Source organism: Rothia nasimurium, assembly GCF_035916755.1.
Classification (GTDB): domain Bacteria; phylum Actinomycetota; class Actinomycetes; order Actinomycetales; family Micrococcaceae; genus Rothia.
Window position 1 is genome coordinate 1 of record NZ_JAYWIX010000010.1, and the last position, 57,671, is coordinate 57,671.

The window sequence follows — 57,671 nt, forward strand, 5'->3', positions numbered from 1 at the left end:
TGCGTGATGGTGGTGTAGGCCAGACTTTTGCAAAGAACTACACTATCTACTGGACCCCGCGCACCGGGGCCTACCCTGTTTATTTCTCAGGTGGTATTGGTGCAAGGTACCGTGCTGGTGGTTATGAGAACGGGTATGGGTACCCGGTTTTTGCTGAGACTGCTATTTCTGGTGGTGTGATGCAGAAGTTTGCTCTTGCTGATGGGCGTCGGTTTGCTTTTTATTGGACTCCTGAGCATCATCGTACTCATGTGGTGTGGGAGGCCGGTGGTATCGGTGGACGCTTTACTCGCGAGGGTGGCACTGGCACCTACGGTTTCCCTGGTGAGGATGAGGGTGCTTACGCTTACGGGGTACGTCAGACCTTCCGCCTCAATGGGAAAGAAACTCGTTTCTACTGGTCACCTGCTACCGGAACACGGACGATGAACGGCAAGGGTGCTATTTTTAGTCGTTGGGTAGGTTTGGGGCATGCTACTACTCTGGGTTTCCCGCTTACTGATGAAGAGGCTATTCCTGGGGGTGCGCAGCAGGTGTTTAGGGCGCAGAATGGTTGGGAGACTAGGTTGGTTTGGTCACCGGCTACGGGTACTCGTAAGGTTGCTGCTCATGGTGCGCTTTATTGGTATTGGGTTAATAATGGCTATACCAGCACCCTGGGTTTCCCCACGACTGATGAGACTGTGCAGGCTGATGGTAGCGTAACCCTGAAATTTTCTAGTGGTGTTGAGTTGCGGTGGACTGAGGCTGGTGGGGTAGAACGAGTCCGCTAGGCCGCAAAATCATCGCCAATAGGTAGTAGCACGCTAGGGCCTTCAAGCCCTAGAAGTAGCAGGGGGTTCGTGTAATCGAGCCCCCTGCGCGCTGTTTCAGAGCCAGGAGCTGGTTCTCGTACTCCCCAATGCAGACAGAATCTGGGGGCACAGTGCTGAATTTCAGAATCTAGCTGGGCGATGACGTCACCCGCCTGCACGCGGGTGCCCACGGGAAGTGGCTCACTCACCGGCTCAAAGGACGACCGCCGCCCGTCCGGGTGCTCAAGGGTGAGTACCTGCCGATCCACCACGGTGCCGGCAAAAACTACCTCACCCTCAAACGGGGCAAGGACGTTCCCGCCCGGCCCCAGCGCGAGGTCAACGCCGCGGTGCCCAGCAGCCCAGCGGGCAGCTGGCTTCTCAAAGCCCCGAACCACGGTAAGCTGCCCCTCCACTGGGGCCTGCCAGGGTGGCGTCCGCCCCGCAATCGCTAGCGGGGTTGTTGCCCCTACTAAAAGCAGAGCACAGCAACAAACCCCCAGAAACCTCATAAGCCTTCTGGAGAACGATAGAAGAAAAGACACGACAAAAACCTTTCGGTCGGTGCCCGCCCCTTACCCCAGGTGGCGCCAACCGTAGGTTGCTTCCATCTTTACCACTGGAAACCTGCCACCACAAGAGCCAAAACCCCGGTGATTAAAGCCCAATAATGCGGTATAGTTGTTGATTGCAGTTTGCCCCTGCGCCCTGCCCAAAACAGGCAGACTGAGGGCAAGGGGAATCCCTTTACATAGAGACCCCTCCTTGGTGAGCCGTTCATGCGAGTTTCACCCGGGATCTGACGTCGCGTAACGCGAAGCAACTAGCCTCTAGTTGATAAGGAACTTTCGGTCCGGCACAGGCCGGTGAAGGTCTGAGACAGATTCGTCACTCCAACGAAAAAGTCTGAGCGTTACCAGGGGAGCGGGCTTTTTGCCCACACGCTCCACATGTAAACCGATAACTACTATGCGCGGAGCGGAGCTAGCCTGGAATCAGGGGCCCGCCCGGCACCCCTAATACATAAGGAGACGACATGCCCGTCGTAACTATGCGCCAGCTTCTCGACTCAGGTGTCCACTTCGGTCACCAGACCCGCCGCTGGAACCCCAAGATGAAGCGCTTTATCCTCACCGAGCGCAACGGCATCTACATCATCGACCTGCAGCAGTCACTGGCCTTCATCGACCAGGCATACGAAGCTGTTAAGGCAACCGTTGCTCACGGCGGCACCGTTCTGTTCGTTGGTACCAAGAAGCAGGCTCAGGAAGCCATCGCTGAGCAGGCTACCCGCGTGAACATGCCCTACGTTAACCACCGCTGGCTCGGTGGTATGCTCACCAACTTCGCAACCGTCTCAAAGCGCATCGAGCGCATGAAGGAACTTGAGCAGATTGACTTCGACGACGTCGCAGGCTCACAGTTCACCAAGAAGGAACTGCTGCTTCTGCGCCGGGAGCACGAGAAGCTCGAGAAGACCCTCGGTGGTATCCGCAACCTCACCAAGGCTCCCTCACTGATCTGGGTTGTTGACACCAAGAAGGAACACCTGGCTGTTGACGAAGCTCAGAAGCTCGGCATCCCCGTAGTCGCTATCCTCGACACCAACTGCGACCCCGACGAGGTTTCCTTCCCCATCCCCGGCAACGACGACGCAATCCGCTCCGTCAACCTGCTCACCCGCGTCATCGCGGACGCAGTTGCTGAAGGTCTGCTGGAACGCGAAAACAAGAAGGCCGGCAAGTCAGCTAACGCTTCTGAAGAGCCCATGGCTGAATGGGAGCGCGAACTGCTTGAGCAGCACGAAGCTGCTAAGGCAGAAGCACCCGCTGAAGAAGCTAAGTAAAGCCTCATAAGAGAAACGGCACCCGCCCACATTCGGTGGGTGCCGTTCTCACCTTTCTTGCCGGTGCCACCGGTAAGAGCCCAATAGATTTCCCTAATCTGTTCAAAATATAAGGAGTTCACCATGGCGAACTACACCGCAGCCGACATCAAGGCTCTGCGCGAAAAGACCGGCGCAGGCATGCTCGACGTCAAGAAGGCCCTCGACGAGGCCAACGGCGACCAGCAGAAGGCAATGGAAATCATCCGCGTTAAGGGCCTCAAGGGCGTCACCAAGCGCGAAGGCCGTGCAACCGCAGAAGGCCTCGTAGCTGCACGCGTAGAAAACGGCGTTGGCTTCATGATTGAAGTTAACTCAGAAACCGACTTCGTTGCTAAGTCCGAGCCCTTCATCAAGTTCGGTAACGACGTCCTCGAAGCAGCAGTTGCCGCTAACGCTTCCACCCTGGAAGAACTCAAGGCAGCTTCTTACGAAGGTAAGACCGTCGACGAACTCACCACCGAAGCAGGCGCCCTGCTCGGCGAAAAGATCGTTGTTCGCCGCGTAGCTCGCGTTGAAGGCGAGAACGTTGCAGTTTACCTGCACAAGACCTCCAAGGACCTGCCCGCACAGGTTGGCGTTCTGCTTGCAGTAGCTGGCGAGAACACCGAGGAAGTTGCTCACGACGTAGCCGTTCACATCGCTGCAATGAGCCCCAAGTACCTCAACTCAGACTCCATCTCAGCTGAGGACATCGAGGCCGAGAAGCGCGTTGCTGAAGAAACCGCACGCGGCGAAGGCAAGCCCGAGCAGATTATCCCCAAGATCGTTGAGGGTAAGCTCAAGGCTTTCTACAAGGAAAACACCCTGCTCGACCAGGACTTCGCCAAGGACTCATCAAAGTCTGTAGCTGCAGTTCTCGAGGAGAACGGTGCAACCGCAACCGCTTTCGAGCGTTTCCGCGTCGGCGCCTAATACTCGTCAGGTGTGATTGAGCACCAAAAAAGCTCATAGCTCAGGGGAGCCCCGCACAGGGGCTCCCCTTTGCCGTATGCTAGAAACAAAGCGCGCAACGGATGCCGCAAAAAAATTTTGACCTTTTTCAGGAGGGCCACCATGGCAGAGTCAACCAGAACCATCCACCGCGACGACACCGGCCGTCGCCGCGTCCTACTCAAGCTCTCCGGTGAGGTCTTCGGCGGCGGTGAAGTTGGCATCTCCACCGAGGTCGTCCGCGGCATCGCAGAACAGATTGCCTCAACCATCGGCCAGGTCGAAGTTGCAGTCGTCGTTGGCGGCGGCAACTTTTTCCGCGGCGCAGAGCTCTCGGAAGCCGGCATGGACCGCTCCCGCGCCGACAACATCGGCATGCTGGGCACTGTCATGAACTCTCTTGCCCTGCAGGACTTCCTCGAGCAGGCCGGCATCGACACCCGCGTCCAGTCAGCCATCTCCATGCAGCAGGTCGCAGAAAACTACATCCCCCGCCGCGCCATCCGCCACATGCAAAAAGACCGCGTCGTCATCTTCGGCGCCGGCGCAGGCCTGCCCTACTTCTCCACCGATACCGTCTCGGCCCAGCGTGCCCTCGAAATCCACGCTGACGAGGTTCTCGTTGCCAAGAATGGCGTGGACGGGATCTACACCGCCGACCCCAACAAAGATCCCAATGCCGAGCGCCTCTACAAGCTCACCTACGACGAAGCCCTGAAGCGCAATATCCGCGTCATGGACCAGACCGCCTTCTCCCTCTGCAAGGACAACAACGTCACCATGCGCGTCTTCGGTATGCAGGGAGAGGGAAATGTAGCTCGCGCCATTCTCGGCGAGGAGATTGGCACCTTGGTTACTGCCTAAAGGCCTCAAGCCCACTAGACTAGATAGAGACTACTTATACAGCGCCCACTGACGGGCACAACCCTAAAGGACTAACAACAGATGGTTGAAGAAACCCTGCTCGAAGCCGGCGAAAAGATGGACAAGTCCGTCGAGGCCCTCAAGAACGAATTTGCCTCAATCCGCACCGGCCGCGCCAACCCTGCCCTCTTCGCAAACCTCACCGCAGACTACTACGGTGCCCCCACCCCCCTGCAACAGCTGGCGTCCTTCCAGACCCCCGAAGCTCGCACCGTCCTGATCACCCCCTACGACAAGAGTGCCCTGGGTGCCATCGAAAAGGCAATCCGCGACTCCGACCTCGGCGCTAACCCCGCCAACGACGGCAACGTCGTGCGCGTCGTTATGCCCGAAATGACCGAAGAGCGTCGCAAGGAATACATCAAGATGGCAGGCCACAAGGCCGAAGAAGGCCGCGTTGCTGTGCGCAACACCCGCCGCCATGCCAAGACCGCGCTCGACAAGCTGGTCAAGGACGGCGAAATCGGGGAGGACGAGGGCGCACGCGGCGAAAAGGAACTCGACGCCCTGACCAAGAAGCACATCGACACCGTTGATGCGCTGCTGAAGTCCAAGGAAGCTGAACTGCTCGAGGTCTAATACCGCATGACTGTTCACTTTCAAGAACAGCAGCCCCAGGCCTCTAAAGCCGGCAGGAACCTACCCGCCGCCATCACCGTCGGCCTCGTGCTGGGCGCGTTGCTGGCGGTGGGTTTGTTTTTTGTTCCCCTCATCCTGGTGCTCCTGGCGGCTGCTGCCGTGTCAGTAGGCACCTGGGAGGTCTGCCACGGGCTAAACCAGAAGCGCGGTATGGGAATCCCCGTTATCCCTGCCGTTGCCACCGCATTCGTGATGCCCTTTGCAGCCTACTACGGGGGCGGACCATGGCTAATCTTTACGGTGGTCGCCTCAATCCTGGTGCTGATTGGCTGGCGTATTGTGGGGGACCGCGACGGCATGATTATGTCGATTATGGGATCCATCTTCGTGATGTCCTGGGTGCCTTTCATGATTTCCCTGGCCCTGCTGCTCTACCGCGAAGAATCAGGCCCCGGTAAGGTGCTCATGATCCTGCTCATGGCCATCGGTAACGACACCTGGGGCTACATTGCTGGCGTTAAATGGGGTAAGACCCCTATGGCCCCCAAGATTTCTCCCAAGAAAACCTGGGAGGGCTTTGTCGGGTCGATGGTGGGCTCGATTATCGTGGGCATTATCTGCTCCCTCTTCATCGGGGATCCCTGGTGGTATGGCCTGGTTGTAGCTATCTTCCTGGTGGTCGCCTCAACGGCAGGTGACCTGGGGGAGTCCATGGTCAAACGTGAAATCGGCATTAAAGACATGTCGAATATCCTGCCCGGCCACGGTGGCGTGATGGACCGCCTAGATTCCATCGTCTTTGCTATTGCTATCGGCTACGTGATTTTCTCGGTGCTTTCAGCCCTTTTCTAGGGTGGCACTGCTCGATATTGGAGGCTCAATGAAACATCAGGCTGAATCGTCCGGTGAGTTTCGCCGGGTTGACTCCCATGAGAAGGGGTACTCGGTGGCTGCCGTGGACTCCTTTTTCACCCGCCTGGCCGATGATTATGAGTTAATGCTCTCAGGCGCTGAGCTGGGTGCGGACGTGCACACCTCACGCACAGTGCGCGAGGCGGTTTTTGAGCCAGAGAAGGGCGGCTACGCTCCGGACGACGTGGATGCAGCCCTCGACAAGGTTGAGGACCGCTTCTGTGAGCTGGAACGCTACCTGTACGTGCAGCGCTACGGGCAGGGGCCCTGGGATCAGGCAGTGCAGGAACTGCGAGAGTTGCTGCTCGGGCGCCTAGAGCGTCCGGCCGGGCAACGCTTCCGTAGACCTGCCAAGAGGCTGACCAAGGGCTACTTCACTAAGGAAGTTGATGCTCTCTGCGATCGTCTCCTTGCCCACCTCGAGGGGGCGGACGCGCTCACCCCCGCTGATATCAGGGCAGCAGCTTTTAGCCCGGCGACGGGGGACCTCTGCTACGAGGAAACCCAGGTTGATGCTTTCTTGGATCGAGCAATCGAGTACCTCAACGATACAGCCCAGTAAGCGAAGAAAAGCTAAATTGTGCGGACCACCTGAAATATTTCAGGTGGTCCGCACTTTTTAGTCCAGACACTTGTATGTAACGTAGATAACAGGCTAATGTGTTTTCAGTTACACAAAGGAGGTAGTGATGGCACACACATCACCAGAGTCTCACCAGCCCGTTATCGACGCTGAGCATGTCGACTTCCGGGCCGCCCAGAAGAGTGGCGAGTTTAAAGAGCTTCGCGCAACCCACAGGTCCTTCGTTTTCCCCATGACTGTGGCGTTCTTGGTTTGGTACTTGCTATATGTGATTCTGGCGGTGTATGCCCCCGGTTTCATGGCAACCAAGGTGCTGGGCAACGTCAATATCGGCATTATTCTTGGCCTTTTGCAGTTCGTTACCACCTTCACCATCACTGGCTGGTACGTGGCTTTTGCCAATAAGAAGCTTGACCCGCGCGCGAGCAGCCTTCGCGCTGACATTGAATCAGGGCACTACGCCCACAAGACTCACTAAGGGGTGAATCTCATGACGTCAACAGGAACTCTGCTGGCTGCAGAAGCTAGCACTCAGACCGTGGGCACCCCCTGGGTGAACATGGCGGTGTTCGGGGCCTTCGTGCTGGCTACCATGGTGGTGGTGCTTCGCGCCTCTAAGAACAACAAGACCGCAGCTGACTACTACGCTGGTGGCCGCTCCTTTAGCGGTACCCAGAACGGTCTGGCTATCGCGGGTGACTACCTCTCGGCGGCCTCCTTCCTCGGTATTGTGGGCGCTATTGCCCTGCAGGGGTATGACGGCTTCCTTTACTCCATCGGCTTCCTGGTTGCCTGGCTGGTGGCCCTGCTACTGGTGGCTGAGCCCCTGCGTAACACCGGTAAGTTCACCATGGCAGATGTGCTCTCCTTCCGCCTACGCCAGCGCCCTGTCCGAATTGCCGCCTGTATCTCAACCCTGGCTGTTACCCTCTTCTACCTGCTGGCCCAGATGGCCGGTGCAGGTGCCCTGGTTTCCCTGCTGATGGGTATTAGCTCTAAGGCTGGCCAGTCACTGGTCATCATCATCGTGGGTGTACTCATGATTGTTTACGTTCTAATTGGTGGCATGAAGGGCACCACCTGGGTGCAGATTATCAAGGCTGTTCTGCTGGTCTCTGGTGTTGCCATTATGACCGTCTGGATTCTGGCAATCTACGGCTTCAACTTCTCCGCCATGCTCGGTGCTGCGGTTGAAACCTCCGGTGGTAACGAGAAGATTCTTGAGCCCGGCCTCAAATACGGCCTGAATGACCTGACCAAGCTGGACTTCATCTCCCTCTCCCTGGCCCTGGTCTTCGGCGCAGCTGGCCTGCCCCACGTACTCATGCGTTTCTACACCGTTCCTACCGCTAAGGAGGCCCGTAAGTCGGTGGTCTGGGCTATCGTACTGATCGGCCTCTTCTACCTCTTTACCCTGCTGCTCGGCTTCGGCGCTGCAGCCCTGGTGGGTGCGGACGCCATCAAGGCGGCTCCCGGCGGCGTCAACTCGGCAGCCCCCCTGCTGGCCTTTGAACTGGGTGGCTCCCTCTTGATGGGTGTTATCGCGGCGGTTGCTTTCGCAACCATCCTGGCTGTGGTTGCGGGTCTGGCGATTACCGCGTCCGCCTCCTTCGCCCACGATATCTACACCAACGTTATCTGCAAGGGCAACGCTGACCCTGCCAAGGAAATCCGCGTAGCAAAAACCACCGTGGTGGTTATCGGCCTGCTGTCCATTGCAGGTGGTATCGGCGCCCAGGGGCAGAACGTAGCCTTCTTGGTGGCCCTGGCCTTCGCGGTAGCTGCCTCGGCTAACCTGCCCACCATCGTCTACTCCCTCTTCTGGAAGGGTTTTAAGACCCGCGGTGCCCTCTGGTCTATGTACGGTGGTCTGAGTATCTCCGTTGTCCTCATCATCTTCTCTCCGGTGATGTCCGGTGCTGAGACCTCTATGATTGCCGGTGCTGACTTCGCCTGGTTCCCCCTGGCTAACCCCGGTATCGTAGCTATCCCTGCCGCCTTCCTGCTGGGCTTCCTGGGCTCACTCGGTGGTGATAAGGAAGATGAAATCAAGCAGGCTGAGATGGAAGTTCGTTCCCTCACCGGCGTCGGTGCAGAAGGAGCTATTGACCACTAAGAACCGGTAGGTTTGTGTCTGCTGTAAGCCCCCATTACTGGCAGCCCATAGCAGGGTTTGTCGGTGGTGGGGGCTTCTGTGTGGGGTTGAGGGTGTAACACGGGGAAATGGTAAGCCAGCACACTTGTAGCTTGCTTAGCTTTATCTTGGAATCTGATATAAACTAGAAGCACACTGAATAAATCGAGGCTTTGGCCTCGATACTTACGAAAAAAGGAAAACATGTCAATTTTCGGTTGGATTATTATTGGTCTTCTTGCTGGCGCTATCGCAAAGCTGATTATGCCCGGTAAGCAGGGTGGTGGCATCCTGGTCACCATGGTGCTCGGTATCGTAGGTGCTATGCTCGGCGGCTGGCTTGGTTCCTTCCTGCCCTTCCTCTCAGACGGTATGAGCAGTGGCGTCGGTATCGGCACCCTCTTCACCGCCGTTGTAGGCTCACTGCTGGTCCTCTGGATTTACGGTGCCATCACCAAGAACAAGGCCTAAGCCCTAGTAGCTTAACTCTAAGCACCCAAGCCCCGGCGGACGTCCTCGCATCAAAGCAGGCGCCCACCGGGGCTTTGTGCTACCCGCGTGGGCAAAAGAACACTGCTCCCTCAACCAGGCGGGCGGACGCCGGCGGTAGGGTAGTGGGGCACCACAAGAACACCGGCAGGTAGGGACCTTCATGAAAAGCATCGCCAGAATCGTTAGAGCCACAAAAGAGCTATGGCCCTACTTCGTAGGAATCATCATCTGTGCGGTACTTACCAGCGCAACCTCCCTGCTGGCTCCCTTCATTATTTCGGGGGCAACCGATGCCGTCGTGGGGCACCTGAACGGTTCAGCCCCCACCACCGGCACAGCCATCGCCTGGTTCGCGGCCGCCTACCTGGTAGCCCAGCTGGTGAGCGTTCTGACCACCAATATCGGCGGCTACATCGGGGACGTGATGAGCCAGCGCATGCGCACCATTCTGTCGGTGCGCTACTACGAGAAACTGCTCTCCCTGCCCCTGTCCTACTTCGATACCGAGCTGACCGGCACCATCATAGCCCGGCTCAACCGCTCCATCACCGAAGTCACCAACTTCGTCAAGACCATGAGCAACACCTTCATCTCCCTGGTACTCACTACTGTCTCGGTGATTGTGATTAGCTCCATCTACTACTGGCCCCTGGGGTTGCTGCTCATTATCATCTTCCCGGTCTACTTCTGGCTCACCAGCAAAACCAGCGAAAAATGGCAGGTCTGGGAAGGCGAGAAGAACGAGAATATCGACATCGCATCCGGCCGCTTTGCCGAAGTTATCGGGCAGATTCGCGTGGTCAAGTCCTTCGGCCGCGAGCGCCGGGAACTCACTGATTTCGGTGGTCGTTTCGAAAAGACCATCGGGCTCACCCGCGCCCAGTCTAAGTTCTGGCACGCTATGGACGTTGCCCGGCTCTCCTTCCTCAACCTCATCTTCTTCGCCCTCTACCTGCTGATTTTCCTGCGCACCCTGGCCGGGGACTTCACCATCGGCGACATGGTGCTGCTCATTCAGCTTCTGGCTATGGCGGTTGCTCCCATCAATTCGCTCTCCTGGATTGTCGACACCGCCCAGCGCGCTATTGCCGGTTCTAAGGACTACTTTGAGGTCATGGAACGGCAGTCAGACGCCCGCGCCCTGGCCATTACCGCCGGGGCTGCCGGGGCGCGTCCGGATTCCGCTACTGATGCCGTTGCCGCCAGCCTCACCGCTGAACCCGGGGCCGAACTCGTCCGCTTTGAGGGCGTAACTTTCGGCTACGAGGGGGAAGCAGATGTGCTGCACGGGATTGATCTGGCGGTGAAGCGTGGTGAGCGTATTGCCTTTGTGGGGGAGTCCGGCGGGGGTAAGTCGACCCTCATGGCCCTGCTTGAAGGTCTCTATGACCCGCGTGAAGGCCGGGTGCTGGTGGACGGCATGGATATTGCCGGTAGCGACCTGGCGCAGGTGCGCTCGCTGATTGGCATGGTCTTCCAGGACGCCTCGCTCTTCTCGGGCACTATTGCCGAGAATATTGCCTACGGCCGCCCCGACGCTACCCGGGAGCAGATCATCGAGGCTGCCACTAAGGCGAACGCCCACGATTTCATCTCAAAGTTTGCGGACGGCTACGAGTCGCTGATCGGTGAGCGCGGCCTGAAGCTCTCGGGCGGCCAGAAGCAGCGTATCGCTATTGCCCGGGCCATGCTCAAGGACGCCCCGATCCTGATTCTTGACGAAGCTACAAGCGCCCTGGACACCAAGGCCGAGCGGGCCGTGCAGAAGGGACTGGAAGAGCTGATGGAGGGCCGAACCTCCCTCATCATTGCCCACCGTCTCTCGACCATCGCAACGGTAGACCGTATCGTCACCCTCAAGGAGGGGCGGATTGATGAGGTGGGCAGCCCTGCTGAGCTGGCGGCCTCCGGTGGTATCTACGCCGAATTGCTGGGCCTGCAGAATAGCGGCGGTAAGGCTAGCAAGAAGAAACTGCAGAGCTTCGACATCGTCGGCTAAAAGGGGTAGGTACCATCTAGGTCAGAAATGACCATCAACTAGGTGGGTTTTTCTGACCTAGATGGTACCTACCGGGGTGTAAAACTTAAGGTATGAAGAAAAGCACCCTCACCACCTTAGCCGGTGGGCTCGCCCTCGCCACCGCCGGTCACTTTGCCTTTTGGGGCTACCAGCAGCACAAGTACGTTCACCCGGAGCTCCGCCACTGGAAGCTCTTTATCGCACCCCGCCCCGGTTACGTTGCCCTGAAAGGACGCCTGAAGCGCGAGCCCCAGCGCGCCTTTGCCGTCGTTGCGCCCCCGGCCCCCGGCGTCCGCGTCGAGATGGTCGATGTGGCCCAGCCCGACCTACCCGGTGGCCTGCCCTGCTACCTCAACCTGCCCGAGCACCGCCAGTACGACGGGGCAGTGCTCTGGATTCACGGGGGCGGGCACGTGCTCGGTTCCACGGGCCCCGACCAGGCAAAAGTCTCCCAGTTGGCTGCCGACCTGGGCGTGCCCGTCCTCTCCGTTGAGTACCGCAACGCCGGTGAGGCCCCCTTCCCCGCCGACCTTGACGACTGCTACGCCGCCCTGCGTTGGCTGCAGACCCACGCTGAAAAGTACGGCATCAACCCCGCCAAGATTGCCCTGGCAGGTTCTAGCGCCGGTGGCGGCCTGGCTGCCTCCCTGGCCCAAAAAGCCCTGGATACCGGCCACCCGGTCGGCTTCCAACTACTGGCCTACCCCATGCTCGATGACCGCACCGACCGACCCGCCCAGCCCGGCCAGGGCCGCTGGCTCTGGACCGCCCTCGATAACAAACTGGCCTGGAATACCTACCTGGGCGGACGCGCGGGCGCAGCTTCCCTGCCCGACTACGCCGCCCCTGCCCGCCGCCACAACCTGGCGGGCCTACCGGCAACCTGGATTAGCGTAGGCGATATCGACCTCTTCTACGCCGAGAACTCCTCCTACCACCAGCGCCTGCTGGCCGCCGGGGTCGAAAGCACCCTGTATGAGGTACCCGGCATGTACCACGACGCCCCCGGCCTGAAGCCCACAGCCCCGGTCGTCCGCGAACTTGAAGCTGCCCAGCGGGCCGCCCTGCGGGCCTTCTTCGAGGGCAACTAGGGCCTGTGAGAACATAGAATCATGCGATTTGGCTCAACTCAGCGCTTCGGCGCCTCCCGCGAAACCCTCACCGACCAGCTAGCAGACTTCCTGATAGGTGGGCGGACGGTCACCCTGCTCGGCTCCACCGGGTCCATCGGCACCCAGGGCGTGCAGGTCATCGACCACCTCAATTCTCTGGCAGGGACCTCCACCGGCAGCGACGACGCTCCCGTGCTCGTCACCGCCCTCTCAGCTGGCTCCCGCTCCCTGCCCCTTCTGGCAGAGCAGGCCGCCCGCCTGCGTCCGCACCTGGTCGCTACCAGCGGCACCGAATCGGACGCTGCCACCCTGCGCTCGCTGCTGGCTGAGCTGGCGCCGGGCTACAGCCCCCAGATTGAGTGGGGCAAGGACGCCGCCACCGCCGCAGCCCGCGCCGGGGCGGATGTGGTGCTCAACGGCATCACGGGCTCTATCGGCCTGGAACCCACCCTGGCTGCCCTGCAGGCAGGCTCCCAGGTGGCCCTGGCTAACAAGGAATCGCTGATTGCCGGTGGCGAGCTGGTTAAGGCCGCCGTGGACGCCTCACCCCTGGACCAGCCCATGATTCCGGTGGATTCTGAGCATTCTGCTCTGGCCCAGGCTCTAGCATCGGGCACCGACCGGGAGATTGACCGGCTGGTGCTGACTGCCTCGGGTGGGCCCTTTAGGGGCATGACCTACGAGCAGTTGCGGGAGGTAACACCGGCGCAGGCTCTAGCCCACCCCACCTGGGATATGGGGCTGGTGGTGACCACCAACTCGGCCTCTATGGTCAATAAGGCCCTGGAGGTGCTGGAGGCCCACCACCTCTTTGGCATTGACCTGGACCGTATTGATGTGACGGTTCACCGCCAGTCGGTGGTGCATTCTATGGTGCAGTTTGTGGACGGCTCGACCCTGGCTCAGGCGTCCCCGCCCACCATGCTGCTGCCCATTGCCTTGGGGCTAACCTGGCCCCACCGTATTCCGGGTATCGCGCAGCCCTGCGACTGGTCGCAGGCTACCGAGTGGACTTTTGAGCCCCTGGATAACAAGGCCTTCCCGGCGGTGGAGATGATTAAGCGGGCGGGCCAGCGGGGCGGTACCTTCCCGGCGGTCTTCAACGCGGCGAATGAGGAGGCGGTTGCTGCCTTCCACGTCGGCGCTATTCGTTTTACCGACATGATTGAGACGACCGGGCGGGTGCTCGATGAGCACGCGAGTTCATCGGCCCTGGCCGAATCTGGTTTTCTGACTCTGGACACGGTGTTGGAGGCTGAACGCTGGGCCCGCACCCGTGCCAACGAGATCCTAGGGCAGGCCTAGACCCCGTATAGGCGTGTCTAAAGAGATGACCCCCTCGTTTCTCTCTTCACCCCGAGATAATCCATGGGGTAAAGAGAGAAACAAGGGGGGCATCGTTTGATGAATGCAGCCTAGAAAACGGTGAGGCCTCGTGCGCGGAAGATGTCGCGGGCGGATTCGGTGGCTTCTTTGCTGGGCGGGTGCACGTCCTTGAGCTTGTAGTCGTAGCCCAGGGACTCCCACTTGTCGGTGCCCATCTGGTGGAAGGGCAGCACCTCAACACGTTCAACGACGTTGCGCCAGCGGCAGACGATATCGGCGACCTTTTCGATGTTGTCGGGGGCGTCGGTGTAGCCGGGTACCAGCACAAAGCGGATCCAGATTTTCTTGCCGAGGGCTGAGAGCCTGTCCCCAAAGTCGATGGTGGGCTGCAGGGCGCGGCCGGTGAGCTCTCGGTAGACCTCTTCAGCGCCTGACTTCACATCGAGTAGCACCAGGTCAACGTTATCGAGGAACTCGTCAGAGGCGTGGGCCCCGAGGAAGCCCGATGTATCGATACAGGTATGGATTCCGAGGGATTTTGCGCTCATGAGGATGTTCTCGGCGAAGGGGCGCTGCATGAGAACTTCGCCGCCTGAGATGGTGATGCCCCCGCCGGTGGCTTTGAAGACTTTGCGCATGCGCTTGATTTTTTTGATGAGGTCGGCTGCCATGACGGGTTTTCCGTCCTTCATGTTGAAGGTGTCGGGGTTGTGGCAGTAGAGGCAGCGCAGGGGGCAGCCGTTCATGAAGATGGTCATGCGGGTGCCGGGCCCGTCGACGGCGGTGACCAGTTCCCAGGAGTGCACGGAGCCGAGTTGCCCTTCGCGCATGAGTTTGAGTTGGGCGGAGCGTTCGAGTTCGGTGAGTTCGCCCAGGCCCCAGGTTCCTGCCCCGGAATGCCGGTCCGCCGGCGGAGCAAATGCTAGCTCGCCGGCGGTATCGGTTATCTCGTGAGAGATATCAAGTGACATGAAGAATCACTAGGCTCCGTGGTGGAAGGTGCGTGAGAGTACGTCGAGCTGCTGTTCGCGGGTGAGGCGCACGAAGTTGACGGCGTAGCCCGAGACACGGACGGTCAGGTTGGGGTACTTGTCGGGGTTCTCCATGGCGTCCTCGAGGGTTTCGCGGTTAAGGACGTTGATGTTTGCGTGGTAGAGGCCCTTGGGGGCGGTCTTGTTGGCGCGGTTTGCCTTCATGGAAGCGAGGCGCTCTTCGTAGGTCTTGACGGCCATGATGTTCTCCTTAGTGGTGAGTTGATTGAAATAGTGCGGCAACCCAGGTTCGCAGCGAAGCTGCTGGCTCGGTGGCTGGCGTGAATCGCCTTGTGAGCGAAGCGAACCAGGTGAGAGGGTCGGCAGCGAGCGCGAACCTGGGGAGCCGTTCTGTAGTTTTAGTCCTCTTCAGGAATGAATCCTGCGTCCAAGATTCCGACCAGGTTGGTGACCTGTTCTTCCTTGGTGCGGCCGAGGGCGGTGGGGGTAATGGTGTTGGTTAGGGAGATGCCGTCGAGGGCGTCTTCGTAGTCCAGCTTGCCGACCGAGAGCATGGAGGCGACCATGCCGTGGGTGTCCATGCCGTTTTCGGGGTTGGCGCCGGGGGAGAAGGGGGTGCCTGCACGGTGACCGGAGGGGAAGTTACCGGTTGCCTTGCCGTAGACCACGTTGGAGGTGATGGTTAGCACCGACTGGGTGGGGATGGCGTCGCGGTAGAGAGGGATGGCTTTGATCTTCTCCATGACGGTGTGGACGATGGTGGCGGCGATGTCGTCGGCGCGGTCGTCGTCGTTGCCGTAGGCGGGGAAGTCGCCTTCGGTGATGTAGTCGACGATGAGGCCGGTTTCGTCGCGGACGGGGGTGACGGTGGCGTACTTGATGGCGGCGAGGGAGTCGGCGACGATGGAGAGGCCGGCGATGCCGCAGCCCATGGCTCGGATGATGTCTGAGTCGTGCAGAGCCATTTCGATGGATTCGTAGGCGTACTTGTCGTGGCTGTAGTGGATGATGTTGAGGGCTTCAACGTAGGTGGCGATGACCCAGTCGAGCATTTCTTCGTACTTGAGCCAGACTTCGTCAAAGTCGAGGGGGCCGTCGCCCTGGATGGGCTCGTAGCCTTCGACAATCTGCTTGCCGGTCATCTCGTCGCGTCCGCCGTTGATGGCGTAGAGCAGGGCTTTGGCGGCGTTGACGCGGGCGCCGAAGAACTGCATCTGCTTGCCGATTTTCATGGGGGAGACGCAGCAGGCGATGGCGACGTCGTCGCCCCACTGTTCACGAATCTGGGGGTCTGATTCGTATTGGATGGAGGAGGTTTCGATGGAGATGGCGGAGCAGAATTCCTTGTAGCCGGTGGGTAGGTTTTCGTCCCAGAAGATGGTGATGTTGGGTTCGGGGGCGGGGCCTAGGTTGCGGAGGGTCTGCAGCAGGCGGAAGGAGGTTTTGGTGACGAGGGTGCGGCCGTCGTCGGCGAAGCCACCGTCGGACCAGGTGGCCCAGTAGGGGTCGCCGGAGAAGATCTGGTCGTAGTCGATGGTGCGGAGGAAGCGGACGATGCGGAGTTTGATGACGAGGGCGTCGATCATTTCCTGGGCGTCGGTTTCGGTGATGAGGCCGGCGGCGAGGTCGCGTTCAAAGTAGACGTCGAGGAAGCCGGAGAGGCGGCCGATGGACATGGCAGCGCCGTCTTGGGATTTGACGGAGGCCAGGTAGGCGAAGTAGGTCCACTGCACGGCTTCTTGGGCGGTGCGGGCGGGGCCGGAGATATCGAAGCCGTAGAGGGCTGCCATTTTCTTGAGGCGCTTGAGGGCTTTGATCTGTTCTGAGTGTTCTTCGCGGTAGCGGGCCCAGTGCTCTGAGAAGCCTGCGTCGGCAACGGCGTGCTTGGCGCGTTCTTTGTCGGCGATGAGGTTGTCGACGCCGTAGAGGGCTACGCGGCGGTAGTCGCCGATGATGCGGCCGCGGCCGTAGGCATCGGGTAGGCCGGTGATGATGTGGGAGGAGCGGGCAGCGCGGATGCGGGGGGTGTAGATGTCGAAGACGGCGTCGTTGTGGGTCTTGCGGTATTCGGTGAAGATTTTCTTGATGTTTTCGTCGGGTTCTTTACCGGCTTCGCGGATTGCGGTTTCGACCATGCGCCAGCCGCCGTTGGGCATCATGGCGCGCTTGAGGGGTACGTCGGTTTGGAGGCCGACGATGACGTTGTCGTCGTCTGAGATGTAGCCTGCGGGGAAGGCGTCGATTTCGGCGGGGGTGTGGGTGTCGACGTCGTAGACGCGGTTTTTGCGTTCGACGGAGAGGTAGTTCTTTTCGAGGGTGTCCCAGATGCGCAGGGTCTTGTCGGTGGGCCCGGCGAGGAAGGCGGCGTCGCCTTCGTAGGGGGTGTAGTTTGCAAGGACGAAGCCGCGCACGTCGATGCTGTCTTGCCAGGGGCCTGGGGTGAAGCCTTCCCAGGCGGTGGCGGATTGTTCGTTGACAAAGACTCCCGTTGCGGGGGCTTCAACCTGTGCAGTCATGATGAGTGCTCCTCGTGAAGTGATGGGGTGGCGCCTTTGCTGAGGCGGCGCGCTTTCTTCTTTTATTCTGCCCAGTTTGCCCGGTAAAACAAAATAGGTATAGCAGATGCTTAAAAACACTGTGGTGCACTAATGGTTTATATTTACACTAATCAGAGCGGGTATTGAGGGCTTTTGTTCACTTTTTGAGCACTTACCGCAGCCTAGATGAGGCCCAGAAATCCCCTCTTTGACACTTTGTGACGTAAAGGCCTTTTTGACCCAAAAGTAAAGGTAGGAACCACCCCAAAGCCCTGCTCACCTTCCCTCTTTGTGGGCAAACTCCAAGGCCATCTAAGGCGACAGCTCCCAGCCTCATGACGTACTCTGGCAGGTGACCTGCCCAACCACCACGGGCGCCGCATCTACAAGGAGCACCCCCGCGTGACCGTCCTACTTTTTATCGTCGGTGTAGTGCTGATGGCCCTAGCTATCGCCGCCTCTATCGCCCTGCACGAGCTGGGCCACCTGGTGCCCGCCAAACTCTTTGGCGTGCGCGTACCCCAGTACATGATCGGGTTCGGCAAGACCCTCTTCTCCTGGCGGCGCGGCGAAACCGAGTACGGCTTCAAGGCCCTGCCCTTAGGCGGCTACATCTCGATGATTGGCATGTACCCGCCCGGCAAAGACGGAGCGGACGGACGCGCAGGCGGCACCAGCCCCCTCCAGCAGCTTGCCCGTGAGGCAAGGGCGGCAGACGCCGAACGCATCACCGAGGCAGACCAGGACAGGCTCTTCTACCAGCTGCCGGTCTATAAGCGCATCATCATTATGCTGGGCGGGCCTTTCATGAACCTGCTCATCGGTGTGGTGGCAACCGCGGTGCTCGTGACCGGCTTTGGCTCCTACCAGCCGACCGCCAGCGTCCAGACCGTTGCCCAGTGTGTACAAACCGTGGACTCCACCAACGCCAATACCGCTAACTCCATCGAGTGCGGAGCCGAAGACCCCCAATCTCCTGCCAACGCAGCAGGGCTGCAACCCGGGGACACCATTACCTCTTTCGCCGGGCAGACTATCACCAGCTGGGACCAGCTCACCGAACTGATTCGCACTAATGCTGATACCGAGGTGCCCTTTACCGTTGAACGCGCCGGGCAGAGCCTAGAGCTCACCATCACCCCCATGCTGACCGTGCGCCCTATCTACGATGAACTCACTGGAACCTACCTCACCAACTCCGACGGAAGCTACCAGACTCAGGAGGTCGGCTTCATCGGCATTGGACCCACCAGCGAACTAACCCCCGGAACCATTGGCGAGGTGCTGCCTACAGTAGGGGAGTCCCTACAACGCATCGGGGCCACCCTCATCAAGCTGCCCGCCCGCGTCTACGGGGTAGCCGTCACCCTGGTCACCAACGGCGAGCGCGACGCCAACAGCCCGGTCTCAGTCGTGGGCGTGGGCCGCATCGCCGGTGAAATTGCCGCCCACGACCAGATTATTCTGCGCGATAAGGCAGCCTCCCTGGTATCCCTGGTAGCCCAAATGAACCTCATGCTCTTTGCCTTCAACCTTATCCCCCTACTGCCTCTCGATGGCGGGCACGTTCTGGGCGCCCTCTGGGAGGGCTTCCGCCGCAAGACCGCCAAGCTGCTCGGACGGCCCGACCCCGGCCCCTTTGACCCTGTCAAGTTGCTACCCCTGACCTACCTGGTAGCAGGAGCCTTCCTGCTCATGACCGTGATTCTCGTAGCCGCCGATATCTTCAAGCCGGTGAGCGTGTTCTAGGAGCCGAGTAGGTTAGGAGCTGAGTAGGTGGGGTAGGATGCCCTCGCAGCCGACTGGCTGGGGCTGGCATGAATTGAGCGAGCGCCCCAGCGCGAGCTCAAGAAGGTTAGTCGGCTAGAGGGCATCCTGCCCCGCCCTCCCCGCCCTTGTGTGCCTTAGCTCAACCGCTCTTTGAGCTGAAGCGTGGCACAATAGATAGTTGAACAGGTGCGCAATGACCGCACCGCCAAAGAACCTTTGGAGGAAGATTTGACCTCGGTCGCCCTTGGAATGCCCGCTGCTCCGCCGCCCGTTTTGGCTCCGCGCCGTAAAACCCGCCAGTTTAAGGTCGGTAGCGTAGGTGTTGGCTCAGAATCTCCTATCTCGGTGCAGTCCATGACCACCACCAAAACCCACGACATTGGCGCGACCCTGCAGCAGATTGCCGAGCTGACTGCAGCTGGTTGCGATATCGTGCGCGTTGCCTGCCCCACCGATAAGGACGCAGAAGCCCTGCCCATTATCGCTAAGCAGTCCCAGATTCCCGTTATTGCCGATATTCACTTCCAGCCCAAGTACGTCTTTGCAGCTATCGAAGCTGGCTGCGGCGCTGTGCGCGTGAACCCCGGCAATATCCGTAAGTTCGATGACCAGGTCAAGGAAATTGCCGCAGCCGCTAAGGACCACGGCACCTCGATTCGTATCGGTGTGAACGCCGGTTCGCTCGATAAGCGTCTGCTGGAAAAGTACGGTAAGGCGACCCCTGAGGCGCTTGTCGAATCAGCGGTGTGGGAGGCTTCCCTCTTTGAGGAGCATGGCTTCCAGGACTTCAAGATTTCGGTTAAGCATAACGACCCCGTCATTATGGTTGAGGCCTACCGCCAGCTAGCTGCTGCCGGTGACTGGCCCCTGCACCTGGGCGTCACCGAAGCAGGCCCCGCTTTCCAGGGCACCATTAAGTCAGCAACTGCCTTCGGCGCCTTGCTTTCAGAGGGCATTGGCGACACCATCCGCGTTTCCCTGTCTGCGCCCCCGGTTGAAGAGGTCAAGGTCGGCTCCCAGATTCTTGAGTCCCTGAACCTGCGCCCCCGCAAGCTCGATATCGTTTCCTGCCCCTCCTGTGGTCGTGCCCAGGTGAACGTGTGGGAACTGGCTGAGAACGTCACCAAGGGCCTTGAAGGCATGAAGGTGCCCCTGCGCGTGGCCGTCATGGGCTGCGTCGTCAACGGCCCCGGCGAAGCCCGCGAGGCCGACCTGGGTGTAGCTTCGGGCAACGGCAAGGGCCAGATCTTCGTCAAAGGTGAGGTCATCAAGACCGTGCCCGAAGAAGACATCGTGCAGACCCTGATTGAAGAGGCCAACCGCATCGCCCGTGAGATGGAAGAACGCGGCGAAATTGACCTTTCAGGCGAACCCACCGTTTCAGTCTCCTAAACAGCTAAAGAAAAGCCCACCGTGACCGTCTTTTCACGTTTCTCCCGCAGGGCAGAAGATGCCCTGATCCGCCCCCTCACCAACGATGACCGGGCGGAACTTGAAACCATGATTGAGTCGGACCCGGTGGGCTTTCTCTTTGCCGCCGAGCACCTGCACCACTTCGGTCTGCCAGCCCCCAGCGCCCTGACCTCGCTCAAAACTCCTCACGGTTTTATGGGCGTCTTTGTGCCCCGCGAAGTCCCCGGTGAGGCGGGGCCCAAGGGCGCTACCCCCGCGGCTCCTGCGTCCGGCCTGACCCTGCCAGTGGGGGAGCGGCTACCAACGCGAGTCAAAACCGCCCTCGACGGCTTATGGTCTATGACCGGAGCCCGGGTAGGACGCTCGGCGGGAGCCCACTTCGCAGAGCCCCTTGACCGCACGGCAACCCCCATGCCGGGCCTAGCTGAGACCCTGACCCCGGCTCCCCAGCAGCGTGAACCCCGCTACTGCCTGGTGGGGGCCTTCTGGCTGGGCGCTAACTGTGTACCGCTGACGGTGCCCGAACCCTACCAGCGGCAGGTTGCAGCCTATATCTGGCGGCACAACCGGCGCATCGGCTCCATCTTTGGTCACCGCGAACCGGTCATGGGAATTTGGTCACACCTCGCTTCGCGCATGCCCACCCCCTTTGACGTGCGGGAAAACCAGCCCCTTCTGGAGTTGCCCGTGACTGCTGACCTGAGCGAGCTCGTCCGCGCGCCCCTGGCCCGCCCCTCCCTTGATGCCCCCGCTATCACAGAGCCGGTTCGCTGGGCTCGAACCGACGACAGGCCCAGCCTGCTACGGGCATCCGTTGCCATGTTCACCGAAGAAGTCGGCTACGACCCCATGACGCGTGACCCTGCAGGCTACACTCGCCGTATCGACGAACTCACTCGTACCGGCCGCACCCTGGTGGCCGTCAACAGTGAGAACGTGGTCATTTTTAAAACTGACCTGGGTCTTGCCCACGACTCCACTTGCCAGCTTCAGGGGGTTTGGCTACACCCGGCCTACCGCGGTCAGCGCCTAGCCCCCGTGCTCCTAGCACAGGCCTGCCACCTGATTCGCCAGCGCTTCCCCCACCTTTCCCTCTACGTCAACGGCTACAACGCCCCCGCCCGCGCGCTCTACGCCGCAACGGGCTGGCAGCAGCGTTCAACTTTTGCAACCGTCCTGTTTTGAACAGGGATATCCCCCAGTGGGGCCACATATGTCCCCCAAACGGTCGGTTTCTTCCCTGGGCATAAGCTGGTAATTTTGAGCATGCACACTTTTTACTCTGCATCGCAGGTCTGAAACCCCACCCACCATTTCAGGCGCAGAGCACTCAGATCACCACGAACTTTTAGGGAAAACATTGAAGAGCCTCCGTACACCTCTTGGCGTATCCACCCTCCTCGGTCTCTCACTGACCATGGCCCCCGGCGCCTTCGCCGCAGAAGCCGTGACCGTAGACACCACCACCCCCATCGGCGCCTACTGGGAAAAGAACAAGGACGTTCTCGGTGCAGCAACCGGCGAGCAGCAGACCTTTACCAACGGCGCTACCCAGCAGACCTTCGAAAACGGTGTAGTCACCCAGGGTAAGTACGGCGGCGTGCAGGCAATCACCGGCGCAGCAGGCGAAGCCTTCATGAAGGCCGGCGGCACCGAAAAGTTCGGCAACGCCGAATCAGCCCCCTGGAAGCACAGTCACTGCGGCCTCTCCATCACTACCCACGACAGCAAGACCCGCTGGCTCGTCGTGCTGGATGAAAACACCCAGGCAGGCTCCTACATCAACCTCAACTCAGCTGAGGCCAAGGCCTGGCAGGCAGAGCGCTCCAAGACCCGCGCCTGCTTCACCAACAATGCTGTGGTTGAAGCTACCCCCGTGCTGCCCGAGACTCCGGTAGCTCCTGCTGAGCCCGAAGCCTCCGAAACCCCGGCTGAGCCTGAGGCCCCTGTTGAGGCTGAGACCCCCTTTGTACCTACTCCTCGCGCGGCTGACCCTGAAGCTCCGGTCGTTCCCGAAACCCCTGTAGCTCCCGAAGCTCCGGTTGAGGCTGAGGGCCCTGTAGATACCAATTTTGGTGATGCAGCCAATAAGATTGCCGATGCCCGCGCGGTTGCCGCTGCCAACGGTGTAGCTGTTGCTGAAACCGGTGGCGAGCTGACCAAGGCAACCGCAGATTTGGTAACCCAGGACTTCGGCGGCAACGTCTCAGCCATCTACTCCATCGCCCAGGATCGTGCGCTCATGATCAACACCGATGCGCTCGCAGCCTACCTGGCTCAGCCCGCAGAGTACGGCACCTACCTCTACCAGAACGAGTACACCAAGCACTGGAAGACCGGTGCCCTGGAACTGCGCGCCCTCTTCTACAACACCACCGCTGAGAACTGCTCCACCCCCGTCACCTGGGATGATCACGGTTACGCCCTGTTCTCCACCGGCACCGCGGTAATCTCCCACTACTTCATCCAGTACGACGACTACGGTACCTGCATCAACTGGGACAACCAGACCACCGCTTCCCCCGTTACCTGGGGTGAAGGCCTGATGGATCGCACCGCTACCGGCACCGAAATCGACACTACCTACGACTGGTCAGCAGCCAAGTTCATTCCCCTACAGCAGGTCCTAGAACTGCGCGTGGACGCCAACAAGGTTGTTTACATCAAGGCTGACGCTCAGGGCAAGCCCCTGGCAGGTGCCAAGCCCGTTGAGTCCTCAGCCCTGACCGAGGCACTGAACCTAGCTGACCGCGGCCGTTTCTCCTCCTACAACGACTGGGCTAACGGCGGTAACTGGAACATCTGGAACGAAATGACCATGCTCGGTGCCCCCGTTGCTGAAGCAACCGAGGCAACCGCTAACGGCACCACCATCGTGACCCAGCAGTTCGAAGGTGGCACCCTGGTCTGGACCAAGGGCACCGCTTTCATGACCGCCGAGCTCAACGACCTGGGCCAGGCCAAGCTGGCCTGGTACACCGCCCTGGGTCTCTAAGGTCTTAGGCTTTCGCAGAATTTTCTGCGCGGACGCCGGCCCCCACCTACCTGCCCAAGGGCAGGGGAGTGGGTGCCGGCGTCCTCTCTTTAAGGCGGGGTACACACCCCGCCGGTTGGCGGTAAACTGGTAGTTAAGTATGCCCACCCCGACCTGCACGGTCGGTGAACGGGCCCCGTACGAGAGAAGCGAGAAACCACTTGGTCCAGCGCCTGTCCCACCTGTTCCTGCGCACCCTGCGTGAAGACCCCGTCGACGCCGAAGTCGCAAGCCACAAGCTCCTGGTACGTGCCGGCTACATCCGCCGTGCCGCCCCCGGCGTCTACACCTGGCTGCCTCTGGGCCTAAAGGTGCTGGGCAAGATTGAGAACATCGTGCGCGAAGAAATGAACGCAATCGGCGCCCAGGAAGTTCATTTCCCCGCTCTGCTTCCCCGTGAACCCTACGAAGCGACCAACCGCTGGGAAGAGTACGGCGACAACCTCTTCCGCCTGCAGGACCGTAAGGGCGCAGACATGCTGCTGGCCCCCACCCACGAGGAAATGTTCACCCTGCTGGTCAAGGACCTCTACACCTCCTACAAAGACCTGCCGGTTTACCTCTACCAGATTCAGACCAAGTACCGCGACGAAGCCCGCCCCCGCGCAGGCCTGCTGCGCGGCCGCGAGTTCATCATGAAGGACTCCTACTCCTTCAACGTGGACGATGAGGGGCTGGAAGAGGCCTACCAGGCCCACCGTGCCGCCTACATCAAGATTTTCGAGCGCCTGGGTCTTGAGATTGCTATCGTCCAGGCCCAGTCGGGCGCTATGGGCGGCTCCCGCTCCGAGGAGTTCCTGCACCCCACCCCGATTGGTGAAGACACCTTCGTGCGCTCAGAGGGTGGCTACGCTGCCAATGTTGAGGCAGTGACCACCGTGGTGCCCGAGCCCATAGATGCGTCAGCTACCCCCGCTGCCCGCGTTGAGCTGACCCCCGACTCACCGACCATCGAAACCCTGGTTGACCAGTCCAACGCCCTGCATCCGCGCGAGGGCGAGCCTTGGACTGCCGCCGACACCCTCAAGAACGTGGTGCTGGCCGTCATCCTGCCCGACGGCAGCCGCCAGCTGGTTGCCATTGGCGTACCCGGTGACCGCGCAGTTGACCTGGGCCGTGTCGAGGTTAACGTTGGCACTCTGCTGGGCGTTGGCGGCGAGGTTGAGGTTGAAGCTGCCAGCGAAGAGGACTTCAAGAAGTTCCCGCAGCTGGTCAAGGGCTACATCGGCCCCGGCCTGACCCTGACCGAGAAGCTCCTGGGCACCGAGTCAGCCACCGGCATTCCCTACTTTGTTGACCCCCGCGTGGTTGAGGGCTCTGCCTGGATTACCGGTGCCAACGAAGATCAGAAGCACGTCTACGACCTGGTGCTGGGCCGCGACTTTGAGGCTGACGGCGTGATTGAGGCCTGCGAGGTGCGCGAGGGCGACCCCGCGCCGGACGGCTCCGGCCCCCTGATTGCTGCCCGCGGTATCGAAATGGGCCACATCTTCGCCCTGGGCCGCAAGTATGCAGAGGCCCTGGGCCTGAAGGTACTGGACCAGAACGGCAAGCTGCAGACCGTGACCATGGGCTCCTACGGTGTGGGCGTGACCCGTGCCCTGGCCGCTATCGCTGAGGGCAACCACGACGATAAGGGCCTGATTTGGCCCCGTAACCTGGCTCCAGCCGATGTTCACGTGGTGATGACCGGTAAGGGCACCGAGGTCGCAGAGGGCGCAGAAAAGCTGGTTGCTGACCTTGAGGCTGCTGGGCTTGACGTCATGTTCGATGACCGCCCCAAGGTCTCTCCCGGTGTGAAGTTTGGCGACGCTGAGCTGCTGGGCGTGCCCACTATCGTGGTAGTCGGCCGCGGCTTTGCCGAGGGCAAGGTTGAAATCAAGGACCGCCGCAGTGGTGAGGCCCGCGAGGTCGCTGTTGAGGACGCCGTCACCGAGCTGCTGGCCGAGGTTCAGCACTAACACCCGCAGGTAGGTACCATCTAAGTCAGAAAAGACCACCAACGAGCTGGTCATTTCTGACTCAGATGGTACCTTGTGGTTTAACCGCACTTTCAGGAAAGGCATCAGCGTGCTCGATACCCTCGGCTTTGATTCTCTCGGCCTTGATTCGACCACGCTAGTTTTGTTGCTTCTGGCTGCTCTCGCCGCTGGTTGGGTGGACGCAGTCGTGGGTGGCGGCGGCATGATTCAGCTTCCTGCGGTTCTCATGGTCCCGGGGCTTTCACCGGTACAAGCCCTCGCCGTGAACAAGCTGGGGTCTGTCTTCGGTACCCTCACCAGTGCCGCAACCTACCTGCGGCGCACGCCGGTTGATGTACGCACCGTGCTGCCGGCAGCGTGCTTGGCCTTTATCACCAGTATGGGTGGGGCCCTGGTCGCCACGGCCCTGCCCGAAGAGCTCTTCAAACCTATCATCGTAATAGCCCTGCTGGCTGTGCTGGTGTATACCGTCTTCAAACCGTCTCTGGGCGAATTGACCCAGCTCAAGCACACGGGTTTGAAACACCTGATGGTGGGCCTAGCCATCGGTACAAGCATCGGTTTTTACGATGGTCTGCTGGGCCCCGGCACCGGTTCTTTTCTCATGATGGCCATGGTGTCTTTGATGGGCTATAGCTTCTTGCAGGCAACCGCCCAGACCAAGATTATTAATGCCGCTACCAACCTGGGAGCCCTGGTGCTGTTTGCGGTGGCAGGCCAGCAGGTCTGGGCTCTTGGCCTCTTGCTGGGAGCAGCCAACATGGTGGGTGGCTACCTGGGAGCGCGTACAGCGCTGGCCCGGGGGAGCCGCTTTATTCGCTGGATGATGATTGCGGTGGTCAGCGCCCTCATCATTAAGCTGGGGGCCGATATTCTCATGACTCTTTAGCTGGCAAGCTGCTGGGCATCTAGAGCCAGTATGAGGGCGAGGGCTTCGAGGTCATCCGCCGAGGTAGTCAGTGCCTGGTCGGCGAGGGCCGCACGAGCGTTGGTCTCAATAGCCACGGTGAAGTCGGTGAGCTGCTGGGGGGCGTCCGCTGCTTCGGCAAGGGGGTAGGACGCTGCGGGCGCCTCAAAGACCCCGTAGCAGGTGAGCACGGGGGCGGCTAAGTGCCCCATATCGGTGGTAGCTGTTGCTAGCTTGCCGGCCTGGGCTGCAACGTCAGCGTAGCCCTGCTCCGCGCGGGCAGCATACACTTCGCTGACGTAATTGAGCTGATAGATGCTCTCTTGCAGAGGCTGGAGCGAGGCAGGCTGGGGCGCCTGCCCACTATGCGAGGAATCAGCTACTCCTGCAACGAGTTGCTCGTCGCCGCAGCTGTAACTTGTGACCTTCTCTATCTCATCAGTGAGGCCCTCGGGGTAGGTTTGCTCGGTCAGTCCGTCCAGCTGGGCCGCACCCCACACATCGACTACAGCTGTGAGCGCCCGAGCCCGATCACTGGCGTCCTGGGTCGCAAAACCTAGTTCAAGCAGGGTTGAAACCGTGCTATGGAGCTGCTGCTCTACCGGCTCATATTCCGTAACCGTGACGTCCTGAGTCGCAGGTGCAAGGGACTCAAGGGCGGCCTGCGCGGCCTGCCCCAGCGCGTCCTGACCCGATTCACTAGCCGCCTGCTGCAGGGCGGTTAGCTGGGCAGCCATGGTGTTCTGATCGCTAAGGTCAGCGTGGACCTGCTCCACCTGCCGCTGCGAAAACCAGCCCACAGCAAGGAGCACCACCAGCAGACCAGCTAATAGAGCGGCCACAAGTACCGGGGTCAGACGAACAGAGCGATTCATCGGCAGCTACCTCTCACACAAAACAGACGGGCAAGAGCCCACCTCCCATTCTGCCAAAAAGTCCTCGCACCTGCCCGCCCTCAGCGAATTCTCGGCTGACGCACGGGGTGCCGGTGGTAGGCTTGAATGGATTTACCTACCCTTAGACACCAGGAGCTACGCGCGATGGCATCACCCAAAGCCAGTAAGAAGGACGCCCCCAACGCCCGCGAGCGCCGGGCCGCTGCCCGCGCTGAGCAGGGCATTACCAAGAAAACCCCAGCCGGTAGCTTTGTGAATGTCGAGGGCGTGCGTGAGGCCGTCACTCGGGTGGTGGAGCAGGAATTCAAACTGGTGTTGGAGAAGCTGGCCGCTAAGGGCAGTGGCGCTAACCGCACCCTGGAGATTGTGGTGGACTACCCCGAGGATCGTACCGATGCCCTGTCGCTCGATACTATCGCTGAGGTATCCCAGGCTCTGTCAGCTGCCCTTGATGCTGCTGATGACGGTGAAGTGCCCTACTCCCTTGAGGTGTCATCGCGCGGGGTGACTAGTCCCCTGACTGAAACCCGCCACTGGAAGCGTTCAATCGACCGTCTGATCGAAATTACTGAATCCGGGGGAGAGAAGTACCTGGCTCGCCTCGACTTCGTTACCGATGAGGGGCCTGTTGTGCGCCGCAAGAAGGAAACCAAGAAGGGACAGCCGGAGAGCTACCGTGATCCCGTAACCCTGCCCTGGAGCACAATTTCTGCTGCAAAGGTAGAAATTGAATTCAACCGCTAGCAAGTAATCGCTAGAATATAAAGACAAAAGACCACAACTCAATACTTTTGAGGCAGCGTACCGTAGGTGCGCGAACATACACCGCAAGCGGTGCCGGAGCTTTTTGCCCCGGCACCGTGTTACACGGAAGGGCCAACCATGGACATTGATTTGAGCAACCTCCGCCTGCTCGAAAAAGAGCGCGACATCTCAATCGACACCCTGATCCCGATGATTGAGAGCGCCATCCTGCTGGCCTACCAGAAGCAGCCCGGTGCCATCCGTGGCTCACGTGCCGAGCTTGACCGCACCAGCGGTAAGGTCACCATCTGGGCTCCCGAGCTCGATGAGAACGACCAGCAGATTGGTGAGTTCGACGATACCCCCAATAACTTTGGTCGTATCGCAGCCTCTACCGCCCGCCAGGTCATTCAGCAGCGTCTGCGCGATGCCCAGGATTCAGCCGTGCTCGGTGAGTTCAAAGACCGCGAGGGTCAGCTGATTTCAGGCGTTATCCAGCAGGGCCCCAACCCCCGCATGATTCACGTTGATTTGGGCACCCTTGAAGCTGTGCTGCCCACCAACGAGCAGGTGCCCGGTGAGCGCTACGCCCACAACACCCGCATCCGCGCCTACGTGCTTGAAGCCAAGCGCGGCCCCAAGGGCCCCTCCATCGTGCTCTCTCGTTCCCACCCCAACCTGGTGCGCCGCCTCTTCGAGCACGAGGTCCCCGAGATTGCCGACGGCTCGGTAGAAATCATGGCGATTGCCCGCGAGGCTGGCCACCGCACCAAGATCGCAGTCCGCGCCACCAAGCCCGGCGTCAACCCCAAGGGTTCCTGCATCGGCGAAATGGGTGCCCGCGTGCGCGCCGTAATGGGCGAACTCAACAACGAAAAGATTGATATCGTCGATCACTCAGAGAGCCCCGAAGAGTTCATCACCGCCGCCCTGTCACCGGCCAAGGTCAGCGAAGTCACCGTAACCGAACGCAAGACCTTCTCGGCCCGCGCGATTGTGCCCGATGACCAGCTGTCACTGGCTATCGGTAAGGAAGGGCAGAACGCCCGCCTGGCCGCTAAGCTCACCGGCTGGCGCATCGACATCATCTCAGCCTCTAAGTACGAAGCCGCGATGGCAGCAGCCCGCGCAGCGAACGAAGAGGGCACTGAAGAAGCCCCCGAGGCCACCGCTGAATAAGAGAGCTGACTAACATATTTGCCGTTAGCCCCCGCAAGGGGGCTAAACTGGTCTATAGAGGTCACAGCACTATAGAGTGCTCATGACTGGTCGGCGGCCAGCCATGCCCGCAGGTTCAGCACCAAAGAGCCTGCCGGAAACACGCGAACAACACGAAGGGAGCGCCCCAGCTGCACACCCCCGTCCGCACCTGCATCGGCTGCCGAACCACAGCACCCGCCCACGACCTCGTCCGTATCGCCCTCACACAGACTGAACCCCCGCGTGCAGTCTTTGACCGGGCCAAAAACCTCCCGGGGCGTGGAGCCTGGCTCCACTACTCACCCGAATGCCTTACCCTCGCGCGTAAGAAAAATGCGCTGGCCAGGGCCTTTAGAACCCGGGTCGAAGCCAACGAACTGGTGATCCCCACATAGGGGAGAGCCGGTTCGACCCCGCCAGGGGTGGCGAACCAACAATGTCAACGAGTTTGACGACTTACTGTGTACGAAAGCGAGTCAGAAAACTGATGGAAACCCGATGAGTGCCGCGCAATGAGTACTTTCCTGTGCTCACCCACCGGCAAAAACCCAGCTAGACCCCAGCTGAAACCTCATACAAACTGAAGGTTCGCCCCTGTTCGGTGCGAACCAGAACAGGAGAAAAGTGGCTAAGCCCCGCGTTCACGAGATCGCTAAAGAACTCGGAATCCCCTCTAAAGAAGCTGTCGCTAAGCTTCAGGAACTTGGCGAGTTCGTCAAGGGTGCATCATCAACCCTTGAACCGCCCGTAGTTAAGAAACTGCGTGCCGCCTTCCCCAACGCCGGTGCCTCCGCAGAGGCCCCCGCCGCTGAGAAGAAGGCTGCTCCCCCCGCGTCTGCCCCCAAGCCCGGTGCATCTGCGCCTAAGCCGGGTGCGTCCGCTTCTAAGCCCGGTGCTGCAGCACCTAAGCCGGCTACCCCGGCAGCTCCCGCTGCCCCCAAGCCCGCAGCAGAGGCTGCCCCCGCTGCTGAGAAGAAGGGCGCCGCCGCGAAGCCCGCTGGCCCTCGCCCCGGCAACAACCCCTTCTCCACCACCCAGGGCATGTCTGCCCCCAAGCCCGCAGCTCCCAAGCCCGCAGCTCCTAAGCCCACTGGCGCTAAGCCCGGCCCCCGCCCCGGCAACAACCCCTTCGCCCCCTCACAGGGTATGGGTAAGCGCAATGAGCGCGGCGAGCGCTCAGGTGGCCCCCGCCCCGCAGGCGGCCGTAACGCCCGCGGCAACAACCCCGGCGGCCCCCGCCCCGCAGGCGGACGCAACAACGCACCCCGCCCCGCAGGCGCAGGTTCCGGCGGCCCCCGTCCTGCTGGCGGCGCACCCCGCCCCGCACCCGCAGGTGGCGGCAACCGCCCCTCACCCAACATGATGCCCACCAAGATGAGCGGTAACGTCGGTGCCCGTGGCGGCGCCGGTGCACCCGCAGGCGGCGGCCCCCGTCGCGGCTCAGGTGGCCCCGGTGGCGGTAACGGTGGCGGCGGCTTCAACCGCGGCCCCGGTCGCGGTGGCCCCGGTGGCGGTCGCGGCAACGCCCAGGGCGCTTTCGGTCGCGGTGGCGGCAAAAAGAAGAAGGGTAAGACTAAGTCAGCTCTGCGTCGTGAAGAGCAGCTGCGCCAGCCTACCATCGGTGGCGTAGCCGTACCCCACGGCGACGGTACCACCGAGATCCGTATGCGTCGCGGTGCCTCACTGATGGACTTCGCCGAGAAGATTGGCGCAAACGCCGCAGCCCTGGTGACCGTACTGATTCACCTGGGTGAAATGGCAACCCAGACCCAATCCCTCGACGAGGACACCTTCGAGCTGCTCGGCGCCGAACTGGGCTACGTCATCAAGATTGTTTCCCCCGAGGACGAAGAGCGCGAACTGCTCGAATCCTTCGACATCAACCTGGCTGCCGAAGCCGAGGCTGAGGATGACGAAGTACTTGAAGTACGCCCGCCCGTCGTGACCGTCATGGGTCACGTCGACCACGGTAAGACCCGCCTGCTCGACGCTATCCGCAACACCAATGTCATCGAGGGTGAAGCCGGTGGCATCACCCAGCACATCGGTGCTTACCAGATTCACACCGAGGTCGAAGGCGAAGAGCGCTACCTGACCTTCATCGATACCCCCGGTCACGAGGCATTTACCGCCATGCGTGCCCGCGGTGCCAAGGTCACCGACATCGCAATCCTGGTTGTCGCAGCAGACGACGGCGTCATGCCCCAGACCGTTGAAGCCCTCAACCACGCCCAGGCTGCGGGCGTACCGATCGTTGTTGCCGTCAACAAGATCGATAAGGAAGGCGCTAACCCCGACAAGATTCGGGGTCAGCTCACCGAATACGGCCTGGTACCCGAAGAATACGGTGGCGACACCATGTTCGTAGAGGTCTCAGCCCGCCAGGGTAAGAACATCGACGAGCTGCTCGCAGCCGTCACCCTGACCGCTGACGGCGCCCTCGAACTGAAGGCTAACCCCAACAAGGAAGCCCGCGGCGTAGCGATCGAAGCTAACCTCGACAAGGGCCGCGGTGCCGTCACCACCGTCCTTGTCCAGTCAGGTACCCTGCGCGTCGGCGACGCCATCGTCGCAGGCTCCGCCTACGGCCGCGTGCGCGCCATGTTCGACGAAAACGGCAACAACGTCGAAGAAGCCGGCCCCTCACGCCCCGTGCAGGTACTCGGCCTCAATACCGTACCCCGCGCAGGCGACACCTTCCTCTCCACAGAAGAAGAACGCACCGCCCGCCAGATCGCCGAAAAGCGTGAAGCAGCCGACCGCAACGCCCAGCTGGCCAAGCGCCGCAAGCGCGTCACCCTCGAATCCTTCGACGCCGCAGTGGCAGAAGGCAAGATGGACACCCTCAACCTCATCATCAAGGGCGACGTCTCCGGTGCTGTTGAAGCACTCGAAGAGTCCCTCATGAAGATCGAGGTAGGCGGCGACGAAGTTCAGCTGCGCGTCATCCACCGCGGGGTAGGCGCCATCACCCAGAACGACGTCAACCTGGCAACCGTCGATAACGCAATCATCATCGGCTTCAACGTCCGCCCCGCCGAACGCGTGGCAGAACTAGCCGACCGTGAAGGCGTAGAAATGAAGTTCTACTCCGTCATCTACCGCGCTATCGAAGAAGTCGAAGCAGCCGTCAAGGGTATGCTCAAGCCCGAATACGAAGAAGTCGAACTCGGCTCCGCCGAAATCCGCGAAGTCTTCCGCTCCTCCAAGTGGGGCAACATCGCAGGCTCCATCGTCAAGACCGGCATCATCAAGCGCAACTCCAAGGCCCGCCTGGTACGCGACGGTGCAGTTGTCGCCGACAACCTCACCATCGAATCCCTGCGCCGCTTCAAGGACGACGCCACCGAAGTCCGCGAAGGCTACGAGTGTGGTATCGGCCTGGGATCCTTCAACGACATCAAGGAAGGCGATGTCATTGAAACCTGGGAGATGCAGGAAAAGCCCCGCGTCTAAAGCGACTTAGTACCTAAGTCCTTTTGTAGGCACCCTAGGGTTCGCGCTTGCTGCAGACCCTCTCGCCTGGTTCGCTTCGCTCACAAGGCGATTCACGCCAGCCGCCGAGCCAGCAGCTTCGCCGCGAACCCTAGGGTGCCTTTACACTTAAACATAGAAACCTCTCTAGATAAGGAGAACATCATGGCAGATCCGGCACGCGCCGCCCGCCTAGCCGACCGCATCAAGGTCATCGTTGCCCAGGCCCTCGAACGCCGCATCAAAGACCCCCGCCTCGGCTTCATCACCGTCACCGACGCCCGCGTCACCAACGACCTCCAGCACGCCACCATCTACTACACCGTCTTCGGCTCCGAAGAAGAGCAGGCCTCCACCAAGGCCGCCCTCGAATCAGCCAAGGGCATCCTGCGCTCAGAAGTTGGTAAGAACATCACCGCGCGACTGACCCCCACCCTCACCTTCGTGCCCGACGAAGTACCCGTCAACGCAGCCCACATTGAAGATTTGCTGCGTAAGACCAAGGAACGCGACGCCGAACTGGCCGCAGCTCGCGAAGGCGCCGAATACGCCGGTGGCGAGGACGCCTACAAGAGCACCGAAACCGAGGAAGACGAAGCCTAAGCCGTGGCCAAGAAAGCACCCACCGGGCCCTCGGGCCTCATCGTCGTTGACAAACCCGCCGGACTCACCAGCCACGACGTGGTCTCCAAAATGCGGTGGATTGCCGGCACCCGCAAAGTCGGGCACGCCGGCACCCTCGACCCCATGGCCACGGGGGTGCTTATCCTTGGCGTCAACAAGGCAACCCGCCTGCTCACCTGGGTGGTGGGGGAGACCAAGACCTACACCGCCACCATCCGCCTCGGCGTCTCCACCCTCACCGACGACGCGGACGGCGAAGCCACCGCTGTCGCTACCGAGGGTGCGCTGGATAGTATCAGCGAGGATGCCATCAGGCAGCACATTACGGACCTTACCGGCGACATCATGCAGGTACCCTCTGCCGTCTCGGCCATCAAAGTCAACGGGGTACGCTCCTACGCCCGAGTGCGCTCAGGGGAAGAAGTCGAACTCGAAGCCCGGCCCATCACCGTGCACTCCTTCGACCTGCATGACGCCCGCCCCGCCACCGCCACCTACCAGCTAGGTGAAGAAGAGGTGAGCACCGGCGTCCTTGACCTCGACGTCACCGTCGTCTGCTCGGCAGGCACCTACATCCGCGCCCTAGCCCGTGACCTCGGAGCAGCCCTCGGAACCGGCGCCCACCTCACCGCCCTGCGTCGCACCGCCATCGGCGAAATCCGCGCCGAAGACGCCCACACCCTCGACGAACTGATCGCCGGGCGAGAAGCAGAACAGGCAGCTCCCCTGCTACCCATCGAAGAGGCAGCCCGTCGGCTCTTTACCGTCCGCAACCTCACCGCCGCCGAAGCCACCGACCTCGCCAACGGTCGCCGTATCACCCCCACCGAAGGCAGCCCCGCCACCACAGCCCCCAAAACCGGCTCCACCGGCGGGCACGACAAACCCACCACCGACGGCATCAGCGCAGCCTTCGCCCCAGATGGCACCCTCGTAGCCCTCATCGAAAACACCCGCTTCCGCCGCGACAACGTCGCCGCCCCCGTGCTCGTCTTCGAAGCCGGCCGAACCTTCTAGGAGCTCCACCCCATGATGATTGCTGGACTCGACCTCTGGTTCTGGGCCATAACCGCGCTCGGCACCGCTTCCTTCCTCATCTGCCTCATCCGCTTCTTGCGCGGAGCAGCCCCCGACGACTGGTCACAGGGCTTAGTCATCGTTCTCGAAGCCTTCCTCATCATCTACCTGGTCGGCTCCATCATCATGCAGGTCACAACGGACGGCCCCAGCGGCGACTGGCTCGAATACTACGGTTATCTGCTCACCGCCATGATTATTCCCGTCGGTACCTTCATCTGGTCGCTTTCCGAACGCACCCGCTGGTCAACCCTGGTGCTGGGGCTAACCGGGCCGGTGCTGATTATCATGGTGCACCGTATGAACATGCTCTGGTACTACTATTAGGGCAGCTTGGCAGAGCTACATAAGTGCAGGGCGTGCGCTTGTAGCCGACTGGCTGGGGCTGGCATGAATTGGGTGAGCGCCCCAGCGCGAGCCCAAGAAGGTTAGTCGGCGAGAGCGCACGCCCTGCGCTTAAGGCCAGAAACGCCAGTAAGAGCAGCAGAAACATTGCATGGGAGATGGAAGAAGACAATGAATCAAACACAGAACAAAGCCTCCGCTACGAAAAATAGCGGCTTTGGCCGCCTGCTCGTCGTCATTTACGGCGTCTTTACCCTATCGGCCGGGGCCCGGGCCCTCTACCAGGTCATCCGTAAGTTCGACGAAGCCCCGCTGTCTATCAGCCTCTCAGCGCTCTCAGCCCTCATCTACCTTGTTGCCACTATCGCTCTGGCTAAGAAAGGGGAGGGGGCCTGGAAAATCTCCCTGGCCGCCGTCAGCATCGAAATGGCTGGTGTGCTCATCATCGGAATCTTCTCCTACCTGCAACCCCAGCACTTTGAACTGGCCTCCGTCTGGTCCCACTTCGGCTCCGGCTACGGCTACATTCCCCTGATTCTGCCCATGGTAGGCCTCTGGTGGCTCAACAAAACCCGCCCTGCCCGCACCCGCTAGGTACCCGCGTCCGCCTGCCCTCAGCAGAAGGCCCCAAATACGCGTAGTATAGACACGAAGCAACCCAACCGAGGAGCACAGTGAAGCGCTTTACCGATCTCGCCCAGATCCCCGCCGACTTCGGCCCCACAGTGGTCACCATCGGCAACTTCGATGGCGTGCACATCGGCCACCAAAAAGTGCTCTCCACCCTGGTCAATACTGCCCGGGTTCACGGTCTCTCCTCTGCGGCTGTGTCTTTCGACCCCCACCCGGCTCGCGTCCACGGCCCTGCCGGAGTGCACATTGAGATTATGGGGCAGGAAAGCCGCCAAAAAATCCTCGCGGATCTCGGCGTCGACTACTACCTGCTGCTGCACTACAACCTTGCCTTCGCCGCCCAAACCCCCGAAGAATTCGTCAAAGGAACCTTCGTCGATGCCCTCAAGGCCAAATTCGTGGTCATCGGTGATGACGTGCGCTTTGGCACCAACAACTCCGGCGACCTCAACACCATGAAGGAACTCGGCGAAAAATACGGCTTTGAGGTACTCGTGGTTGAAGATCTGCTCGCCCATGATGACCGCCGCTGCTCATCAACCTCGATCCGCCAGCTGCTCGCCGAAGGGCGGGTGCGCGATGCCGCAGCTATTCTGGGGCGTAACCACTACATGAGTGGCGAAGTCGTGCACGGCGCTGCCCGCGGCCGCGAACTGGGCTTCCCCACAGCCAACATGGACGTTGATTCCGTCGGTCTTGTACCCGGTGACGGGGTCTACGCAGGCTGGCTAATCGACGAGGCCGGAACCCGCCACCCCGTTGCCGTATCGGTGGGCACCAACCCCACCTTTGAAGGCATCACCACCCGCCAGGTCGAAGCCCACGTAATCGGCCGCCCCGAAGAGAAAGTCGAAGACTTCAACCTCTACGGGCAGCACGTCACCCTAGAGTTCGTCGACTACCTGCGCGGCATGGTCGCCTATACCGGTGTCGAGGCACTGATTGAGCAGATGCACGCCGACGTTCAACAGGCTAAAACCATCCTCGGCATCAGCTAGAGTACAGAGAAAAGTTCCCGGAATAAGAGGTCTTATTCCGGGAACTTCTCTATGAGAGATGATGGGCGCGGCAGGCTCACGCTCGCTTACCTTGCTGGGCTAAGAGGAGGGGAGCACGTGCCCCCTCCTCCGCCTTCTCCTACATCTCTTCGTGAGTATTCGGGTCAAACCCGCGGCCTACACCTGCTTCGAGGGCATCGATGCGGGCGACCTGGTCGTCGGTGAGTTCCCAGTCGAAGACTGCCAGGTTTTCTTCCATACGCAGGGCATTGGAAGTCTTGGGCAGGGGTACCAGGTTCTTCTGGACCTCCCAGCGCAGAATCACCTGGGCTACGGTTTTATCGGTCTCAGCGGCAATGGTCTCGAGGGCGGCGTCCTTGAGCAGGTCGGTTTTGCGGCCCAGGGGCGACCAGCACTGGGTGAGGATGGCGTGGTCGAGGTTGTAGGCCGCCCAGTCCTGCTTCTGGGAGTAGGGGTGCAGCTCAATCTGGTTGATGGCGGGGGTGACGCCGGTTTCTTCGATCAGGCGGTCGATGTGCTCGGGCAGGAAGTTAGAGACGCCGATGGTCTTGACGAGCCCTTCTTCCTGAGCCTTAATCAAAGCCCGCCAGGTGTCGATGTAGAGCCCCTGGGAGGGGTTAGGCCAGTGGATTAGGTAGGCGTCGAGGTAGTCAAAGCCCATGCGGCTCAGGCTTCCTTCGAGGGAGCGCAGGGCAGCGTCGTAGCCGTGGTCGCGGCCGGGCAGCTTGGACTGTACGAAGATTTCATCGCGCGGGGTGCCTGAGCGCAGGACGCCGCGGGCAACGCCCACTTCGTTCTCGTAGTTCACCGCGGTGTCGATCAGGCGGTAGCCGCGGGTGATGGCCTCAGAGACGGCGACTTCGGCGTCGACGTTGTTAAGCGGGTAGGTTCCCAAGCCCAGGGGAGGGATTGAGGTGCCGTCGCGCAGGGTATGGTTTTGCATTGGTTTTCCTCTCGGGTGGAGCGGGGCGGACGCGGGTTAGCGGCTGAGCAGGTCGAGCACCAGGGTGGCACTTCGTTCTGCCACGATGGGGGCGTCCATGTGGAAGTCCTGGTCGGCAGCCGGGCCGCAGAGATCTGAGATACCGCGTACCGCAATAAAGGGTAGGGAACGGCTGGAGCTAATCTGGGCCAGGGCGGTGGTTTCCATGTCGGTGGAAAGCGCCTGGGGGAAGAGCTGGCGGGTGTCTTTGACGTTGTGGGCGGTCACAAAAGATCCACCAGCCAGCATCTGCCCAAAGAGGGGGCTACCTTCACCGGTGTAGGCCGCTGCGGCAGCGCGGGCCTTCTCAAGTAACACCGAATCGGTGGCGTAGGTGGCGGGCATGCCGGGAACCTGCCCGAACTCGTAACCGAAGGCAGTGGCGTCCGCGTCCGTGTAGGTGTAGTCGGTGCCGATAGCCAGGTCGCCCACATTCACGTCGGCGCGCAGACCGCCTGCGGTACCGGCAGACACAATGACGCGCGGGGTGGGCACCAGCGCCAGGGCAACAGACAGGGCCGTGGCAGCATTGACCAGGCCAATCTTTGAGCGCACCAGCAGAATCTTCAGCTCGTCAGTGCCGGTAGCAAGCACCCGGGGGTAGAAGAGGGCCTCACCCAGGGCATAAGCCTCACCGACCGGCTCGGTCTTGGCGAGGAAGGGGACAGCCTCTTCGTCCATGGCTACCTGCACGATAGCGGCATTCTCGAAGCCGCCGGGAAGAGCAAAAGCCGACACTAGGCCATCACCTGCTCCCACTCGTCCTTCTTCTCGAGGAAAGCACGAACCGCAGCCTGGGCCTCGTCGAGGGAATGGTTAGCACCCCAACCGCACTGAACCTCGTTAGCGGCCGGAACTTCATCGGCTTCTAGCAGGTCATTCATCGTAGCCTCAAGAATCTGCATAAAATCGGCAGGCTCAACACCCAGGGTCAGAGCGTAGAAACCGGTCTGGCAGCCCATAGGGGAGAAGTCAATCAGAGCGTCGGTGTGATTGCGCATGTGGTGGGCGGTCATGTGCTCAATCGAGTGAACCGCCTTCATACCCAGGTGCCCCTTGTTGGGCTGGGTGAAACGCACATCGTACTTAATCAGGACGTCCCCACCCGGCAGGGTCTTACGGTCAGCTACACGCACGTAGGGCGCTGCCACAGCGGTATGATCCAGGTCGAAAGACTCAACATTAGTCTTCTGCTTCTCAAAATTCTCAGTGATTTGCATGCTTACTATTCTCCCAGGCTCAGGGCACAAGCGCTAGCTGCGGAGTAATCTAGAGTTATCTGTCCGAATATAAACAAAGGTGTTGAAATGAACGTATTGATTCCCACCGCTGCTGCCTCAGCCGGCCTGATGGGTGGCTACAAGGTTGCCCGTGTTACTAACGTCCGCGCCCTGGGCGGGGTCGCCCTAGCCGCTGGCGGCGCTGCTGCCTTTGCCGGCTGGAAGAAGAACGCCGGAACCGGCACCGCCGCCGCCCTTACCGCCGTCTACCTCGGCGCCTTCGGCTACTCCCACGCCCTGCACAAGAAGATTGGCCCCTGGCCCGCCGTCTGTGCCGTTACCGGTGCTACCGCGCTCGCATCCCTAGCCTTCGGCCGCGAAAAGAAATAGCAAGGGGAGCTCTCCCCGCTGGCTCAACCAGGTTTGTACCACGCCCTGCTCGCAAACGGTACTAAAAATGGGCCGCGCGCGGTACAAACTGGTGTTGCGGGCACAGCCAATAGAGCGGAGCAGGTGAGCAAGCTACCACCGGGGCCTCTCTTCCCGGTGGCTGGCTTGTGCTGTAGAGTTGACTATGCATGTGACTGCAGTCCGTGGCAGTTACCTGCAGCGGCCAAGTCGTCCACCGGCGTCCTTGGCTCTCCACCCGGCAGCAAAAATGTTGACCGGGCCGCACACGGCACTAACTCTAGGAGTTAACCCATGGCTCTTGATCCCAAGATCAAGCAGGAAATCATGAAGGAATACGCAACCCACGAAGGTGACACCGGTTCACCCGAGGTTCAGGTTGCAGTTCTGACTCGTCGTATCACCGACCTGACCGAACACCTCAAGTTCCACAAGCACGACCACCACTCACGTCGTGGTCTGATGATTCTCGTTGGTCGCCGCCGCAACCTGCTCGGCTACCTCAAGAGCGTCGACATCGAGCGTTACCGCGCCCTCATCGAGCGTCTCGGTATCCGCCGATAACACAAGGTTTGTGAGCGTGAGGGCGACACCGCAACCCGCGCATCCGGCTTAATAGTCGGACGCCGCTGGTCGAGGGTGACGCCCTCACCCACACCTACCACCCACAGAATAGAAATAAGTCGCCGCGTGCTTTGACGGTCCTCGGTAGCGGTTTACAGAAAGCCCCATTGGCGGGGTCTGTGAGCCTCAATCGATGACCGAAGGCGCGGCGCAGACAACAGAAATGGAGGAACCTTGGAAGGTCCCGAAATTCAGTTTGCAGAAGCAATCATTGACAACGGCAAGTTCGGTAAGCGCGTAGTACGCTTCGAAACCGGCCGCCTCGCCAAGCAGGCCGCAGGCTCTGCCCTGGTCACCATCGACGACGACACCACCCTGCTCTCAGCCACCGCTATCGGCAAGAGCCCCCGTGACGGCTTCGACTTCTTCCCCCTGACCGTAGACGTTGAAGAGCGCATGTACGCAGCCGGTAAGATCCCCGGCTCCTTCTTCCGCCGTGAAGGCCGCCCCTCAACCGAAGCGATTCTGGCTGCCCGTCTGATCGACCGCCCCCTGCGTCCTGCCTTCAAGAAGGGCATCCGCAACGAGGTGCAGGTTGTCGTCACCGTGCTCACCATTGAGCCCGACGAAATCTACAACACCGTAGCAATCAACGCAGCCTCCTGCTCCACCACCCTCTCCGGCGCCCCCTTCGCGGGCCCCGTTGGCGGTGTGCGCGTTGCCCTGATTGACGGCCAGTGGGTTGCCTTCCCCAAGTACTCCCAGCTTGAAAACGCTGTCTTCGATATGGCTGTAGCCGGTCGCGTTGTGACCAAGGCTGACGGCACCGAGGACGTCGCCATCATGATGGTTGAGGCAGAAGCTACCGATAACTCTTGGAAGCTCATCAAGGAAGACGGCGCCACCGCACCGACCGAAGAAGTTGTTGCTGAGGGCCTCGAAGCTGCTAAGCCCTTCATCGCTGCCCTCTGCAAGGCCCAGGCCGACCTGGCTGAGCGCGCCGGCAAGCCCGCTCTGGAGTTGCCCATCTTCGGTGAACGCGCCGCAGAAATCGACGAAGCTGTCAAGGTTTTTGAACCCAAGATCGTTGAGGTCTACTCCATCGCCGGTAAGCAGGACCGCGAAACCGCGTCCGCTGACCTGCAGCAGGAAATCGTAGAATCCCTCGCCGGTGAAGGTAAGGAATTCGAAGGCCGCGAGGACGAAGTCAACGCAGCTTTCAACGCCCTGACCAAGCACGTTGTGCGTCAGCGCATTCTCACCGACCAGGTCCGTATCGACGGCCGCGGTCTGACCGACATCCGTCAGCTCACCGCTGAGGTCGAGGTACTGCCCCGCGTCCACGGCTCTGCCATCTTCGAGCGCGGCGAAACCCAGATCATGGGCGTCACCACCCTGAACATGCTCAAGATGGAGCAGCAGCTGGACTCCCTCTACCCTGTCAAGTCCAAGCGCTACATCCACCACTACAACTTCCCTCCCTACTCAACCGGTGAAACCGGCCGTGTGGGCTCACCCAAGCGTCGCGAAATCGGCCACGGTGCTCTTGCTGAGCGCGCCCTGACCCCGGTTCTGCCGTCACGCGAGGAATTCCCCTACGCTATCCGCCAGGTCTCTGAGGCTCTGGGCTCCAACGGTTCTACCTCCATGGGTTCCGTCTGTGCCTCCACCCTCTCCCTGCTGAACGCCGGTGTGCCCCTGCGCGCACCCGTCGCCGGTATCGCTATGGGTCTTGTCTCTGACGAGGTCAACGGCGAAACCCGCTACGCAGCCCTCACCGATATTCTCGGTGCCGAGGACGCCCTGGGCGATATGGACTTCAAGGTCGCAGGTACCTCTGAGTTCGTGACCGCTATCCAGCTGGACACCAAGCTCGACGGCATCCCCGCCTCCGTTCTGGCCGGCGCCCTGACCCAGGCCCGTGAAGCCCGCCTGCACATCCTCGAGGTCATCAACGCAGCAATCGATGCACCCGACGAGATGAGTGACTACGCACCCCGCGTGATCTCAGTCCAGGTTCCCGTCGCCAAGATCGGTGAGGTCATCGGCCCCAAGGGCAAGATGATTAACCAGATCCAGGAAGACACCGGCACCGACATCTCCATTGAGGACGACGGCACCGTCTACATCGGCGCAACCGACGGCCCCTCAGCCGAAGCAGCCCGCGCAGCAATCAACGCGATTGCTAACCCGCAGGTTCCCGAGGTCGGCGAACGCTACCTGGGTACCGTTGTGAAGACCACTACCTTCGGTGCCTTCGTCTCACTGACCCCCGGTAAGGACGGCCTGCTGCACATCTCCGAGCTGCGCAAGCTCAACGACGGCAAGCGCGTGGACGACGTCGAGGACGTCGTCGGCGTAGGCCAGAAGGTCCAGGTCGAGATCTCCAAGATTGACGACCGCGGCAAGCTGTCACTGGTACCCGTCGTAGCCGAAGGCGAAGAGAGCGGCGACGAAGAGTAAGAAAGACGTCTTCACACCTATTTAGATAGCGCAGGAGCTACTGAAGCTTCTGCGCTATCTATTTTTATACGGTAGAAAAATATTTGATGCTTATTTTTAGACAAGTATTATGCGGTAAAAACATACATGTTCAACATAACAAGATATTTATTTTTGACGCATCTTTACCTATCGTTTTATTCCGGTAGTCTTAATTGAAATTAGGGATGGCTTGTAGCCAAGAGGAAATATGGGATTTATTGTTGGTCTGAACAGGGACCGAGACTCCTACCAGGTTCCACTCGCACTCGCGGAACTGGGTCAGTTAGAGTTGTTTGTTACCGATTACTATGAAGGTGTCGGACTGTCTTTGCCCACGTTGGGGCACCGTAAGAGTGAGGGGATCGCGCCTTCGCTCGTCCGTCAATCGCACCGCGCTTTCTTGGCACAGATGCCCTATGAAGTGAAGCGTCGTATTGACCGCTCAACTGATTTTCCCACCTTTTTTGTGGAGCGTCAGTTGGGTAAGACTATTGCACATGCTGCACGAAAAAACCCTACAGCAGATTTGCTGTTATATTCGGGGTCAGCTAAATGGGCATTTGAGGGGCCGAGCACCGGTAAGAAAATTCTTTTCCAGTACCACCCCTCACCGGAATTTATCGTTAAAACCCTGCACAATATTGATGAGCTAGCAGGGGTTCGCCCCTGGCAGGAAGAAGCAGAGGCTCTTAACCCCGCTATGCAGGCCCTGCACGCCGAGGAAGTTGCTCTTGCCGATTCTGCTCTGTGTGCTTCGACCTTTACTAAGCAGGGCCTTATCGCTCAAGGTATGCCGGCGGAGAAAATTGCTATCGCCCCCTATGGTGGGCCTGAGGTAACCCGCTTTGCGCTCAGCCAGCAGGACGCTCGCTGTAACTTCCTCTTTGTAGGTCAGGGTATTGCCCGTAAGGGGCTTCATCACCTGATTGAGGCCTGGCGCCGAGCCAACCTGCACAACTCTACGCTGACTGTTGTAGCGTCACGTCTAGACCCTGAAATCGAAGCTTTCGCTGAGGGGCTCGATAACTTTGAGCTTAAGGGCCGTGTGGATGACGAAGAACTCAAACAGCTGATGCAACAGGCCGATACATTCGTACTGCCCTCACTTGTAGAGGGCTTTGGGCTCGTACTCAGTGAAGCGCTAGCCCAAGGGTGCCGCCTCATTGCAAGCTCAAACACCGGTCTGGTCGATATGCAGCTACCTGAGACTATCGGAACCGTGGTGACAGCTGGATCGGTTGACTCTCTTGTGGAGGCCCTCCAGGAAGCTGAGCACACATATAACCCCGCTCGCCCTTACATGGAACTGGCTTTTGAAGAAGCCGAAAGACTGAGCTGGAAGAACTTCCGCAGCAAGGTTCAGGAAGCTGCGCTGACTACTTTGGAACGAGAGAACAAGAACTAATGCGTATTGTCATCATGGTTCACCGCTTTTACCCCGATTTTGGCGGTGTAGAAGTTACTGCCGAACTTATCGCGCGCGGTTTCGTTGAGCGTCATAACGCTGAAGTCATTGTGGTTACTCATACCAAAGAAGAAGCGACCGATAAGACCTTCCCCTTCAAGGTCCTGCGTGAGCCTAGCCCTATTCAGTTGTGGAAGGCTATCGCGGGGGCAGACGTTGTTTTCCACAACAACCCCTGTATGCAGTTCTACTGGCCCCAGCTCTTTATGAAGAAGCCCTGGGTTGTAGCACTGCGTACCTGGATTACCTTGCCCGGCCAGGAACTGAGCCGAATCGAAAAAATCAAGTACTGGCTCAAGTACAAGATGGTTGAGCGAGCTGATCTGCTTGTGGGTAACTCTAAGGTGCTTGCCGGCCATGTTAACGCTGAAGCTGAGGTTATTTATAACAGCTACCGTGACGATATCTTCAAGGTAACGAACACCGAGGAACGAGACCCCGAATCAATCGTTTACCTGGGTCGTTTGAGCGATGATAAGGGAATTGACCTGCTGCTTGAGGCTGTCTCAAAGTTGGTCGATCGCGGGCTATCTCCCAAGCTTTCCATTATTGGTGGTGGAGACTACCAGCCTGAGGTGGAGCGTATTATCGGTGAGCTAAATCTGCAGGACTGCGTGGTGCTTCACGGGCCGAAGACCGGTACTGATATCGCAGATATTCTGAACCAGAACGCTATTTCAGTAGTTCCTTCTCGAATTCCTGAGCCTTTTGGTACCGTCACGCTGGAGGAAGCAGCATCAGGTTGTGTGGTTCTCGTGGCTAATCACGGCGGTCTGCCTGAAGCCATCGGCGATGCCGGCCCCAAATTCACTCCTAATAATGCAGATTCTTTGGCAGATCAGCTCGAGAAACTCATCACTGATTGTGACTACTACGAGTCTTTCCAAGAGAAGATTCCTAGCCACGTAGAGAACTATAAAGAACATGTTTTTATCGATAAGTTCTACGCCGCAATGGTTCGTGCTTATCAGAAGGTAAACGGGTAAAGCTGTGTTGGAAAAAAACCAAAAGGTAGTGCTACTTGCAGCACGCGACGTCACTGCTGCTCGTACCGGACGTATCGCGGTGCTTGAGACAGCGGTAAAGGCTCTTCAAGATGCTGGCTACCCTGTAGAGGTCATCGCGATTACTAACTCTGAGGGCGCAGCAACCTGGCTGGGTTGCCCCGTCCACCGCGTACGTACTCCCTCTATCGTTTCGATGCCTTTTAGCGCTGTACGTTCGCTTGCATCGCGTAAGACTCTGAACGAAGCTCTCTTCGATTCACAGCAGGTAAGAAACTCTGTTAAGGCCATCTGCGATCAGATCGGTGCGACGGTGGTTATCGGCGATAATATCCGTACCTGGGATGCCGCACAGGCCACCGGTCTGCCGGTCGTTATGCACCTAGATGATCTGCTGTCTACCCGCTATGCTTCTACCGAATTCAAAGAGAGCAATGATTCTGTCTTTGGCTACTTCGGTGAGCAGATTCCCAGCTTCATTCGTCCGCTTCTTGAAGGTGCTGTCAAGCACCTGCTGGGAGTGGAGGCAAAACTGGCTTACCGTCGCGAAATTCAGATTGCCCGTGAGGCCGCTGTGACTGCCCTGACCAGTGAAGCTGAAGCCGACGTCCTTGCACTTCGTGCACACGCTCCGGTTGTAGGCCTGCCGATGGCCGTACCCCAGAACGTTAAATGCACTCCTAGCAATAACGCTGCTGAAAAACTAGTCTTCCTGGGTGTTATGCACTACGGGCCCAATATGGGGGCCTTGCGCTACCTGCGTGACGAGGTGCTCCCCATTCTGGAAGACCACGGTCGTAAGGTCGAGGTGACAGTAGTCGGTAAGGCAGACGCTGAGCAGATGGCAGAGTTCGCAGGAACTCCTATTACCTTCAAGGGCTACGTAGAAGATTTGCATGCTGAGCTAAGCAGCCACCGCGTCTTTGTCTCGCCTATTCAGAGCGGTACCGGTGTAAAGACCAAGGTGTTGGATGCTCTGAGCGTAGGTATTCCTGTAGTGGCCACTCCGCTAGGCGTAGCAGGTATTCCTTCTTCACACGGTGATGAGTACCTTGTAGGGCATGATGCAATAGAGTTTGCCCACCATATCGAATACCTCATGGATAACCCCGACCGCGCAGACGCAATTGGTTCTGCCGGTTACGAGCTTTTGGGTCGTTCTATGAACCCCCAGAAAGTATATGATGATTGGGAATCCGCAGTTATCCGCGCAACCGAGGGGCAGGTCGTCTATGCGTAGCCATCTTTTAACTCCTACAGAACTTGGAGAGTTTCAAGTAAGCCCTCTCGGTATCGGTACTTCCCGCCTGGGAGCCTTCTGGCAGAAGCGCTCCATCAAGGAAGGTGAAGAGGCTCTTAACCGTGCCTTAGACCTGGGCGTTGGTCTGGTTGATACCGCTGACGTGTACGCCCGCGGTATTAGCGAGCGAATCGTCGGCAGGGCTGTTAGGCACCGCGATGACGTAGCCGTGATGACCAAGGTAGGTTTGCTCAAGACCCCTCGGGGCATCTTGAACGCACGGAAGCATTCTGGTGGGGCAGGGCTCCAGGGTCTCAAGGCGGCTACTGCGGCTGCTACCTGTTTCGAACCGGGGTACGTTGAAGAAGCCGCGGTAGCGTGTATGCGCCGTCAGGGTAAAGATGAGCTCGATATTTTGCTTCTGCATGAGCCTACCGCCGCAGATTTTGAGCGCTCCGGCCTGATTGAGCAGCTGAACTCCATGAAGGACCGCGGCTTAATCCGCGCCTGGGGAGCCTCTGTGCGCCATGAGGCGGACGCTGTGGCTGCAGCTGGCGCTGAGGGCTTAAGTTGGCTGCAGGTGCCTATCAACCTGGGCAATACTGCTATTGCAGATGCGGTGCAGCCTTTAACCGAAGGCATTCAGGTCGTAGGTATTGCTGTACTGGGTGACGGCTCTTTGCTGCCGCAGGTAACCGCAGGTGGCCTGAACCGTCCGAAGGCCGTGGCTGCCATGGTTGAGGGTGCTTACCAGCACCCCGCTATTGACGCCGTTTTGCTGGGTATGAGCCGTCCGTCCCACGTCACCGAAAATCTTGCCGCTTTAGAACGCGGCGCATCAGAAGCAGATATCGAATCTGCACGAAAAATACTAGAGAGTTAAGAGACTATTATGAGTTTCATCGACGCCCGTGAATTGCCTGAAAACGCCCACCTGACCGGTACGGTGGTTATTGTTGGTACTGGTCCGGCTGGAACTACTGTAGCGCGTGAACTGGCGCCTACGGGCGTCGATATACTCATGGTCGAGGGCGGCTCTTTAGGGCGTTCGCCTGAGCACGATGACACCCTGAAGGCGGATCAGCGATCCCAGAGCGTTGAACCCATGGAAAAGGCACGCACCAAGCGTTTGGGCGGTGCCTCAACCCAATGGGGCGGGCGAACCTACCCCTTTGACGCCTTGGATTTTGAAGACCGAACCGAAGGTGGCTTGAATTTTAAGGGCTGGCCTATCAGCCGGGAAGACCTCAACCCTTTCTACCAGCGCGCGACCGTGGCTGCAGGTGTGAAAAACATGCAGTACACCGCAGCTCAGGCTATTGAGGGTGCTCCCCAGCACCTGATGGGGGAGTCTGATCTCGTTAACACTCAGGGTATCTGGCGCTGGGGGCCTCCGGTTAACTTTGGTGATGTTGTTACCGATGAGTTAGCTGACCGCGGGAATGTGCGTGTTCTGCATAATGCGAACGTAACTCATGTGGTTCAAGACCCCGAAACTGGTCGTATTACTGAGCTAAAGATTCAGTCGAAGCCCGGTAAGTTCCTCACCGTGAGCGGTGATGAAGTTGTGCTGGCTATGGGTGGTCTTGAGACTGCTCGTCTTCTGCTGAACTCAAATGTGGGTAATGAGAATGACCAGGTAGGTCGTTACTACACCATTCACCCGATTGGCGAGGTCGGCAAGCTTACTATGGCAGACCCGAAGGCTGAAGGTAACGCTGTTACCTATACAAAGAGCCACGACGGGGTTTGGGTGCGACGAAATCTGCAGCTGCATGAGGACGTCCGCCGCCGTGAAGGCCTGCTCAACATGGGGTTTGCAATTTGGTACGACGAGCCCCGCAACCCCGATCATGGCGATCCGCTACTGAGTTCTTTTGCTCTGGTTCGTAAAATGCTTACGATGACCGGTGGCTTCAAAGGCACAGGTATGCACCGTCGTTATGCGGAGCTGGAGAACCCTAAGGCACATGTGCTGAACGTGGTTAAGGGGCTCCCGAGTGTAGGCGCTTTTGGTGTGCATTGGTTGCGCGACCGTATTCTTGATCCTCGTACTCTTCCTTCTTTCACCCGTTATTCTAAGAAGGGCGTGTACCGAATTCGTTTTGATGCGGAGCAGGCTCCGCGCGCTGAGCAGCGTGTCGTTCTGTCTGATGTAGAGAAGGACGCCTACGGGGTGCCGCGTCTGGACGTGCAGCATTTTATTCCTGAAGAGGATCGCCGCAATTACCACCGTTCCTTGGAGCTGCTTGCTGAAGGTATCAATGCGACTGGTTTTGCAACCTACGAGCCGCCGACTCTGGAAGAGATGCTGACCCGCCCCATGGTTGATGCGACTCACCAGATGGGTCTGGTGCGTATGGGTAGTGCCCCTGAAGAGTCAGTGGTTGATGAGAACCTGAAGGTTTGGTCTTCGCCTAACCTGTACCTCTCAACTACCGGTGCATTTACCACAGGTGGTATGGCCGGCCCGACTCTGACTGTTATTGCTATTTCAATTCGCTTGGCTGATCACTTAGCGGCGAAACTTGGTCTCTAAGGAGAAGAATGAAAGATCTTTCTGGCTTCCAGGGCTATGGCTACGATAAAGGCCGCCCGAAGGCTATTCAGGCGCTGTGGCTTCTGACTCAGAGCACCCTTCTGCAGCACTGGTGGTTTCCGCCCAAGCTGCGTGTAAAGATTTTGCGTGCTTTTGGTGCGAAGATTGAAGAAGGCGTGTTAATCCGTCACGGTGTGACTATTCACTGGCCCTGGAAGCTGGAGATCAAGAAGAACTCTTGGGTTGGCGTAGGCACCTGGATTCTGAACCTTGAGCAGGTCACTATCGGTGAGAATAGCTGCCTGAGCCAGGACACCTATATTTGCACTGGCTCACACCTGTTCAATCACGATAATTTTGAGTTTGATAATGCTCCTATCGTGATTGGTGACCGGGTATGGGTTGCTTCACGCGCATCAATTTTGCGTGGGGTAACCGTGGGGGACGATAGCGTGGTCGGTGCTATGGCACTGGTGACTAAGGACGTGCCCGCAGGGTCTAAGGTACTTGCGCCTTTGGGTGATGTAAGCCCTTACCAGCCTAAGAAGTAGGCTGTGTAGAAACGTCTGTGTGGCTGCTCCGAAAGGGGTAGCCACACTTGTCTAGCCGGTGAGAGCAAAAGCTCAGTGGCAAGGTATAGGAAATAGGCTGGCTACAAAATAGTATGGTCTAGATGATTCGGCGTTGCCCCGGTGGATGGGGCGTTCGTGAGCGCTGATAGATAGATTAGGGTAGGGAACCGTTTATGAGGATTCTGCACGTTGTCACTTTGGTGACTCCTGATGGCTCGTTGGGTGGGCCGTTGCGTGTAGCTGTGAACCTGATGAAGGCTTCGCAGAAGCAGGGGCACGAGGTGCTTCTTGCTGCTGGTGCACAGAACTGGGGGAGTGAACTACCCTCTGAATATGATGGTGTACCTGTTCAGCTTTTCCCTGCCCGCTCGGTCGTTCCTGGTACCGGTTTCGCTGGTTTAACCTCTACCGGTCTGCTGTCGTGGTTACGTAAGGTAGCTCAGACAGCCGACGTTGTGCACGTGCATATGGCACGTGATTTGGTGACTCTTCCTGCTGCCTTGGTTGCTCAGGCCACGGGCGTGCCCACGGTTGTTCATACGCATGGCATGATTGATGCTTCTGACCGTCTTTTAGCGAAGCCCCTGGATGCTTTGATGACCCGCCGTGCTTTGCGGGGAGCTGCTCGAGTTATTGCTTTGACGGAGCAGGAGAAGCGGGATCTTCAGGTTGTTGATCCTTCTTTGCGAGCTTCTGATATTGAGATTTTGCGTAATGGCGTTCCTTTGTCTGATTTGCAGGCTGACCACGGGCAGGAATCTCCTGAGGTGCTCTTTTTAGCTCGTTTGCAGGAGCGTAAGCGCCCTACTGTTTTTGTTCGTGTAGCCCAGCAGCTAGCGCGTGAGTTTCCGCAGGCTCGGTTTAGTCTGGTTGGCCCTGACGAGGGCCAGGGGAAGGCTGTTCTTGAGTTGCTGGCTCATGATAATGCTGATGGCCGTATTCGTTGGCAGGGTTCTTTGCCTGCTGATCAGACGGTGGCCCGTATGGCACAGGCACAGGTTTATGTGCTTCCTGCTGTTGAGGAGCCGTATGGTATGACGGTGGTTGAGGCTATGACGGTTGGCTTGCCTGTTGTCGTGATGGACGATTGTGGTCTAGCCCCTGAGGTTGAGCAGTTTGATGCTGGGCTGGTAGCTCATAGCGATGATGTAGATAGCTTGGCTGCGGCTGTGCGTTCTTTGGTTCAGGACGCGGACGCCCGCGCCCGTATGGGTGCTAACGGCAAGGATTTTGTGGCTGAGTATTGCTCTATGCAGAAGATTGCTGAGCAGCTTGATGGTATTTACCGGAAGGTAGCTCTTTAATGGCTCTGTTGGCTGGTTGGCTGGTACTTTGTTTTGTGCTGGCTTCTGCTTTTGCGTCTCGCCCTGTCTGGTTGCTTTCCGCTGCAATTGTTATCCGTATTTTGGTTCCCTTCTATGCGTCAAACGCATGGATGGTCGGCTTGCATATGGCGGGCTATCTTGTTGCTGCGACTGCAATTATGCAGCTCGTTTTGTACCGCCCGCGCGTGATTCGCGTTCTGTTGAATTCGAAGACAGAGCTGGCCTTGTTCTCAGTTCTGGTTGTCTTGATGCTTGTAAACTCGGTATCTGCATATTCAAGCATCGTAGATACCCTGATGAACCTGGCGATTATTTATCTGACTCCCTTTACTCTTTATCTTCTTTTGAAGATGGAGATTCATCGTTTGGGGTTGCGCGCTATTCAGGTTATTTCTGTGCCTTTCCACCTGACGATGCTCTATGAATTTTGGCTAGCTATGCGTCAGGAAGAAACCGGGGAAATTCTGGTTTACTCCCAAATTACCCAGAACGCTTTGTGGTTTCAGACGAGTGATGATCTCGGCCGTAGTTACGGTACCTTGGAAGGCGGCCTAGAACTTTCAACTCTCTGTATTTTTGCTATTGCCATGACCTACTGGGTTCGAAATAGTGTGCTTCGAATTGCGCTCATCATGGCCTATACCTACACGAATCTGCTGGGCAATGGTCGAGCCGCAGTGGCTATCGGCATTGTTGTTGCTATAGCTGTTATCGTTTGTGCCCGTTCGTCAGCTGCGGCAAAAATCTTTAGTATAGTCGCTGGAGTCTTTGGCTTCCTTTTCTTGTACTCTTCTGAAGCTGGCCAGTCAATTATTGAGAAAATGAATAATGACGGTGGCTCTAATCAGAAGCGTTTCGATGCGCTGACCTGGGTGGGTAATAATTTCCAGCACTTTATTATGACGGGGTACCCCGGTGACCGTGACCTGCGTGCTTCGGGGCAGCTTTCTTCTTCGTTGGAAAATGCCTACCTTATCGCGGCAATGGGCTATGGCCTTATTTTCTCAGCAATCCTGATTGTGCTTCAACTTTATATTATTCTCCGTAATGCCCGGTCGCTATCTGGGGCCGTAATGGGGCTGGCAGCACTTGGCGTTATCTTCGTTAACATGACGAATAGTGGCTTCACTACGAACTCCAACAGTGCTTATCTGATTTGGATTGCGTTGGGCCTTTGTACTGTTGGCTCATGGGTATCTGAGAAGGGGTATTTTCAGAAGGAGAGGGCGGTGAGCCGTGTATCAGCCTAGACATTCTACGGAGCGCCTCTCCGTTAATAAAAGGTATGGCTATATTGACTTCATCCGATTAGTCTGTATTTTTTTCATCGTCATTGGGCATGTGTGGACTGAAATACCTCTTACAGTATTTGTTTATGTCTTCATGATTTTATCTGGCTATCTTTGGAAGTCGGGTAGGGAACTTATACCTGAGGCGCGAAACAAATTTAAGACCCTGGTTTACCCTTATCTAGGGTGGGGCATCCCACTTCTCATTATTCTGGTAATTCAATTGGTGTTTTTTGCACAAATTGGAACCTCAGATGTATTGAAGACTGTCGCAACAGTGCTGTGGGGCGGCGAGAAAGCTAAAGCTCCTTTCACCGCTTTCTGGTACTTTACTGCAATCTGGTTTTCTGGAATTTTCTATCGATACATTACGCAACGTTCTGCATTCGTATACGGGGTATTCATTACTCTATCTCTTCTTGCCGGAAGCTTCCTCGGAGAGGTTCTAGCCAATCTGCCTCTGGGCATAGGAGTAGCTTTTTGTTCTCTAGTTTTCTATGCAGCAGGGCATGCGCTACAAGTGCTACAGACTAAAATCACAGTACCTTGGTATATCTCTCTACTGCTTCTTGGCGCTAGTGTTTACATGATAGCTACAGCGGCTGTAGCTCCAATGGTTCTCAAATCTGGTGATTTTGGAACCCCTGTTTTGTCTACGTTGGTCTATTCTTTGCTGGCGCTTGCCTGGATTTCAAGCATGGAAGTTTTGTACCAGCCTCTAGATGCTTTGTTGGAGAAACCTGTCGCATGGTTTGTTGGCCTGGCTACGCCCATTATTTTGCTTCATCCTGTCCCCATCTGGTTTTGGTATAACGTTGGATGGACCGGGAAAGAAATGGCAGATAAGGTTCCTCTGTTCATTATCTGTTTGATTTTTTCAGTGGTGCTTGCTCTGGTCGCGAAGAATATGGTGCCACCCCGGGTCCAGAAAATTCTTGCCCCGTAACCCCTCTAGGTTTGCTGTAGGGAATACAGCAAACCTTACCTAGCTTATTTCTATAGTCACTCAACCACCTCCTAGAAGGAAAACACATCATGACCAAAGTTGTTGTTATCGGTCAGGGCTACGTAGGCCTGCCCCTCGCACAGGAAGCCTCACGCGCAGGCCTCACCGTCGTCGGCCTCGACCTATCACCCCGCATCGTTGACGGCCTCAATTCAGGCATCTCGCACATCGATGACCTCTCAAACGATGACATCGCAGAAATGCTGAAGAACGGTTACACCGCCACCAGCGACGCAACCACCATCGCAGACGCAGACTACGTTGTTATCTGCGTGCCCACCCCGCTGGGCCAGGACGGCAACCCCGACCTCACCCCTGTAGAGAAAGCTAGCGCCTCAATCGCCCAGCATCTCACTGCCGGTACCACTGTAATTCTCGAATCAACCACTTACCCCGGAACCACCGATACCCTCGTCGCTGGCATTATCAACGAAGCTGGCCACACCCTGGGCGAAGATTACTACCTTGCCTTCTCCCCTGAACGTATCGACCCCGGTAACCCCGTCTACGGCCTCAAGAACACTCCCAAGGTTGTTGGCGGCGTAACCCCTGAATCAACTGAAAAGGCCGTAGCGCTCTACTCACAGTTCATTGACACTGTGGTACCCGTACGCGGCGCACGCGAAGCAGAAACCGCAAAGCTGCTTGAAAACACCTACCGCCACATCAACATTGCACTGGTCAACGAAATGGCTAAGTTCTGCCATGACCTCGATATCGACCTCTGGGATGTTATCGATGCAGCAGCTACCAAGCCCTTCGGCTTCCAGGCCTTCTACCCCGGCCCCGGCGTAGGCGGTCACTGCATCCCGATCGACCCTAACTACCTCTCCTACGAAGTTAAGCGCTCACTGGGTTACCCCTTCCGCTTCGTCGAACTTGCACAGGAAATCAACCTGTCCATGCCCAAGTACATTTCGGAACGCGTCATGGAAATGCTCAACGAAGAGAAGAAATCCCTCAACGGGGCAAAGGTACTCCTGCTCGGCGTAACCTACAAAGCCAACATCTCTGACCAGCGTGAATCACCTGCAGTACCTGTAGCAGCTGAACTCGCTAAGCGCGGTGCAGTGCTCTCCTACAACGACCCTTACGTAGAGAACTGGACCCCGGGCATCGACGGCATCGAGAAGGTTACCGACCTCGACAAGGGCCTTGCAGAAGCCGACATCGTTATCCTGCTCCAGAAGCACCGTGATTACGATGTAGACGCTCTCGCAGGTAAGTCCAAGGTCTTCTTCGACACCCGCGGCGTTACCACCTCAGACAAGGCAGTTCGTCTCTAAACCTGCTACTCCTTCGGAAGGATCCCCCATGGTACAGCAAGCACAACATTCCTGGTATTTCGTATGCACCGGCAATATCTGCCGGTCAGCATTCGCAGAGGCCTATCTTCAACGTCTCTTCAACGGAGTAGCAGCTGTACACAGCGGGGGAACCGGGGTCAACCAGGCCCTGGCTCCTACTGAAGAAATCAAAACACTTGCAGCCCGCCAGGGACTCTCCCTCGATGAACACACCCCCCGGTTTATCGAGGGAGAGGAGCTCAAAGCTCACGACATCGTGCTGACCGCGACGGTAGCCCACCGGGCTCAAGTACTAGCAGAGGCACCGACCCTGCTCAATAGGGTTTTTACCATCAAAGAGTTTGCCCAGCTTCTACCCCACATCGACGTAGAAGAAATTCAGCAGGCAGACCCCAGCAAATGGTGGAGAGCTGCAGCCCGTAAGGCCTCCCAGCTCAGATCACGGGTCAACGCTCCCGGCAATGATCTAGATATCGTTGACCCCTTCAAAAAAGATATGGACGTCTACATCGCAAGCACCCAGGAAATTATGGATGCGCTCGATGTTATCGCAAACGTCGAACATATGAGAGCCTCACGGGCCTAATCACACAGCACAACTGAACGGAACAATCTCAATGAACGAATCGCAAGCAGTAGCCGACTCGGCTTCTGAAAAATCGAAAGGCGCCATCGAAGGTTTCCTTCGTACTCTCCGCCGCCAGTGGTACATCCTTATCATCGCCGCCGTTATTGGCGGCCTGCTAGGCTTCGGCTTCTCTATGATGCAGCCTAAGGTCTACGCATCTGACGCAACCGGCGTCGTCACCACCGGTGATACCGGGAGCGTGGCCCTGGCATCGGCCGCCGATACCCTCACCAAGTCGAAGGCTACCCAGTACCAGGCCCTAGCATCATCTCGCACTGTTGCAGAACGTGCTCTGGAAATCTCTGGCTACCAGATGACCCCGGAACGCGCTATCAGCATGGTGTCTGCTTCTGTTCCCCTTGATACTGCACAGATTAAGGTAACTGTTCGTTCACAGGATCCCGAGCTAGCTAAGAACCTTGCTGACGCTTGGATTCAGGCCCTGGGCGAGAACGTCCAGACCGTCGAAAACTCCGGCAACAACGCAACTACCGGTGAAGGTAACTTTGCAGTCCAGTCTGTCATGCAGTTCTCTGCTTACGTGCCGGCTAATCTTCCTCAGTCACCGGTTTCACCCAACGTTAAGCTCAACACTCTGCTAGGCATTGCTCTAGCTCTGATTGTTGGCGTTGTTTACCTCTTCATCCGTTCAGTTCGCGACCGATCAATCCGCTCAATGGACGCCCTGGTTGAAGTAACCGGCTCAGAAATTCCCGTTCTGGGCACCGTTCCTTTCTCCTCATCATTTGCCGATTCACGTCTAATCACTCCGAACGACGCAGCAGAGAATACCCGACGTGCTGATTTCCGACTCGTCGAGTCCCTCAAAGAACTCCGCACCAACCTGCAGTTCAAGAACCCCGACAACCCCCCTCGCCGTATCGTCGTTACCTCCTCACTTCCTTCAGATGGTAAGTCAACCGTTGCAGATAACCTGGCGATTATTCTGGGGCAGTCAGGCAAGCCCGTATTCCTCGTCGATGCCGACCTCCGCCGTCCTACTGTTGCTAAGAGCTTCGGCCTCATCGAAGAAGTCGGTGTCACCGACGTCGTCATCGGCCGAGCTGACGTAGAAGATGTACTTCAGACCGTAGAAGGTTACCCCAACCTCTACATTCTGGCTGCTGGTCGTATTCCTCCGAACCCCTCTGAAATCCTCAGCTCAGATGCCTTTACCCAGATGATTGACCGTCTCGCAGAAGAAGGCATGGTTATTCTGGATGCGCCCCCGCTTCTGCCCGTTACTGACTCGGCTATCTTGGCTACCAAGTTTGACGGCGCCCTTGTCGTTGTAGAAGCAAATGGTACTAAGCGTGAGGAGCTTGCGAAGTCCATCAGCAACCTGAACCGAGTCAACGCCGATATTCTCGGTACTGTGCTCAACAAGGTTCCTGCAACTGGCTCTGAAGCAGGCTACTACCAGTACTACGGCCGTGAATACTACTACGACAATGAAGGCAAGCGTACTGGCCAGAAAAGTGAGAAAAAATCACGCAAGGCCAAGAAAGCTAAGCGCAAAGAGAAGTAGTAGCACGTAATCGTTCATTGAGTAATGAGGGTGGGAGGAACAACCTCCCACCCCTGTGCTATACCGACCGGGCACGAAGAAAGATTTATGGCTAAAAAATACCAACCGAGGCATTTGGCAACCGACTTCACGGAAAAGTATGAGAGCCACACCGTTGAAGAGCCGATACAAGAGACCCCACAACCGAGCGTGCGAAAGAGCATGTTCTACTCGTTGCTGGGGAACCTTATTGCGCCTATCGCGGGTCTTGCCATTGCACCTATTCTTTCTAACTCTTTGGGCGATGCCGGGCGCGGTGCCCTTGGCGGCATCACATCTTTAGTGCTCGTAGCAACTGCGGTTGGTGCATTTGGTATGCCAGAAGCACTGACCTTTCACGCTGCACGATTCGTGAGGCGTACCGGCTCGGTTCTCAAGCTTGTTGTAGGTGTGCTCGTACTTTTAGGAGCCGTATGTGCAGGCGTGATTTATGTACTTGCACCTTACCTGGCAGCAGACCACGGGCCCTGGTACGCACAGCTCGTTGTTCTGACGGCATTAGCGGTTGTGCCCAACATGCTGATTCTTATCCCGCGCGCCCTCGTAGCGGCCACCCACCAATGGCACCTGCAAGCGCTGGAACAGGGCCTCTTCTCGTTGCTACGCCTCGGAGCCATTCTTGTACTTCTCTGGACTGGGAACCTTAACGTTCTCAGCGCCGTTATCGTTACCCTCGTAACTCCGGTACTGGGTGCTCTTGTATATGTGCCAATGCTGGTGAAGATTCGCCAGCAGAAGTACCGCTACTCGGGTGAAAAACAGCCAGTAGGGGAAGCTCTGGGGTACGGCGGCAAGGTCTGGTTTGGCTCCCTTTCTGGGATTGTGCTTTCACGTATTGACCAGACCCTCATGATTAAGCTGACCACTCTTCAAGAGCAGGGGCTCTACGCTGTAGCTGTGACTATCGGCGAAGTACCTTCGGTTATCTCAAACGCTATTCGTAACGTGGTTTTTGCCTTAGACTCACGTGATAGCGGCGATGAAGATAGCGCAGCGGCAGCCGATCAACGTTTGACAATGACTGCCCGAGTCACCACCCTCATCACGCTTCTTATCTCGCTCCCGATTGCTCTGACAGCTCAGTGGTGGATTGGTCCTATCTTCGGCCAAGAATTTGAAGCAGCAGTACCTATGACCTGGGTTCTGTTAGGAGCCGCGGTTATTGGTTCCGCAGGGTCCGTAGCGGGCGCTGGTCTCTCAGGGCGCGGCCACCCCGATCTGCGTAGCTGGTCTATGGCTATCGGTGCAGTGTTTAACCTGCTTGTGCTTATAACCCTCACCCCGCATATTGGAGGTATGGGTGCAGCGCTATCGACCTTGGTAGGTAGCGGTCTAGCTGGTTTCAGCAACATTGTTTTCTTGAAACTCAAGTTTGGGTTCAAGATTCATGAATTTTATGTCGCCCGAGGAGCAGATTTTGCGCTTCTTGGACGAGCAGCTCGAGCAGTGCTGCGCAAAGCAAAGATTATGAAGTAGAAAGAAATACACATGGTTTCGATGGATCTAACCTACAGCCGACCGGTAAAAATTATTCTTAAATCAGCAGCGATGGGGCGGCTTCGCGCTCTCAACGCTGTGAGCAAGAAGAGTATTGTGGGCAAAGCCCCGATTACTCTGTCGCTCACTTCGTACGCAGACCGCCTGAAAACAGTGTGGTACACCATCGAATCATTGGCTCAGGGGTCGGTCTTGCCCGCGCGGTTTATTCTTTGGGTTGATGAAGAAGACTT

Annotated in this window: 53 protein-coding genes (1 of these 53 running past the window's edge); 45 read left to right on the forward strand and 8 right to left on the reverse strand. The window is 58.5% G+C overall.

Annotation, left to right across the window (positions count from 1 at the left end):
- The coding region (locus VSX42_RS10625; RefSeq protein WP_418950800.1) for an LGFP repeat-containing protein at positions 1 to 773 on the forward strand (773 nt) is incomplete at its 5' end.
- Here VSX42_RS10625 and VSX42_RS10630 read toward each other — a convergent pair.
- Positions 770 to 1,210, reverse strand: coding sequence for a M23 family metallopeptidase (locus VSX42_RS10630; protein WP_326504247.1), 441 nt, complete (start codon positions 1,208 to 1,210; stop codon positions 770 to 772). The genes VSX42_RS10625 and VSX42_RS10630 overlap by 4 nt on opposite strands.
- 620 nt (positions 1,211 to 1,830) lie before the next feature.
- On the opposite strand from VSX42_RS10630, the gene rpsB reads away from it, so the two are divergent.
- The 12 genes from rpsB to dxr all read left to right on the forward strand — a co-directional run bounded on the left by rpsB (position 1,831) and on the right by dxr (position 13,673).
- Entirely contained in the window at positions 1,831 to 2,640 is an 810-nt protein-coding gene (gene rpsB / locus VSX42_RS10635) for a 30S ribosomal protein S2 (RefSeq protein ID WP_185173307.1), read from the forward strand.
- 123 nt (positions 2,641 to 2,763) lie between these two features.
- Entirely contained in the window at positions 2,764 to 3,594 is an 831-nt protein-coding gene (gene tsf / locus VSX42_RS10640; RefSeq protein WP_185173306.1) for a translation elongation factor Ts, read from the forward strand.
- Between the two features lie 141 nt (positions 3,595 to 3,735).
- Positions 3,736 to 4,476 (forward strand): UMP kinase, encoded by a 741-nt coding sequence (pyrH, locus tag VSX42_RS10645; protein ID WP_135012806.1) that lies wholly within the window; start codon positions 3,736 to 3,738, stop codon positions 4,474 to 4,476.
- An 81-nt stretch (positions 4,477 to 4,557) separates the two neighbouring features.
- Positions 4,558 to 5,115 carry a ribosome recycling factor gene (gene frr, locus VSX42_RS10650; protein ID WP_185173305.1) on the forward strand — a complete coding sequence of 186 codons (558 nt, stop codon included), beginning with the start codon at positions 4,558 to 4,560 and terminating at the stop codon, positions 5,113 to 5,115.
- A 6-nt stretch (positions 5,116 to 5,121) separates the two neighbouring features.
- Entirely contained in the window at positions 5,122 to 5,967 is an 846-nt protein-coding gene (locus VSX42_RS10655; protein ID WP_326504248.1) for a phosphatidate cytidylyltransferase, read from the forward strand.
- Between the two features lie 28 nt (positions 5,968 to 5,995).
- On the forward strand, positions 5,996 to 6,589 hold the full coding sequence (locus VSX42_RS10660; protein ID WP_326504249.1) for a DivIVA domain-containing protein: 594 nt from the start codon (positions 5,996 to 5,998) through the stop codon (positions 6,587 to 6,589).
- Positions 6,590 to 6,716: 127 nt separating this feature from the next.
- A complete protein-coding gene (locus VSX42_RS10665; protein ID WP_326504250.1) occupies positions 6,717 to 7,088 on the forward strand; it encodes a DUF485 domain-containing protein in 372 nt (123 codons plus the stop codon).
- A gap of 12 nt (positions 7,089 to 7,100) precedes the next feature.
- Positions 7,101 to 8,726 (forward strand): cation acetate symporter, encoded by a 1,626-nt coding sequence (locus tag VSX42_RS10670; protein WP_326504251.1) that lies wholly within the window; start codon positions 7,101 to 7,103, stop codon positions 8,724 to 8,726.
- Positions 8,727 to 8,948: 222 nt separating this feature from the next.
- Positions 8,949 to 9,215 carry a GlsB/YeaQ/YmgE family stress response membrane protein gene (locus VSX42_RS10675; RefSeq protein WP_326504252.1) on the forward strand — a complete coding sequence of 89 codons (267 nt, stop codon included), beginning with the start codon at positions 8,949 to 8,951 and terminating at the stop codon, positions 9,213 to 9,215.
- A gap of 181 nt (positions 9,216 to 9,396) precedes the next feature.
- Positions 9,397 to 11,235: an ABC transporter ATP-binding protein gene (locus VSX42_RS10680; protein ID WP_326504253.1), complete on the forward strand. Its 1,839-nt coding sequence runs from the start codon at positions 9,397 to 9,399 to the stop codon at positions 11,233 to 11,235.
- Positions 11,236 to 11,327: 92 nt separating this feature from the next.
- On the forward strand, positions 11,328 to 12,347 hold the full coding sequence (locus VSX42_RS10685; RefSeq protein WP_326504254.1) for an alpha/beta hydrolase: 1,020 nt from the start codon (positions 11,328 to 11,330) through the stop codon (positions 12,345 to 12,347).
- A 93-nt stretch (positions 12,348 to 12,440) separates the two neighbouring features.
- Positions 12,441 to 13,673, forward strand: coding sequence for a 1-deoxy-D-xylulose-5-phosphate reductoisomerase (gene dxr, locus VSX42_RS10690; RefSeq protein WP_326504282.1), 1,233 nt, complete (start codon positions 12,441 to 12,443; stop codon positions 13,671 to 13,673).
- Positions 13,674 to 13,783: 110 nt separating this feature from the next.
- Here the strand turns inward: dxr and pflA are convergent, their stop codons facing one another.
- The 3 genes from pflA to VSX42_RS10705 form a co-directional block, all read right to left on the reverse strand.
- Positions 13,784 to 14,665, reverse strand: coding sequence for a pyruvate formate-lyase-activating protein (pflA, locus tag VSX42_RS10695; protein WP_326504255.1), 882 nt, complete (start codon positions 14,663 to 14,665; stop codon positions 13,784 to 13,786).
- Positions 14,666 to 14,674: 9 nt separating this feature from the next.
- Positions 14,675 to 14,926: an autonomous glycyl radical cofactor GrcA2 gene (gene grcA2, locus VSX42_RS10700; protein ID WP_083093496.1), complete on the reverse strand. Its 252-nt coding sequence runs from the start codon at positions 14,924 to 14,926 to the stop codon at positions 14,675 to 14,677.
- Positions 14,927 to 15,084: 158 nt separating this feature from the next.
- Positions 15,085 to 17,202 (reverse strand): pyruvate formate lyase family protein, encoded by a 2,118-nt coding sequence (locus VSX42_RS10705; protein WP_326504256.1) that lies wholly within the window; start codon positions 17,200 to 17,202, stop codon positions 15,085 to 15,087.
- 423 nt (positions 17,203 to 17,625) lie between these two features.
- Between VSX42_RS10705 and VSX42_RS10710 the strand changes: the two genes are divergently transcribed.
- The 6 genes from VSX42_RS10710 (at position 17,626) to VSX42_RS10735 (ending at position 26,311) form a co-directional block, all read left to right on the forward strand.
- On the forward strand, positions 17,626 to 18,972 hold the full coding sequence (locus tag VSX42_RS10710; RefSeq protein ID WP_326504257.1) for a site-2 protease family protein: 1,347 nt from the start codon (positions 17,626 to 17,628) through the stop codon (positions 18,970 to 18,972).
- A gap of 249 nt (positions 18,973 to 19,221) precedes the next feature.
- Positions 19,222 to 20,385: a flavodoxin-dependent (E)-4-hydroxy-3-methylbut-2-enyl-diphosphate synthase gene (gene ispG / locus VSX42_RS10715; RefSeq protein ID WP_185173294.1), complete on the forward strand. Its 1,164-nt coding sequence runs from the start codon at positions 19,222 to 19,224 to the stop codon at positions 20,383 to 20,385.
- A 21-nt stretch (positions 20,386 to 20,406) separates the two neighbouring features.
- Complete coding sequence (locus VSX42_RS10720) at positions 20,407 to 21,591, forward strand: GNAT family N-acetyltransferase (RefSeq protein ID WP_326504258.1); 1,185 nt, start codon at positions 20,407 to 20,409, stop codon at positions 21,589 to 21,591.
- Positions 21,592 to 21,766: 175 nt separating this feature from the next.
- Positions 21,767 to 23,401, forward strand: coding sequence for a hypothetical protein (locus tag VSX42_RS10725; protein ID WP_326504259.1), 1,635 nt, complete (start codon positions 21,767 to 21,769; stop codon positions 23,399 to 23,401).
- A 200-nt stretch (positions 23,402 to 23,601) separates the two neighbouring features.
- Positions 23,602 to 25,401, forward strand: a complete 1,800-nt coding sequence (locus VSX42_RS10730) for a proline--tRNA ligase (protein WP_326504260.1) — start codon at positions 23,602 to 23,604, stop codon at positions 25,399 to 25,401.
- A 109-nt stretch (positions 25,402 to 25,510) separates the two neighbouring features.
- Complete coding sequence (locus VSX42_RS10735; protein WP_326504261.1) at positions 25,511 to 26,311, forward strand: TSUP family transporter; 801 nt, start codon at positions 25,511 to 25,513, stop codon at positions 26,309 to 26,311.
- On the opposite strand, the gene VSX42_RS10740 is transcribed toward VSX42_RS10735, so the two are convergent.
- Positions 26,308 to 27,204: a hypothetical protein gene (locus VSX42_RS10740; protein WP_326504262.1), complete on the reverse strand. Its 897-nt coding sequence runs from the start codon at positions 27,202 to 27,204 to the stop codon at positions 26,308 to 26,310. The genes VSX42_RS10735 and VSX42_RS10740 overlap by 4 nt on opposite strands.
- A 165-nt stretch (positions 27,205 to 27,369) precedes the next feature.
- Between VSX42_RS10740 and rimP the strand changes: the two genes are divergently transcribed.
- The 9 genes from rimP (at position 27,370) to VSX42_RS10785 (ending at position 36,320) form a co-directional block, all read left to right on the forward strand.
- Positions 27,370 to 27,969: a ribosome assembly cofactor RimP gene (gene rimP, locus VSX42_RS10745; RefSeq protein WP_326504263.1), complete on the forward strand. Its 600-nt coding sequence runs from the start codon at positions 27,370 to 27,372 to the stop codon at positions 27,967 to 27,969.
- Between the two features lie 138 nt (positions 27,970 to 28,107).
- Positions 28,108 to 29,148: a transcription termination factor NusA gene (nusA, locus tag VSX42_RS10750; RefSeq protein ID WP_326504264.1), complete on the forward strand. Its 1,041-nt coding sequence runs from the start codon at positions 28,108 to 28,110 to the stop codon at positions 29,146 to 29,148.
- 194 nt (positions 29,149 to 29,342) lie between these two features.
- Positions 29,343 to 29,564 carry a YlxR family protein gene (locus VSX42_RS10755; protein ID WP_326504283.1) on the forward strand — a complete coding sequence of 74 codons (222 nt, stop codon included), beginning with the start codon at positions 29,343 to 29,345 and terminating at the stop codon, positions 29,562 to 29,564.
- Between the two features lie 229 nt (positions 29,565 to 29,793).
- A complete protein-coding gene (gene infB / locus VSX42_RS10760) occupies positions 29,794 to 32,625 on the forward strand; it encodes a translation initiation factor IF-2 (protein WP_326504265.1) in 2,832 nt (943 codons plus the stop codon).
- A 183-nt stretch (positions 32,626 to 32,808) separates the two neighbouring features.
- Entirely contained in the window at positions 32,809 to 33,246 is a 438-nt protein-coding gene (gene rbfA / locus VSX42_RS10765) for a 30S ribosome-binding factor RbfA (protein WP_185173286.1), read from the forward strand.
- Between the two features lie 3 nt (positions 33,247 to 33,249).
- The gene (gene truB / locus VSX42_RS10770) at positions 33,250 to 34,284 is read left to right on the forward strand and encodes a tRNA pseudouridine(55) synthase TruB (protein WP_326504266.1); all 1,035 of its coding nucleotides are present in this window, start codon (positions 33,250 to 33,252) and stop codon (positions 34,282 to 34,284) included.
- Positions 34,285 to 34,296: 12 nt separating this feature from the next.
- A complete protein-coding gene (locus tag VSX42_RS10775; protein WP_326504267.1) occupies positions 34,297 to 34,671 on the forward strand; it encodes a hypothetical protein in 375 nt (124 codons plus the stop codon).
- Between the two features lie 189 nt (positions 34,672 to 34,860).
- On the forward strand, positions 34,861 to 35,283 hold the full coding sequence (locus tag VSX42_RS10780) for a hypothetical protein (protein WP_326504268.1): 423 nt from the start codon (positions 34,861 to 34,863) through the stop codon (positions 35,281 to 35,283).
- An 80-nt stretch (positions 35,284 to 35,363) separates the two neighbouring features.
- Positions 35,364 to 36,320 (forward strand): bifunctional riboflavin kinase/FAD synthetase, encoded by a 957-nt coding sequence (locus VSX42_RS10785; RefSeq protein WP_326504269.1) that lies wholly within the window; start codon positions 35,364 to 35,366, stop codon positions 36,318 to 36,320.
- Positions 36,321 to 36,459: 139 nt separating this feature from the next.
- On the opposite strand, the gene VSX42_RS10790 is transcribed toward VSX42_RS10785, so the two are convergent.
- From VSX42_RS10790 to VSX42_RS10800, 3 genes are read right to left on the reverse strand one after another with little or no spacing between them, the layout of a single operon-like run.
- The gene (locus VSX42_RS10790) at positions 36,460 to 37,284 is read right to left on the reverse strand and encodes an aldo/keto reductase (protein WP_326504270.1); all 825 of its coding nucleotides are present in this window, start codon (positions 37,282 to 37,284) and stop codon (positions 36,460 to 36,462) included.
- Positions 37,285 to 37,320: 36 nt separating this feature from the next.
- Complete coding sequence (mtnN, locus tag VSX42_RS10795) at positions 37,321 to 38,082, reverse strand: 5'-methylthioadenosine/S-adenosylhomocysteine nucleosidase (RefSeq protein WP_326504271.1); 762 nt, start codon at positions 38,080 to 38,082, stop codon at positions 37,321 to 37,323.
- A complete protein-coding gene (locus VSX42_RS10800) occupies positions 38,061 to 38,543 on the reverse strand; it encodes an S-ribosylhomocysteine lyase (RefSeq protein WP_185173281.1) in 483 nt (160 codons plus the stop codon). The genes mtnN and VSX42_RS10800 overlap by 22 nt, the downstream gene beginning before the upstream one ends.
- An 87-nt stretch (positions 38,544 to 38,630) precedes the next feature.
- On the opposite strand from VSX42_RS10800, the gene VSX42_RS10805 reads away from it, so the two are divergent.
- From VSX42_RS10805 to VSX42_RS10885, 17 genes are all read left to right on the forward strand, one after another.
- Positions 38,631 to 38,933 carry a hypothetical protein gene (locus VSX42_RS10805; RefSeq protein WP_237186860.1) on the forward strand — a complete coding sequence of 101 codons (303 nt, stop codon included), beginning with the start codon at positions 38,631 to 38,633 and terminating at the stop codon, positions 38,931 to 38,933.
- A gap of 312 nt (positions 38,934 to 39,245) precedes the next feature.
- A complete protein-coding gene (rpsO, locus tag VSX42_RS10810) occupies positions 39,246 to 39,515 on the forward strand; it encodes a 30S ribosomal protein S15 (protein ID WP_135012745.1) in 270 nt (89 codons plus the stop codon).
- Positions 39,516 to 39,749: 234 nt separating this feature from the next.
- Positions 39,750 to 41,978 (forward strand): polyribonucleotide nucleotidyltransferase, encoded by a 2,229-nt coding sequence (locus VSX42_RS10815; protein WP_326504272.1) that lies wholly within the window; start codon positions 39,750 to 39,752, stop codon positions 41,976 to 41,978.
- A 442-nt stretch (positions 41,979 to 42,420) separates the two neighbouring features.
- A complete protein-coding gene (locus VSX42_RS10820; protein WP_326504273.1) occupies positions 42,421 to 43,404 on the forward strand; it encodes a glycosyltransferase family 4 protein in 984 nt (327 codons plus the stop codon).
- Positions 43,404 to 44,450 carry a glycosyltransferase family 4 protein gene (locus tag VSX42_RS10825; protein WP_326504274.1) on the forward strand — a complete coding sequence of 349 codons (1,047 nt, stop codon included), beginning with the start codon at positions 43,404 to 43,406 and terminating at the stop codon, positions 44,448 to 44,450. Before VSX42_RS10820 ends, VSX42_RS10825 begins: the two co-directional genes overlap by 1 nt.
- 28 nt (positions 44,451 to 44,478) lie before the next feature.
- Complete coding sequence (locus VSX42_RS10830) at positions 44,479 to 45,708, forward strand: glycosyltransferase (RefSeq protein ID WP_237222254.1); 1,230 nt, start codon at positions 44,479 to 44,481, stop codon at positions 45,706 to 45,708.
- Positions 45,701 to 46,591, forward strand: a complete 891-nt coding sequence (locus VSX42_RS10835; protein ID WP_237222253.1) for an aldo/keto reductase — start codon at positions 45,701 to 45,703, stop codon at positions 46,589 to 46,591. The genes VSX42_RS10830 and VSX42_RS10835 overlap by 8 nt, the downstream gene beginning before the upstream one ends.
- A 9-nt stretch (positions 46,592 to 46,600) precedes the next feature.
- The gene (locus VSX42_RS10840; RefSeq protein WP_326504275.1) at positions 46,601 to 48,247 is read left to right on the forward strand and encodes a GMC family oxidoreductase; all 1,647 of its coding nucleotides are present in this window, start codon (positions 46,601 to 46,603) and stop codon (positions 48,245 to 48,247) included.
- 8 nt (positions 48,248 to 48,255) lie between these two features.
- Positions 48,256 to 48,798: a DapH/DapD/GlmU-related protein gene (locus VSX42_RS10845; RefSeq protein ID WP_135011464.1), complete on the forward strand. Its 543-nt coding sequence runs from the start codon at positions 48,256 to 48,258 to the stop codon at positions 48,796 to 48,798.
- A gap of 194 nt (positions 48,799 to 48,992) precedes the next feature.
- Entirely contained in the window at positions 48,993 to 50,123 is a 1,131-nt protein-coding gene (locus VSX42_RS10850; protein WP_326504276.1) for a glycosyltransferase, read from the forward strand.
- Complete coding sequence (locus VSX42_RS10855; protein WP_326504277.1) at positions 50,123 to 51,394, forward strand: hypothetical protein; 1,272 nt, start codon at positions 50,123 to 50,125, stop codon at positions 51,392 to 51,394. The genes VSX42_RS10850 and VSX42_RS10855 overlap by 1 nt, the downstream gene beginning before the upstream one ends.
- Positions 51,381 to 52,379 (forward strand): acyltransferase family protein, encoded by a 999-nt coding sequence (locus tag VSX42_RS10860; protein WP_326504278.1) that lies wholly within the window; start codon positions 51,381 to 51,383, stop codon positions 52,377 to 52,379. The genes VSX42_RS10855 and VSX42_RS10860 overlap by 14 nt, the downstream gene beginning before the upstream one ends.
- An 89-nt stretch (positions 52,380 to 52,468) precedes the next feature.
- Positions 52,469 to 53,725, forward strand: a complete 1,257-nt coding sequence (locus VSX42_RS10865) for a nucleotide sugar dehydrogenase (RefSeq protein WP_237222248.1) — start codon at positions 52,469 to 52,471, stop codon at positions 53,723 to 53,725.
- A gap of 28 nt (positions 53,726 to 53,753) precedes the next feature.
- Entirely contained in the window at positions 53,754 to 54,332 is a 579-nt protein-coding gene (locus tag VSX42_RS10870; protein ID WP_326504279.1) for a hypothetical protein, read from the forward strand.
- Between the two features lie 31 nt (positions 54,333 to 54,363).
- Complete coding sequence (locus VSX42_RS10875; protein WP_326504280.1) at positions 54,364 to 55,902, forward strand: polysaccharide biosynthesis tyrosine autokinase; 1,539 nt, start codon at positions 54,364 to 54,366, stop codon at positions 55,900 to 55,902.
- A gap of 87 nt (positions 55,903 to 55,989) precedes the next feature.
- Entirely contained in the window at positions 55,990 to 57,417 is a 1,428-nt protein-coding gene (locus VSX42_RS10880) for a flippase (RefSeq protein WP_237222245.1), read from the forward strand.
- Positions 57,418 to 57,429: 12 nt separating this feature from the next.
- Positions 57,430 to 57,671: the start of a glycosyltransferase family A protein gene (locus tag VSX42_RS10885; RefSeq protein WP_237222244.1), read on the forward strand. The gene runs 637 nt beyond the window's last position; only the first 242 of its 879 coding nucleotides appear in the window; the start codon lies at positions 57,430 to 57,432; the stop codon falls past the right edge of the window.

Excerpts from the sequence above, each read along its gene's own strand:
- VSX42_RS10680 (WP_326504253.1), top strand. The coding sequence starts at position 9,397 with ATGAAAAGCATCGCCAGAATCGTTAGAGCCACAAAAGAGCTATGGCCC.
- VSX42_RS10670 (WP_326504251.1), top strand. The coding sequence starts at position 7,101 with ATGACGTCAACAGGAACTCTGCTGGCTGCAGAAGCTAGCACTCAGACC.
- VSX42_RS10740 (WP_326504262.1), bottom strand. The coding sequence starts at position 27,204 with ATGAATCGCTCTGTTCGTCTGACCCCGGTACTTGTGGCCGCTCTATTA.
- rpsB (WP_185173307.1), top strand. The coding sequence starts at position 1,831 with ATGCCCGTCGTAACTATGCGCCAGCTTCTCGACTCAGGTGTCCACTTC.
- VSX42_RS10685 (WP_326504254.1), top strand. The coding sequence starts at position 11,328 with ATGAAGAAAAGCACCCTCACCACCTTAGCCGGTGGGCTCGCCCTCGCC.
- VSX42_RS10865 (WP_237222248.1), top strand. The coding sequence starts at position 52,469 with ATGACCAAAGTTGTTGTTATCGGTCAGGGCTACGTAGGCCTGCCCCTC.
- tsf (WP_185173306.1), top strand. The coding sequence starts at position 2,764 with ATGGCGAACTACACCGCAGCCGACATCAAGGCTCTGCGCGAAAAGACC.
- VSX42_RS10655 (WP_326504248.1), top strand. The coding sequence starts at position 5,122 with ATGACTGTTCACTTTCAAGAACAGCAGCCCCAGGCCTCTAAAGCCGGC.
- VSX42_RS10805 (WP_237186860.1), top strand. The coding sequence starts at position 38,631 with ATGAACGTATTGATTCCCACCGCTGCTGCCTCAGCCGGCCTGATGGGT.
- pyrH (WP_135012806.1), top strand. The coding sequence starts at position 3,736 with ATGGCAGAGTCAACCAGAACCATCCACCGCGACGACACCGGCCGTCGC.
- pflA (WP_326504255.1), bottom strand. The coding sequence starts at position 14,665 with ATGTCACTTGATATCTCTCACGAGATAACCGATACCGCCGGCGAGCTA.
- VSX42_RS10880 (WP_237222245.1), top strand. The coding sequence starts at position 55,990 with ATGGCTAAAAAATACCAACCGAGGCATTTGGCAACCGACTTCACGGAA.
- VSX42_RS10825 (WP_326504274.1), top strand. The coding sequence starts at position 43,404 with ATGCGTATTGTCATCATGGTTCACCGCTTTTACCCCGATTTTGGCGGT.
- grcA2 (WP_083093496.1), bottom strand. The coding sequence starts at position 14,926 with ATGGCCGTCAAGACCTACGAAGAGCGCCTCGCTTCCATGAAGGCAAAC.
- rbfA (WP_185173286.1), top strand. The coding sequence starts at position 32,809 with ATGGCAGATCCGGCACGCGCCGCCCGCCTAGCCGACCGCATCAAGGTC.
- VSX42_RS10855 (WP_326504277.1), top strand. The coding sequence starts at position 50,123 with ATGGCTCTGTTGGCTGGTTGGCTGGTACTTTGTTTTGTGCTGGCTTCT.
- VSX42_RS10800 (WP_185173281.1), bottom strand. The coding sequence starts at position 38,543 with ATGCAAATCACTGAGAATTTTGAGAAGCAGAAGACTAATGTTGAGTCT.
- rpsO (WP_135012745.1), top strand. The coding sequence starts at position 39,246 with ATGGCTCTTGATCCCAAGATCAAGCAGGAAATCATGAAGGAATACGCA.
- VSX42_RS10665 (WP_326504250.1), top strand. The coding sequence starts at position 6,717 with ATGGCACACACATCACCAGAGTCTCACCAGCCCGTTATCGACGCTGAG.
- nusA (WP_326504264.1), top strand. The coding sequence starts at position 28,108 with ATGGACATTGATTTGAGCAACCTCCGCCTGCTCGAAAAAGAGCGCGAC.
- VSX42_RS10790 (WP_326504270.1), bottom strand. The coding sequence starts at position 37,284 with ATGCAAAACCATACCCTGCGCGACGGCACCTCAATCCCTCCCCTGGGC.
- VSX42_RS10850 (WP_326504276.1), top strand. The coding sequence starts at position 48,993 with ATGAGGATTCTGCACGTTGTCACTTTGGTGACTCCTGATGGCTCGTTG.
- VSX42_RS10840 (WP_326504275.1), top strand. The coding sequence starts at position 46,601 with ATGAGTTTCATCGACGCCCGTGAATTGCCTGAAAACGCCCACCTGACC.
- VSX42_RS10775 (WP_326504267.1), top strand. The coding sequence starts at position 34,297 with ATGATGATTGCTGGACTCGACCTCTGGTTCTGGGCCATAACCGCGCTC.
- VSX42_RS10675 (WP_326504252.1), top strand. The coding sequence starts at position 8,949 with ATGTCAATTTTCGGTTGGATTATTATTGGTCTTCTTGCTGGCGCTATC.
- VSX42_RS10705 (WP_326504256.1), bottom strand. The coding sequence starts at position 17,202 with ATGACTGCACAGGTTGAAGCCCCCGCAACGGGAGTCTTTGTCAACGAA.
- VSX42_RS10845 (WP_135011464.1), top strand. The coding sequence starts at position 48,256 with ATGAAAGATCTTTCTGGCTTCCAGGGCTATGGCTACGATAAAGGCCGC.
- VSX42_RS10780 (WP_326504268.1), top strand. The coding sequence starts at position 34,861 with ATGAATCAAACACAGAACAAAGCCTCCGCTACGAAAAATAGCGGCTTT.
- VSX42_RS10835 (WP_237222253.1), top strand. The coding sequence starts at position 45,701 with ATGCGTAGCCATCTTTTAACTCCTACAGAACTTGGAGAGTTTCAAGTA.
- VSX42_RS10870 (WP_326504279.1), top strand. The coding sequence starts at position 53,754 with ATGGTACAGCAAGCACAACATTCCTGGTATTTCGTATGCACCGGCAAT.
- rimP (WP_326504263.1), top strand. The coding sequence starts at position 27,370 with ATGGCATCACCCAAAGCCAGTAAGAAGGACGCCCCCAACGCCCGCGAG.
- VSX42_RS10660 (WP_326504249.1), top strand. The coding sequence starts at position 5,996 with ATGAAACATCAGGCTGAATCGTCCGGTGAGTTTCGCCGGGTTGACTCC.
- frr (WP_185173305.1), top strand. The coding sequence starts at position 4,558 with ATGGTTGAAGAAACCCTGCTCGAAGCCGGCGAAAAGATGGACAAGTCC.
- VSX42_RS10875 (WP_326504280.1), top strand. The coding sequence starts at position 54,364 with ATGAACGAATCGCAAGCAGTAGCCGACTCGGCTTCTGAAAAATCGAAA.